A 46,201-nucleotide genomic window follows, 5' to 3' on the forward strand; every position below is an offset into this window, starting at 1 on the left:
GCATTGCATTAGATACGGTAATGAGCAGAATCCTGGAAGAGCCGACTACTTTATCGCAAAGTGTATATGCTCCAAGCCAGGAGGCATTGCCCCATTTAGCAAGGGCAAAAATGATAATGGATTGTTGCAGGTTGGTAGAGATGTTATTTATTGTCAGGTAAAAGTTGTCTCGGGTAATTCTCCAGATATCAGCCTTTACCGGAAGTTGAAAGGAGAGCCTAAACTTCGGGATTGCATTGAGCAGGAGGTATGAAAAAGTAACCACCGTGGCCATTCCCATAATAAAATTTACCCATTCCGCATCCCGGGCATCTTTTATAAAGAAGATGAGCAAAATAATAGACAATACTTTTGAAGCTAGATTTGAAATGTTGTAAAACTTTAATTTTTCAATTCCTATGAAGAAAAAGAGAGGATTCAGTACCTCTGAGAGTACCAATGGAATGGCGTAAAGTATAAATAAATAATACTTAATGTTGAACCATTGCATTACATAAACAACCAGGATATATGCAATAAAGAATAATAATCTTATCCATAAGGTATTGTAGAATACCGCTCTTAGTTTTTCAGGGTCTTTAAGATTTCCTGCGATGTCCCTTATTCCTGTTTGATTTGTGCCATAATTGACAATGATTCCGGCTAATGAAGAAAATGAATTGGCAAGCATTACAAAACCAAAGGCCTCGATACCAATTTTATGGGTAATGATCGGAAAGATAATAATTAACAACAGTATATTCGAAAGCTGAATGCTACTCAGATTCGCAAAATTCGATAAGATATTGGTGTCTTTTATACGGTTGTATGAACCTGTTAAAAATTGTTTCAAGTCTGATAGATGAATCGTCAAATTTAGCATATTTAAATCATAATCTAAATTTATGACTAAGTTTGCACTTATATATGAATGAACAGTACCGGACTTATTATAAAGTAATAAGTATATTGATTGATTTGTTTCTGATCAACCTGGCGGGTTATATTGGTTATGTGATGACCTATCAAAGCGTTAGCTTTACAGATCTTCAGCATATCAATTTACTGAATGTCCTCCTCATCAATTTTGTATGGTTTAATGTAACACAGCTCACCCGCTTGTATAGCGATATTTTTGTTAAGGATGCCATTCCAACCATTAAGCAGGCTTTAGGGTCCTTGCTTTTGTTTGCAGCCTTCATGGGCATTCTGATCTATACCATAAAAGACCTAAACCAATCTTATCAATTACTGTCGTTTACTTTTGTGGTGTTTTCGGGCCTATTCCTTGTCGGAAAGATTGTGTTTTTGCTGTTTCGTCGTTCCAGGAGAGAAAGTTTAATCAATTACAAGAAGGTGGTTATTGTAGGAGCAGGCCCATTGGGTTTGGCGCTTAAAAAACATATGGAGTTTGATACGCATCTGGGTTATAAGGTGGTTGGTTTTTTTGACGATGATATTGCGGATGATGATGAGGGCTTTAATATTTTGGGYAAGGTAAGCGACTGCATCGATTACGTTAAGGGGAGCAGTATTCGGGAGATCTTTTGCGCATTACCCGATAGTTCATTGGATAAGATAAATACCCTGATGCGGGAGGCAGATAAGGAGATGATCCGTTTTAAACTTGTACCCGACATAAAACACTATTTTAAAAAGAATGTTAAAGTGCAGGTGTATGGGCATATACCCATATTGAGTCAGCGGATGGAGCCTTTGGAGATCATGATTAACCAGGTCGTTAAACGGATCTTTGATGTGGTGTTTTCGCTTATGATCATTGTTTTTGTGATGAGCTGGATGCTGCCACTTATGGCAATTTTGATCAAGCTGGAATCAAAAGGACCTGTTTTTTTTAAGCAGCTGCGATCAGGAAAAGACAACCAGCCCTTTTATTGTCTCAAATTCAGAAGCATGAAAGTGAATTCGGATGCAGATTGCAAGCAAGCAACTAAAGACGATGACCGGATTACTAAAATTGGTGCGTTTATGCGTAAGAACAGCATTGATGAGTTGCCCCAGTTTTTTAATGTATTGATGGGAGAGATGTCTGTGGTAGGGCCAAGGCCTCATATGTTGCAGCATACTGCCGAATATTCCGCCATTATAGACCAATTCATGGTCAGACATTTTTTGTTGCCGGGCATTACCGGCTGGGCGCAGGTTAAAGGATTCAGGGGTGAAACAAGGATCGACGATTCTATGGCTGCAAGGGTTGAAGCCGATATCTGGTACTTAGAAAACTGGTCCTTTCTTTTGGATTTAAAGATTGTATTCTTAACGGCCTGGCAAGTGCTTACTGGCCATGAGAATGCAAGGTAGTATTCTTTAGTAACCCACTGTGTAGCAAACGTTCGAAATGCTTTGTTAATGGAACTCTTTTTAAACCTTCCAGGTGCCTAATGTGGTGGATATCTGTTCCAATAAAATCAATCATGTCTTTTTCAATTAATTTTTCCGCAATTGATTTTACATGTTTTCCATAATGTTCTGTTAAGGATAGTGCATTAATCTGCAATTCAACGCCCATTTCTTTAATTCGTTTGTAGTAATCGAACTGTTTGTGAAAGAACAAATATCGTTCTGGATGGGCAAGGATAATCTGATAACCTTTAATGCCAAGATCAAAGAAAACCTCTTCCAGGTCATGAGGTCTTGATATCTGACTAAATTCTACCAACAATCTATTACCCGGCAATGGCATTAAATTCCCTTCCGTAAGTTGATTTTGAAATTGTTCGTCAAGATAATATTCTGAAGAAAGGTTTAAGGTAATTCCATCGGGTAACTTGCCCTCTAGTTTAGAATGTCCATCTCTTAAGGTTTCGGTGGTATTGGGGTGGATGTCTTGTAAAGTGTGCGGTGTAGTAATCAAATGATGAAACCCTAATTCTTTTAATCCGGAAATTAATTGAATACTATCTTGTATGTCCTTTGAGCCATCGTCAACCCCTGGAATTAGGTGAGAATGCATGTCAATGCCTATTGAGCTAAAATCAGTATACTTAAATTTACTGGAACGATTGAAAAAAAACATGTGATCTTTTTTTATAATAATTAATCAATACGAAGCTAAGTATAAAATTTAAAACTTTATGGTATGGAATTTGTGATTGGGGCTGTGAATTAGAACAGAGGATAATTTGTATTTATTATTGAACCTAATAATTAATGATTATTTATCATAGAGGAGTAAATCTTAAGTATTATCTTTGGAAAATTTAATAAATGTGCTATATAAGCCTATGAGAAAATTTCTTTATTTAATTGTTGCTGTACTCTTTATGAGTTCTTGTGGCGTGAAATATAAAACCGTACCCTATTTTACAAACCTACCAGCTGATTCATTGCTTCAAGAAAACATCTTGAATAAGGTAGTGTTTAAAATTCAGAAGAATGATATTTTAGCCATTACTGTGAGTAGTTTAAATCCTGAAGCGTCTGCTATTTTTAATATGGGCACAACGAGTTCTTTGCAGGGAAGTACTGCAGCAAATGTAAATCCATCAAATACTGCTAATGGCTTTATGGTAGATGATAGAGGCGAAATTCAGCTACCTTTATTAGGCCCTGTTCGGATAGAAGGTTTGACTACAAGTGAAGCCAGAGCCTTAATTCAGAATAAATTAGTGAATTACCTTAAGGAGCCTGTAGTTAGTATCCGACTAGTTAATTTTAGAGTATCTGTTTTGGGAGATGTTGCTAGGCCTGGGGTTTATCCTGTAAATAATGAGCGTGTAAATGTTTCGGAAGCTTTGAGTATGGCTGGCGATTTAACGATTACTGCTGTGCGTAATAATGTATTATTGGTTCGCGAGATTGATGGTAAAAGACAATACATTCGACTGGATATGCAAAATAAAGAATTGTTTAATTCTCCTTACTATTATTTGCAAAACAATGATGTCTTGTACATTCAACCTGGCAAGGCGAAATACGCAAGTGTGGACTCAAGCTACAGAAATGTAAGTATTGTTCTATCTGCGTTGTCAGTAATTGCATTAATCATTAGTCGCTTTTAATAGAGTATTATATTTATGAATGAAATAATGAATTCTGAAAGTGTTAATGATTTAAGCATTGACCAAGATAAAATAAATTTAGGGGAAATTATAAGGAAGTACTTGTATCACTGGCCTGTTTTTTTTCTAGGAATAGTCTTCACACTAATTTTAGCCTTTTTATATTTACGTTATACCAAACCTGTTTATGGGATTAGTAGTACGCTATTAATTAAGGATGAAAAGAAGGGGACAGCTTCTGATGACATGCTAAGTCAGCTGGAGTTATTTGGTGGGTCAAAAGTCGTCGATAACGAAATTGAGATTTTGCAATCTAAAACATTAATGAGATCTGTCGTTAAAAGATTGTTTCTAGATGTTAATTTGAGCGCAGAAGGAAGGGTTGTAAGTACGGATATCTATAGTGAGTCCACTGAATCAATTGCAACGGAATTATCTAGGTACCTATAAAATCGATAAAACTTCTTTTTTCCCAAAACAAATACAAGAATCGTTTACATTTTCTTTTAGTAACCCTGAAAAAGTTGTAGATGAATGTTTATCTAATTTATCAGTTGAGGTAGCAAGTAAGCAATCAACTGTATTGAAATTAACATATCAGAGCACAGTTGCCAACCGAGGTAAAGACGTTTTGAATACGTTAATCCAGGTGTATAACGAGGCTGCTTTGAGAGATAAAAATAGAACAACTCAAAGTACGATCGATTTTATTGATGAACGATTAGCTTTGATTACTGGAGAATTGGTCGAAGTTGAAAAAGACGTAGAAGGTTTTAAAAGTAGCCAAGGTTTAACCGATATAAGTAGCGAAGCATCCCTCTATTTGGATAATGTTAAGGCTAATGATGCAAAGTTAAATGAAGTAAATCTGAAATTGGGAATAATAAAGAATTTGCAGAGGTATGTGGATTCGGAAAGCGCCCAAGAGAAATTACCAAGTACTATGGGCATTGATGATCCTGTACTTTTAGGTCAGATTAATCAATTGAGTGAGTTACAATTGAAGAAAATAAATTTGTTGGCTACTACGCAACCAAACAACCCTATGTTTGAACCTATTAATCAGCAAATTGAGGCAACTCGAGCAGGGATTAGAGCAGGGATAAAAAATGTCCAACAAACTTTAGAAAGCACCCTAAAGGGTTTGATGTCAAATAACACTCAATATGAGGGGTCGATTAAAAAAATTCCCGGCCAAGAGCGTAAATTTATTAGCATTAAACGCCAGCAAAGCATTAAAGAGAGCCTTTATTTGTACTTACTTCAAAAAAAGGAAGAGGCTGCTTTATCTTATGCGTCTGCAGTTGCAGATAGTAGGGTAGTAGATGCTGCATTTGCAACAACGAATCCCATTAAACCAAAGAAAGCTTTAACTTATTTGATGTCTTTTTTAGTCGGGCTATTATTACCTATAGGCTATTTATACAGTAAAGATTTGATAAATAATAAAGTGATTTCATCTTCTGATATATCTAAGTTAACTTCGACGCCTGTTTTAGGAGAATTAATGTATGAAGATGGTGGAGAACCTATTGTTGTTCAGGTTAGCAGTAGAAAGGCTATCGCTGAACAGTTCCGGGCAATTCGGACAAATTTACAATATATACACGGTAAGCAACATGAGAAAAAGGGGATAGTTACCCTAATCACTTCTAGTATGTCTGGCGAGGGCAAGAGCTTTGTTGGAAGTAATATTGCAACTGCACTTTCAATCAGTGGCAAAAAAACTATTCTATTAGAATTAGATTTACGTAAGCCAAAGGTTAGTAAGTATTTAAATTTAAGCAATAAGATGGGACTGAGTAATTATTTGATTGGAAAAGCCAGCTTTGCTGATATTATCCAACCATCAGGTATAAGTCCTAACCTTATGGTTATTGGTTCAGGACCAATACCTCCAAATCCATCAGAATTATTGACTGGTAATGAAATGGAGGAGTTATTTAAATATTTAAGAGAGAATTTTGAGGAAATAATAATCGATACGCCTCCAATTGGTTTAGTAACTGATGCGCAAATACTGGCACGTTTGGCAGATGCAAGTTTATACATTGTTCGGCATGGCGTAACCTTTAAACATCAGATCTCCCAATTAGATAATTTACATAAAGCTAATAAATTCCCTAAATTAAATATTGTTTTTAATGGTGTTCAAATTGGCGGTAACTATGGGTATGGATACGGATATGGATATGGTTACGGATATTATTCTGACGATGTAAAGCATGGAAGTAAAGGATTATCTGAATTATTAAAAGATTTCTTCAAGCGGTTTTAATTTATACGATCAATAAAAATGAGTGATAGTAAAGTAATTTTAATTACTGGCGGAGCCGGTTTTATCGGATCTAATCTATGTGAATATTTCTTATCCAAAAGCTATAAAGTACGTGTGTTGGATAATTTTTCGACAGGTCATAGATACAACATAGATCCTTTTATGAAAAATGAGAATTTTGAATTGTATGAGGGGGATATTCGTAATATAGAAGATTGCAATAACGCACTTAAGGGAGTAACTTATGTTCTGCATCAAGCAGCTTTAGGTTCTGTTCCTCGATCAATTAATGATCCTATAACTACAAATGATGTAAATGTCTCAGGTTTTCTTAATATGTTAGTCGCATCTCGCGATGCTAAAGTTAAACGATTTGTTTACGCGGCAAGCTCCTCTACATATGGTGACTCACAGAATCTTCCTAAAGTCGAGAATGTCATTGGCAAGCCTTTGTCTCCCTATGCAATTACCAAGTATGTCAATGAGTTGTATGCAGACATCTTTTCTAAGGCATATGGTTTAGAAACTATCGGCCTGCGTTATTTTAACGTTTTCGGTCGTAGGCAGGATCCAAAAGGAGCATACGCTGCTGTTATTCCTAAATTTACTATGCAATTCATGAATCATGAAAGCCCCATTATTAACGGAGCCGGGGATTACTCACGAGATTTCACTTATATAGATAATGTAGTTCAAATGAATGAACTAGCTATGACTACTGAAAATTCAGAAGCAATTAACACTGTATATAATACTGCAGTTGGGGATCGCACTACATTGAATCAACTAATTGAATATTTAAAAGAGTTTTTAACAGAATATGATACTGAAATCGCAAAAGTTGAAGTGACACATGGACCCAATAGAGCTGGAGATATTCCTCATTCTCTAGCTAGTGTTGAAAAAGCTGTAAATCTTTTAGGTTATAAGCCAACACATGTAATAAAAGAGGGTTTAAAAGAGGCTGTTAAATGGTATTGGAATAATTTGAAATAAAAATATTAATAAAATATATGTCATCTCTAGAAAATATAAAAATCACAGTTGTTGGTCTTGGTTATGTAGGTTTACCTTTGGCGCGTTTGTTTGCTACGAAATACCCTGTAGTCGGTTTTGATATTAATCAAGGAAGAATTAATGAATTAAATTCAGGAACTGATTCCACACTGGAAGTATCGGCTGACGTGCTGCAGTCTGTTTTAGTTGATAAACCTTCAGATTCAAATGGATTATACTGCTCATCAAATCTAGCTGATATAAAAGGTTGTAATGTGTATATCATAACAGTTCCTACACCAGTTGATAAGAATAATCGTCCTGATCTAACACCTTTGTATAAATCCAGCGAAACAGTCGGCAAAGTATTGTCTAAAGGTGACATTGTTATTTATGAATCAACTGTTTATCCTGGAGTAACGGAGGAGGAGTGTATTCCCGTTTTAGAAAAAATATCGGGTTTGATCTTCAATAAAGACTTTTTTGCAGGTTATTCTCCAGAGCGCATCAATCCAGGTGATAAAGAGCATACGGTAGAGAAAATTTTAAAAGTGACATCTGGCTCTACACCAGAAATTGGACAGAAAGTCGATCAATTATATAAGTCTGTCATTATAGCGGGGACACACTTAGCACCATCTATTAAGGTGGCAGAAGCAGCTAAGGTAATAGAGAATTCACAACGAGACATTAATATTGCCTTTGTAAATGAATTGGCTAAAATATTTAATAGATTGAATATTGACACCCATGCAGTATTGGAAGCTGCAGGTACGAAATGGAATTTCCTTCCATTTAAGCCAGGGCTGGTAGGCGGGCATTGTATTGGAGTTGATCCTTATTATTTAGCACAAAAGGCTCAAGAGCATGGATATCATCCCGAAATTATTTTAGCTGGGAGAAGACTAAATGATGGTATGGGTGAGTATGTTGCTCATGAGGTTGTTAAATTGATGGTGAAGAAAGATATACCAGTAAAAAACGCCAATATCCTAGTTCTTGGTATAACTTTTAAAGAGAACTGCCCAGATGTTCGGAACACTAAAGTCATTGATGTATTAAATGCGTTAAAGGACTATGATGCAAATATCACAGTTTATGATCCTTGGGCGGAACCTGCTGAAGTTAAGCATGAATATGGTTGGGATTCCATTAGAGAGCTAAACGACTTCAGAGATTACGATGCAATTGTTTTAGCGGTAGCACATGATCAATTTAAAAAATTAGACTTAATGGCTCTTTGCAAAGAAAACAAAGTAATTTACGATGTGAAAGGTATACTTGGTGATATTGCAGACGGTAAATTGTAATAATTTATACAGATGAATATTTTAAATCTAATTGGGCGAAATCAGGAGCTCTTTCCTGGCGATATTCGTAAACACGAAAGTGAACTAAAGAATATTGTCTCAAATTCAAAGTTCTTGGTTATTGGCGGAGCGGGATCTATTGGACAGGCGGTCACAAAAGAGATATTTAAACGAAATCCTCTAAAACTACATGTTGTTGATATTAGTGAGAATAACATGGTTGAATTAGTTAGAGATATTCGGAGTTCTTTTGGATATATCGGGGGCGATTTCCAGACCTTTGCTCTGGATATTGGCTCCGTTGAATATGATGCATTTATTGAAAGTGATGGTAAATATGATTACGTACTAAATCTGTCTGCTTTAAAACATGTACGTAGTGAAAAAGATCCGTTTACGTTAATGCGTATGATTGATGTAAATGTTTTTAACACTGATAAAACAATTCAGCAATCTATTGCCAAAGGGGTCAAGAAGTATTTTTGTGTATCGACTGATAAAGCTGCAAATCCAGTAAACATGATGGGAGCATCTAAGCGCATTATGGAAATGTTTTTGATGCGTAGAAGTAAAGATATAAATATCTCAACTGCACGTTTTGCAAACGTCGCTTTTTCAGACGGTTCATTGTTACATGGCTTTAATCAGAGAATTCAAAAACTACAACCAATAGTAGCGCCTAACGATATTAAACGATATTTTGTAATACCGAAAGAATCTGGAGAGCTTTGTCTGATGTCTTGCATTTTTGGTGAGAATCGCGATGTGTTCTTTCCTAAACTTAGTGAAAGTCTGCACTTGATCACCTTTGCAGATATTGGGGTTAAATATTTAAAAGAGTTAGGATTTGAGCCTTATTTATGCGAAAGTGAAGATGAGGCCAGAGAACTAATTAAAACATTGCCTAAAAAAGGACAATGGCCTTGCTTGTTTACCAATAGTGATACTACCGGGGAAAAGGATTTCGAAGAATTCTTCACCGAAAATGAAGTTTTGGATATGGAGAGGTTTGATAATCTAGGGGTAATAAAGAATGAATTTTATTTTAATGATGAACTGTTAAATTTGTTTTCGTCACGAATCAAAGAGCTGAAATCAAATAAATCGTGGTCTAAAGAAGATATTGTTGAATTATTCTTTAAGATGATCCCGGATTTTGGACATAAGGAAACAGGTAAATATTTAGATGCAAAAATGTAATATGAAGGATCTGAAAGATATTATTTCGTTTATTCAAAATTCATATAACACCAAAGAGTTCATTCCATTGCACGAACCCAGGTTTAGAGGTAATGAAAAAAAATATTTGCTGGATACTATTGATTCTACTTTCGTTTCTTCCGTAGGTGCATATGTTGATCGTTTCGAAGACATGATGCAAGTAGCGACTGGTTCACAGAAAGCAATTGCGGTTGTGAATGGCACAGCTGCGTTGCAGGTGGCTCTTCGACTTGCTGGAGTTGAATCAGGAGATGAAGTAATTACACAGGCACTAACTTTTGTAGCCACTGCTAATGCTATTGCTTATAATGGAGCAATCCCTGTTTTCGTTGATGTTGACCTTGACACAATGGGCTTATCTCCAATAGCAGTTGATGCATTTTTGGAAGAATATGCAGAACTTAGAGACGATGTCTGTTATAATAAAACAAGTGGCAGAAAGATTTCAGCTTGTTTGCCTATGCATACTTTCGGCTTTCCTGTTCATTTGGACAAGCTAATTACGGTTTGCAATAAATGGAATATCCCGTTAGTAGAAGATGCAGCCGAGTCTCTTGGGAGTAAATATAAGGGGCGTAGTACTGGAAGCTTTGGTAAGCTAGGCATATTCTCTTTTAATGGGAATAAAACAATAACCTGTGGTGGCGGTGGTGCCATTGTATCAAATGATCTTGAGATTGGAAAAAGAGCAAAGCATTTAACAACTACTGCTAAGAGACCCCATCCTTATGAGTTCTATCATGATGAATTAGGGTACAACTATAGAATGCCCAATCTAAATGCTTCATTAGCATGTGCACAATTAGAACAACTTCCATTAATGTTGCAAAGTAAAAGAGAATTGGCAGACATATATCATGATTTTTTTGCGGAACAGGGTGTGAATTTCAGAACAGAGCTTCCGGATACGAAAGCGAATTACTGGCTGATGTGTGTAGAACTGGAAAATAAAGTAGAGAGAGATCTTTTCTTAAAAGAAACTAATGAAAATAAAGTAATGACACGTCCTATCTGGCAACTAATGTATCGCTTGCCGATGTACAATCATTGTCAACGCGATGATCAGAAAAATGCTGAGTTTTTAGAAGAGCGAATTGTAAATATACCAAGCAGTGTTCGATAAGATTCACATGATAGGAATGTCAGGTCGAGGGGGTGTTATAGCTGATATAGTTCATGTACGCCAATCATAAAATTGCAGGTAATCCAGATATAATGATATGAAAAAGGAAAGTGTAATAATTATTGCAGAAGCAGGAGTAAATCATAATGGAAGTTTGGAAAATGCCTTTCGCCTTGTTGATGCAGCAGTTGATGCTGGTGTGGATTACGTAAAATTTCAAACCTTTAAAGCTTCAAATTTAGTTTCTATAAAGGCAAAGAAAGCTGAATATCAAATAGAAAATACTAAAAATAGTACGGAATCGCAATTGCAAATGCTTCAAAAGCTTGAGCTTTCGGAAGATGATCACGAAAAGATCATCGCATATTGCAATTTGAAGAATATTAAATTCTTCTCCACTGCATTTGATTTAGATTCTTTGGAATACCTGTCAAAAATAGGTATGGATATGGTTAAAATTCCATCTGGAGAAATCACTAACCTTCCTTACCTGAGAAAGGCCGGGAATTTATTTAAGAGAGTCATCATTTCAACGGGGATGGCTACTTTGAATGAAATAAAAGATGCTGTTGCTGTTTTTGTCAATGTTGGAATTAAAAAAGAAGACATTACAATATTGCACTGTAATACGGAATATCCTACACCGATGAAGGATGTGAACCTGTTGGCTATGTTACATATTGGAAAGGAATTTAAAACTTCCATTGGTTATTCTGATCATACGCTAGGAATTGAAGTTCCAATTGCTGCCGTTGCTTTGGGAGCTGTGATGATTGAGAAACATTTTACTTTGGACAAAAATATGGAAGGCCCTGATCATAGAGCTTCTCTAGAGCCTGCAGAACTTAAAGCCATGTCTTTAGCGATTCGTAATATTGAGCTGGCTATTGCTGGTTCAGGATTAAAAGAGCCTTCAGAATCGGAAATGAAAAATATCGCTATTGCAAGAAAAAGTATTGTAGCGAAAACAGATATAAACAAGGGAGATGTGTTTTCAGAGGAAAATCTAACGGTCAAGCGTCCTGGTGATGGTATTTCTCCAATGAGATGGGATGATCTTATGGGTAAGATTGCGATGGAAGACTTTGAAGCTGATGATTTAATTCGATAGACATGAAAATCGCAGTATTAACAAGTTCAAGAGCTGATTACGGGATTTATCTGCCTTTATTAGAGCAAATAAAAGAAAGCCCGGATTATACCCTGGAAATTATAGCTTTTGGTACTCACTTATCTAAATATCATGGGTATACAATAGACAACATTAAGGAAGACGGCTTTGAAAATATTTATGAAATTTCATCTCTTCTTACAAATGATGATGAAACTTCAATTTCTACCGCTTACGGCTTAACAGTATTAAAATTTGCAGATTTTTGGAGGAGTCATCAATTTGACTGGGTATTTTGCCTGGGCGACCGATATGAAATGTCGGCAGCTGTTCAAGCTGGCATACCTTATGGTGTAAAATTTGCACATATTCATGGCGGAGAGACTACTTTGGGTGCAATAGATAATATTTATCGTCACCAAATATCTTTGGCTTCTAAAAAGCACTTTCCAGCTACTGAAGTTTTTGCAAAAAGAATTGAAGAATTAGTTGGTAGCTCTGAGAATATTTTTGCCGTAGGTTCTTTATCTATTGATGAGCTGGCGGAGATGCCGATACCTACTGAATCAGATTTCCGGGAAAAATATCAGATCAAAGATGAGTTTGCCTTATTAACTTTTCACCCCGAAACAGTTTCTCCTGAGAAGAATGTTGAGTATGCGACTGAAATGCTGAATGGCCTGAAGGAGATTTCTAAGGGAATTTTGCTTGTAATCACAATGCCAAATGCTGATACATTTGGAACAATCTACCGTGATGCTTTATTCAAGTTAAGAGAGTTGACAGCAGAGCGTGTAATTCTAATAGAGAACTTTGGCAAGTTAAATTATTTTGCAGAATTATTGAAGCCGCATCATTTGGTAAATACGTATTAAATGTAGGCGACAGACAAAAAGGAAGAGCTCAAAGCGATAATATAATAAATGTTCCATTCTCCGCCACCGAAATGGTTAGGGCATTTTTTCTTGCTTTAGAAAGAAAAAATTTTAAAGGAAATAATATTTATTATCGTTCCGGCACCGTGAACTTAATACTTAATAACCTGAAAAGTTAGCAATATGAGAAATTATAAAGATCATTTAATTCCATTTAATAGCAAAATAATGCAAGCCCTTGTCCAGTTGGATTATCTTGCTAAAGATGCAATATTATTTGTAGTAGATGAAGAAGATAAGCTAATTGGTTCATTAACGGATGGAGACGTTAGGCGTGGTTTAATAAAAGGAATGGCGACATCAGATCCTGTTAGCAATATCATTCAGTCTAATCCGCGTTATCTTCGAAAAGGAGAAATGGATATAGATAAGGTTATTGAGTACCGGGAAGGTAATTTTCGAATTCTTCCAATCCTTGACAAAGATAGTAGGGTGGTTAATGTGATTAATTTCAGGGAAACGAGATCCTATCTCCCTGTTGATGCAGTTATTATGGCTGGAGGCAGAGGGCAAAGGCTTAAACCATTAACGGATACTACGCCTAAACCTCTTCTAAAGATTGGCAATAAACCGATCATGGAACATAACGTAGATCGTTTGGCGCTATATGGAATTGATGATTTTTGGTTTTCTGTAAAATATTTGGGAGAACAAATTGAAAATTATTTTGGTAATGGAGAGAATAAGAATGTTCTAATCCGGTACGTTTGGGAAGATGAACCATTGGGTACGATAGGTGCTGTCTCGAAGATTAATGATTTTGAGCATGATTACGTGCTAGTTACTAATTCCGATGTTTTGACAAACCTGGATTATGAACACTTTTTTTTAGATTTCATCAAAAAAGATGTTGATTTTGCAGTGGTGACCATCCCTTATGAGGTAAATATACCGTATGCAGTTTTGGAAACTACAGATGGTCATGTACAAAGTTTTAAGGAAAAACCTACTTATACATATTATTCTAACGGAGGGATTTACCTGATGAAAAGGGAAGTTCTGAAGTATCTGCCTAAAGAGTCTTATTTTGATACAACAGATCTCATGGAAAAGTTGTTGGCTGAAGGCTGTAAAGTGCTGTCTTATCCATTGGCAGGTTATTGGTTAGATGTTGGAAAACATGAGGACTTTGAAAAGGCTCAAAAGGATATTTTACAAATTAAATTTTAGAACTTTCATATGTTAGCCATTATTCCAGCTAGAGGCGGTTCAAAAGGGTTGCCAGACAAAAATATAAAAATGCTTAACGGAAAGCCTCTGATTGCATATACAATTGAAGCTGCCATCTCAGCTAAGTACGTTTCAAAAGTGATAGTAAGTACCGATAGTGAAAAAATAGCTGCTGTCGCTATTTCTTATGGAGCGGAATGCCCATTTATGCGCCCTGATCATTTAGCTGACGATAATTCTCGATCTATTGATGTATACAGATATACAATTAAAGAATTAGAGAACAAAGAAGACATCCTTATTAATGAGTTTATAGTTTTGCAACCAACAAGTCCCTTTAGGACAGGTCAAGACATTGATGATGCTATTAAATTGTTTAAAGATAGAAATGCAGACTCAATCGTTAGCTATTGTAAAGAACATCATCCTATTAAATGGCACAAATACATTGATGAAAGCGGGAGATTTGAAAATATTTTTGAGAATGTAGCAACTAATCGTCAATTAGAAAGAACTTCGTATTTTCCAAATGGGGCAATTTACATCTTCAAAACCCATTTAATTGAGAATGATAATTATTACACAGAAAACTCATTCGCATATTTGATGGATGCGATAAAATCAGTCGATATAGATACAATCGATGATTTTAATTTTGCAGAGTTTTTGATGGGTAAACAAACCAAAGGAAGAAAATAAAAACAAATTATCTGTAGTTTTTATAGCCATTTAATTTAAAATTATTATTAAATATTTGAAATGTGAGTAAAAGTCTAATTAAAAAAGTATTGGGAAACAAGATAATTGTTTATTTATCTAGTCGATATCTCATCTATTTACTGCAGTTTATAAATTCCATAATAATTGCAGTGAATTTGGGGCCCTATTATTTAGGAGTTTGTGGCTTTTCGAATTTAATAATTCAATATTTTAATCAAATTGATTTTGGAGTAACTCAATCATTTAACGCATTGGGATCAATACACAAGGAGGACAATGAATATGTATCAGAATTATTGGGGTCAACTATTATTATTGAATTTGTTCTCTGCGCCTTAGCATGTATGTTTTTAATCCTTATTCAGAATTCAAGTATTGGTCTTGGTGATAAGTACAATTTTTCACACTATTATTTAGTCGTAATCCTAAGTATTATCCTCAATTACTTTGTCCCGACGCTCTTGTCGTTATTGAGAATTTATGGGGATATTCAGATTATTTCAATTTGTCAGAGTTTATTGCCAATTCTGAACTTCTTATTTATGTTTTTCTTTAAAGGTGAGGTTCTTTTATTAATAATGTTATGGCTTGTACCCGTATCATTAATATTGACAGTTGCTTTATGTCTTATAAAATTACCGATCAAGATAAAATTTAGTTGGAATTTTGAATTAACTAAAAAGCTTATGAAAAAAGGGCTTCATCTGTTTCTTTATAGCTCCAGCTTCTATTTTATCCTTTACTCTACGCGTTCATTTGTTAGTATGAAATATACTGTAGAAGAATTTGGATTATTTACTTTTGCTTTCTCTTTAGCTAATGCAATTATTTTATTGTTTAAATCATTTTCATTCTTGGTATTTCCAAAATTAATTAATCGTTTATCAAAAAGTGGTAAGGACGCTTTAGCTTTAATTTCAGGCCCGAGACAAGAGTATATGACAATGACTCATTTAGTTGCCCATCTCGCAATACTCTTTTTCCCTTTGTTCATTTATTTTATACCGAAGTACACTGGTGCTGTTTCTATGTTTAGCCTGACTGTTTTAGGTCTTATTATATATAATAATTGCTATGGATTTCAGGAGCTCCTTATAGCTAAAGGCAGAGATAGAAAACTAGGTTCAATAGCATTTATTTCTTTAACTGTAAATGTTATAGCGGGGTTAATATTAGTCTTTTATTTCTTTGTGCCCCCTCATATAGCAATATTTTCAATTGTAATTTCTTATTTCACTTTTCTTTTTTTACTAGCTATTGCTTGTAGAAGTATTTTGGAAATACCTGTAGATTATAAAGAAATAATTATGGATGCTTTCCCCATAAGATTACTTGTGCCGTATTTATTTAGCATGTACGTGTCATTATCTTCCTATAATAACTACTTCCTCTATATTATTGTTCTATTAATATTTTTGGTTTTAAACCGTAAAGAGTTATTAAATATAAAAAAGACAATAGTTGTGATATTGAACAATCCGAATCTTGTTAACGTTTAACTATTTAACAATTTAATATGAATAAATTAAAAGAATTTATACAATTATTAAAGAGATACGTTCTTATTAAAGAGCTTCTCCCATATCACAGGAAAGGCTTTAATCGTGTCTTTAAATTTGTTATGGTCAGAGATTATAAAACAGCCTTACTTATGCTTAATGAGACTCTTAAATCAATAATAGCTATAAAGGGTTCAGTAAAAGATGGCTATAACTATTTAAATACTAAAAGTATTTCGGATAATAAAAAGTCAGATACGCTGTTTATATTAGGTAGTGGCCCGAGTATAAACGAAATAACAGATGAAGAATGGTCTTATATAAAGAAAAATGAATCATGGGGATTTAACTTTTGGTTTTGTCATGATTTTATCCCATCCGCTTACATTATCCAATCTGTTTATAGAAGAAGTGATGACAAGCAAAAGGCATTTGCCGATAGCTTAGATCAATTAATGACAGATATGTTGACAGATAAAAAAGAGAGGTACACTAAAGTGAATTTTTTTGCGAGAGGAGATGGTGTCAATAACCAAAAATTCTTTAATTCAAAAATTGGCACGTTTATAAAGAACAACTTTAGGGAAAATATTTTTCTAATGCCGGAATGCCCAATTAGTTCTAAAAATAAGGTTAATCCATACCTCTTTATGCAAGTGTTAAACAAGAATGGATTTCTCACTTCTACGAAAGAAGTATTACCGATTCCAAAATTCGGTAGCACAATAGGGGAGTTAATTCCCTTAGCTCTTATTCTGGGATTTAAGAAGATCGTCCTTTGTGGAATAGATATGAATGATGGGGCACATTTTTATGATAAAGAAATTAATTATGAGAAGTATCCTATGCTTAGGACGCTTAGCGAACTAAATAATAATAGAGAGAAGCACGAACATATGGATTCTTCTACACGCTTATATACAGTGAAAGACATAGTTATTGAACAAAATCGCTTTGCAACGGAGAATATGGGGGCGAAAATTTATACATTTAAAACATCAAGTTCCTTATATCCAGATATTTCTAAATTTGAATATTAAATAGAAGAATGAAAATATTAAGTTTATATAGTCAAATTAGATCGTACTTTTGGACGTACTTGGTACGTAAAAGTTGCGGATCGTATAAAGGTAGAGTAAAGGCCAATAGAAAAACCATCGTTAATAAAAATGTACATTTAGGTTCAAATGTAAATTTTAACGGGATGCTAATATCAAAAGGGGGAATTGTACAAATTGGAGATAATTTTCATTCTGGAGCTGAATGCAGAATTATTGCTCAGAACCACAACATTAATGGAGATGCAATCCCTTACGATAAAACATATATTAAAAGAAATGTTACTATTAAGGATAATGTTTGGATTGGTCATAGAGTAATTATTCTAGGAGGGGTAACCATTGGTGAAGGTGCTATTATTCAGGCCGGAAGTGTTGTTGTAACCGATATCCCTGATTTTGGTATTGCAGGTGGGCATCCAGCTAAAGTTTTTAAATATAGAGATCAAGATCATTATCGTAATTTAAAAAACCAGGAAAAATTTCATTAAAACATTAAATATCATGAGAGTAATTGATTCCATTTCTTTGCCTAATAGAACTTTTAGATTCAAGAGAATGCATTCGACATTTTTTAGTCTGATATTTATAGGATGTATATGTCTAGTTTTAGATTCTTATGGCCAGCAACAATTTTATACAAGAAAGAGTGTGCCGTCAGAATATGTTTCCGTATCTAATGAGCTGAAAAAACAAGCATTCGATATGACAAAGGTACTTCCAGCTGGTTATGTCCAAAATGGTGGCGCTGACTATACTCAATTTTTGCAAACTGCTATTGATAAACAATCTATTGTTCTTATGCCTGCATTTCCAGTACTGATAAATGAAAATGGTTTGAAACTTAGAGATAATTCGATACTTATATTTCAAAGGAATTCAAGAATCTTAGTTAAACCTAATAAGCGAAAAGATTACGTGATAATAAGTATTATTGACGTTGCTAATGTTAAAGTTTATTACCCAAACATTGTGGGAGACAGAAATAAGCACTTAAGTAAGATAGGGGAATGGGGAATGGGGATATCTATACGTGGCTCAAAAAATATTTCGATAATTGGAGGGCAAATAAATAATTGCTGGGGAGACGGTATATATGTTGGGAATGATAATGGAGTGACGAGTGAAGCAGTGAGTATATCTTATACCCGAATTAGTAATAACAGGAGAAATGGGATCTCAATTACCTCTGGAAGAAATATTACCCTTGATAATTTGTATGTATCGAATACAAATGGCACTGCTCCGCAAAGTGGTATTGATATTGAGCCTAATAACCCGTCTGACATTATAGAAAATATCAAAGTCAACGGAATAGTAACAGAAAATAATGCTGGAGATGGAATTTCAGTTATTCTATCTGGACTTGTTCCTAAGAATATGACACGCTCAGGAATCAAAAAAGATGTTCAAATAACAATTGCTGATCATATAGATGTGAAATCTAAATCGGGAATGCGTATTAATGGAAGACTCAAGAACCCGAATTCAAACAATATGATTTTAAACGGAAGTATTAATGTTATAAATCCTAAATGGTATGGACAGAGTGACCCAATGATTTTCGGGCCATCTAAGGAAAGAGAAAAGGTTATGGAGTGGGGATTTATTCCCAAAATAAATATTAGTAATCCTATGATTTATGACAAGGGAGGAAAAATCGTTGATAAAGACAATTCCTTTGTTGAAAAAGTCAGATTGAAGAATAAAAATCTAAAAATAAACCAGTAAGGATGTTGCCTTTAAAAAAAGTACAGTTCGATTTACCTTCACTAATTGTAACACTTTTCCTAGCCTTAGAAATCCTAAGCTTTTTCTTTTTAAATAAATCATTTTTTGATTTTGCATTCATTTTTATAGGGTTAGTAATTTTTGCCACGCAGTTCAAATACATCGTCAATTATAAAATTGGCATGTTTATGCTATTTTTAATCACTGCAGGTTATTCTTTCTTTATTCTTTATGCTTTCCAGGGTCGCATTACGACGATTCCACTAAGGCTAATTATGCATTTTTCGTTGCTAATATTATTAATTCGTTACAGGATTAATCAATTATATATTAAAATTTTATTATATATTTTCGTCGCATATACTTTTTTTTATACTCTTGTTTTAGGTCAAACCTTAAGAGGGATGCTGGCAGGTGGTAGTGAGAATTTTGTGGGATGGTTAGCCTTGTCTTTGGGGGTATATTATTATCTTTTGTGTTATGTTAATAAAGATAAAATGAAATTGCAAGTTGCAATTGTCGTTCTAATTGCTGCAATTAGTTACCTTGGAAGAGGGACGATTGGTGGGGCTATAATACTATTTGCAGCTGTTACTTTTTACTTAATCTCGAGCAAACCACTAAAGTATAAAATATTTGTTTTCCTCGTTATTTCTTTATTTTCAACTGTACTTCTTTTAAGTGATACAATATCAGAGATCTCCAATTTAGCATTTAGGAAATTCAATGAAAAGGGGATAGATTTGGATGAGAGGGATATGATTCTTCGTGACTATATTGATAGAATTAATCTTCAGACTTTTTTTACTGGAATATCACCGGATCATTACCCCTTTACCCTCCATCATGGGAACTTTCATAACTCCTATTTATTAGTTCACTCGCAATTTGGACTCATTGGAGCGATGTTCATTGGCCTTATTTTACTTACATTTTTGCTGAAAATCTGGAAATCACCTTTTCTATGCCTGTTGCTACTGTCAATTTCCCTTAGGGTATTTACAGATGTTATAGCATACATTGGTTACATTGACTTCTTTATATTTTATCATTTATACATCATCTGGAATAATAATTATCTAAAAAAACGTATGAAATTAAATTTTGTAAAATGAGAATTCTAACTCTGGTCAATTCATTGAATATGGGTGGAGTTGAAAAGACTTTGCTTAATTGTCTGCCTTACTTAGGCAAAAATGGGGATAGCCTAATTATATGTTGTTTCCAAACCCATGGGGAACTGGAAAAGAGATTTCTGGAAAATGGTGTGGAAATTGTAAGTATAAAAAAAACTGGAAGTATTTTGTTGGATTGCATCCAGTTGCTCAAAGTAATAAAAAAATATAAAATCGATATAGTTCATAGCAGATTCAGTTATACTTCAGGAGGCTTTGTATTAGCTGCTTTTTTTATGAATAGATCAAGCATAGTGTCTATTCATAGTTCAAAACCAGTTGGTTTTGGAAAGTACAAGAATATTTTTCCTATTGGATTTCTTTTAAAACAACAACTTAAGCTTCATAAATTGATCGTTCTCGGTCTAGCTGATAGAATAGTAGGACATTCACGTGCAAATTTGAATGTTAATTTTAAAAATTGGGATAATAATAAGAAATTTAAAGTAATTCACAATGGCGTTGACTTTATAGAGCTAAGTGGCGGGGCTATTGATAGTTCAATTTTAAATGATTTTATAAAAAATAGCCGATTTAATATTCTGCACATTGGTTCCATGCGATCGCCAAAGAACCATATGTTCTTATTGGATTGTTTTAAATTATTGGAGCCAAAAAAAAATGACTATAGACTTATACTGGTAGGTGGGGGAGAGTTGAGCTCGGCAATTACGCTAAAAATAGAGGAGTTAGAATTGAATGATTATGTTTATTTAGCGGGCTTTGACTCAAATATTGGAACATACTTATCTGTAGCAAACATGTTTTTTTTCCCTTCCATCATCGAAGGATTTGCAAATGTACTTGTGGAGGCTCAATATATGAAAGTGCCAATTTGCGCTTCTAATCTTCCTGCGTTTGACGAATCGGTATATCATGAGTATCACAAATATTTTTTTGATCCACACAATCATAATGATGCAATTGATTCTTTTAAGCGGTTAAAATTTGATATCGATAATGGTAATTTAAAAGAGACCATAGAAAACGCACGAAAATATGCTATTGATAATTTCGAGGTTACGAGCATGGCCAACTCCTTATTAAGTTTGTACAACGAATTAAATAGATAATCAATATTTTCAAGTAAGAATGTTAAAGCTATTTAGAATTACTACTGTCCCAATTTCGTTAAAGACTCTTTTAAAAGGACAACATCAATTTATGTCAAAATACTATGATGTTACAGGGGTGTCTTCAGCAGGAAGTGAATTGGAAGATGTTGCGAAAGATGAAGGTATTAAAGTAGTGGGTTTAGAGATGACACGCGTAATTTCACCATTCAAAGATTTATGTTCATTAGTGAATATGGTTAGACTTTTTAAGAAGGAAAAACCATTCATTGTCCATACTCATACACCAAAAGCTGGCATTGTGGGAATGTTTGCAGCAAAGATTGCTGGTGTGCCAGTCCGATTACACACTGTAGCGGGATTACCACTGATGGAAACCATGGGTGTTAAGAGAAGAGTATTAAATTTTGTGGAAAAATTCACATATAGTTGTGCAACTGCAGTGTATCCCAACTCAAACGGGTTATATGATTTTATTGTAAAAGAACGCTTTGCCTCACCCAACAAATTAAACGTCATTGCCAATGGGAGTTCAAATGGCATAAATACTTCCTTTTTCTCATCTCAACATTATAGCCTGAACCAAAAATTAGAATTAAGAAAAACTTTGGGGATTGACAAGAATGATTTTGTATTTATTTTTGTCGGTCGTTTGGTCGGTGATAAGGGTATAAATGAACTCATAGAAGCTTACAAGAAAATTAGCAATGAAATTAATAATACTAAACTCTTATTGGTTGGTCCAGTGGAGCACGAGTTAGACCCATTAATTACAAGTACTTTGATGGAGATTGAAAATAATCCCAATATCATTTCCGTAGGCTATCAAACAGATGTTCGACCCTATTTCTTGGTTTCTGATGTATTAGTGTTTCCCAGTTACCGAGAAGGTTTCCCCAATGTGGTAATGCAAGCTGGCTCAATGGGGCTTCCTTCAATTGTTTCCGATATAAATGGTTGTAATGAGATAATAATAGAGGGAGAAAACGGAATCATTATACCACCAAAAGACAAAAAAGGCATATATGAAGGAATGATAAGACTTCTTAGTGACAGAGATTTAATGAACAAATTGAAAAGTAATTCAAGAAAAATGATCGTTGAAAGATACGAGCAGAAGGTTGTTTGGGATGCTTTATTACTTGAATATAAGAGATTAGAAAAAGATGTACAAAAATATAATTAAAAGGCTCTTAGACTTCATAGTTGCTTCAATGGGATTTCTTTTTTTATTGCCTGTACTCTTTTTAGTGACATTGTTATTATTTCTAGCCAATCAGGGTAAACCATTTTTTTTTCAAGTTAGGCCAGGGAGACATGGAAAACTGTTTAAGATAATCAAGTTCAAGACTATGAACGACAGAAGAGGTTCGAATGGACAGCTCTTATCTGATAAAGAACGGCTAACAGCAGCAGGATCCTTTGTTCGTAAAACATCTCTGGATGAAATACCCCAGCTGTTGAATGTAATTAAAGGTGATATGAGTTTAGTAGGGCCAAGACCATTACTCCCTGAATACCTGCCTCTATATTCAAAAGACCAAAATAGGCGACATGAAGTTCGCCCAGGTATTACTGGTTGGGCGCAAATAAATGGGCGAAATGCGATTGGTTGGGCGCAAAAATTTGAATTGGATGTATGGTATGTAGATAATCTAAGTTTTTGGTTAGATTTGAAAATCATATTGTTAACTATTAAAAAGGTGATAGTTAAAGAGGGGATATCATCTGATACCTCAGTRACTATGGAAAAATTTACTGGAAATTAAATGCACGTTATAGGAGCAGGAGGACACTCCAAAGTTATAGTTGATATATTATTGGAATCTCACATTCAAATTAATGGAGTATGGGATGAAAATCCTGATCTTAAAGTATTCATGGGATACCCTGTTCGTGGGAATTTTGATGCATTTAAAAAAGTGAAAACTGATAAGGTAATCATCGCGATAGGCAGCAATCTGATTAGAAAAAGAATTTCAGGTGAAATACCTGAAAACACTGCGGTAGCGATTCATCCGAAAAGTGCAATATCAAAGTATTCTTCAATTGGGATTGGGACAGTCATAATGCCGAACGCAACAATTAATGCTGGCTCAATAATTGGGGTATACGTAATTGTTAATACTAATTCCTCTGTAGACCATGATTGTAATCTTGGCGATTTTGTGCACATCTCGCCGCAGGCTGCTCTAGGGGGAAATGTGACAGTAGGAGAAGGTACCCACATTGGCATTGGTGCTAGCGTTATACAAGGAATAAAAATAGGTAAATGGGCAACGATTGGTGCCGGATCAGTGGTGATAAGAGATGTTCCAGATTACGCCGTAGTAGTGGGTAATCCTGGAAGAATAATTAAATACAATAAACTAACATAATGAACGATAAAATATGGCTTTCTTCTCCACACATGGGAGATAATGAACTTAAATATGTTACCGAAGCTTTCAAAACTAATTGGATTGCCCCTCTTGGTCCTCACGTTGATGGCTTTGAGAATGACCTCGCTGCCTATACTGGTTCAAAATATGCCGCGGCCTTAAGTTCCGGAACTTCTGCGATTCACCTTGCTTTAATTATGCTGGGTGTTAAAGCAGGCGATGAAGTGATTTGTCAATCTATGACTTTTTCTGCAAGCGCCAATCCTATTTCATATGTAGGAGCAACACCAGTTTTTGTAGATAGCGAGAAGGAAACCTGGAATATGTGTCCGGATTTATTACGCGAAGCCATCACAGACCGAATTGCAAAAGGCAACAAGCCTAAGGCGATTATCCCTGTACATTTGTATGGGATGCCTGCCCAAATGGATAAAATTATGGCCATTGCGAACGAATTTGAGATTCCAGTTATCGAAGATGCTGCGGAAGCTCTTGGTTCAAGTATCAATGGAAAAGCGATGGGCACTTTTGGCCTAATGGGTATCCTCTCATTTAATGGGAATAAAATTATTACAACCTCTGGTGGGGGCGCTTTAATTTCTGATCAGGAAGAATATATTAAGCAAGCCCGGTTTTTGGCAACTCAAGCAAGAGATAAAGCACATCACTATGAGCATAGTGTTATTGGTTATAACTATAGAATGAGCAATGTTTCTGCAGGAATTGGTAGAGGGCAAATGGAAGTTTTGCAGGAGCGCGTAGATAAAAGAAGATCGAATTTTGAATTTTATAAAAAAGAATTAACTGTGTTTGAAGGCCTAAGTGTTTTAGAAGAGCCTCAAGGTTATTTTTCAAACAGATGGTTGAGTACAATTCATGTGGATCCTGCTAAAACTAAAGGGGTTAACAAAAAGAGTCTTTACAATATACTTTTAGAAGACAACATTGAAAGTAGACCGCTTTGGAAACCGATGCATATGCAGCCTGTTTTTGCAACTAGTCCTTTTTATGGCAATGGAGTCTCTGAAGAGTTATTCCGCAATGGTTTATGTCTTCCTTCGGGATCAAATTTAAGTGATGAAGATTTAGAGAGAGTAATAAAAGGGATCTCAAGGGTATTTTAAATATTTTATAAACACCAAAAAGCCTTAATTACTAATTAATTAAGGCTTTTTGCTTTACATTTTTTATGGTTTAATAAATACCTATTTATGGGTATTTAAAATTTGGTTTAATTATTGTTAGTTTGCTTTCGGATAAAAATCGCCCAATGAATGTTCACTAAACTAGAAATCGTACCGCGCTGGATTATATTCACAATAGATATTTGCTTGAGTATATTTGCACTCGTGCTTGCAAAAGTTCTTAAAAATAATTTTATAATAGAAAATATAAATTTATTAGCTTTATATAAATCGGTATTACTTGTTGTTGTGGTAAATACCCTCGTTTTTTTTAATATTAAAACTTTTGCTGGTATCGTTCGATATACAAGTGCCCAGGACTCGTTCAGAATTCTATTTGCGGTAGTGTTAAGTTCTCTTACAATTTTCTTTTCAAATGCAATTATTATCGTATTAGGAGGGGATCGAATTCTTAGCAATGTTACTATAATTATTTACTCCTTATTTAGTTTCCTGTTCTTAATAACCTACAGAGTGATTGTAAAGTACTTTTTTATGTACATAAAAAACGCTAAGCTGGACAAGATCAGGATAATTATCTATGGTGCCGGTGAAGCAGGAGTTGCTACCAAGAGAACTTTTGATCATGATGCCAAGGTAAATAAAACAATCATTGCCTATGTTGATGATGATCTGCGGAAGGTTGGTAAGACCATTGATGGAGTTAAGATTCTTGATGCAGCCACGCTTGAGACCTTAATCATCAAACACGAAGTGGATGAAGTGATATTTGCATCTTATACCATCCCCTCGGATAGAAAAGAGCAAATCGTTGATGTTTGTTTGGAGAACGATGTTAAGATACTTAATATCCCACCACCGGATGTTTGGGCGCGTGGTGATGTAAGTACGGCACAGATTCAGAACCTCAACATAGAAGATCTATTAAACAGAAAGCCAATCCAAATCGATACTGAGGGTATAAAAAATCAATTAAAAGATAAAAGGATTCTAATTACTGGTGCTGCGGGATCTATTGGCAGCGAAATAGTAAGACAAGTATTGAAATTTGAATCGGGCTTGATCATTCTATGTGATCATAGCGAGACTGCTTTGCATCACCTATATCTTGAACTTGAGGAAACCCATAAAGACATTAATTTCCATGCCTTCATTGGCGATGTGAAAGACGAGAAACGTATGAATTTCTTGTTTGATACCTTTAAGCCCCACTACGTATATCATGCGGCAGCATATAAACATGTGCCTATGATGGAAGATAATCCGGCAGAGGCCATTAAAACTAATGTGCTGGGCACAAAAACAATTGCTGACCTATCGGTAAAGCATGGTGTTCAGAAATTTGTTATGATCTCTACCGATAAGGCAGTTAACCCGACAAATATAATGGGTGCGTCTAAACGTATTGCGGAGATCTATGTGCAATCATTGAACAACTCCTTAACCACTAATGATTTTGTATTCTCAAATGGATTAGGATACATTAATGATTTAAATGTAAAACCGATTACCAGATTTATTACTACCCGTTTCGGAAATGTATTAGGCTCTAATGGATCAGTAATTCCAAGGTTTAAACAGCAAATAGAAAAAGGTGGCCCTGTAACGGTTACCCATCCAGAGATTACCCGTTATTTTATGACCATCCCTGAAGCATGCAGGTTAGTGCTTGAAGCAGGTTGCATGGGTAAAGGTGGAGAGATCTTTGTTTTCGATATGGGTAAATCTGTTAAAATTGTTGAACTGGCTAAGAAGATGATTCGTCTTGCAGGTTTGGTGCCTAATGAAGATATAAAAATCACTTACTCTGGCTTAAGGCCAGGTGAAAAATTATACGAGGAGCTTTTGAATGATAATGAAAACACCATGCCTACGCATCATGAAAAGATCATGATTGGCAGAGTGCGTGAGTATGTTTTCAATGAAATAGAAGCCCAGATTTATAAACTTGTGGAACACGCTGTAATCAACGATAACAGAAAAGTCGTTATCCAAATGAAAACTATTGTTCCGGAGTTTAAAAGCAAGAACTCTAAGTTTGAAGAGTTTGATGTTGTATAGGAAAGGGGTGTTGTCCTATAATTTTCAATTTGTAATTTATTACGATAGAAATGAACATATTCTACCACTTATATTTAAGTTTCATCCTGTTTTAGCCTAATCATTAAAGTCTGCACCGTCCCTAAGATCTATTTTTATTTCACTTACTGTATTTAAATTATATACGGAAAGTTTTAGGATCTTCACGGCTGAATATAATAAGATCCAAAAAGTTACTCCCAATATCTCTTAGTGGCAGAAGTTAAGGTTTATAGCCTTAAGTATGCTGTTGCTTATTATAATTTGGTATAAATAGGTGTTGATTTGATTCGGGATATTGAAGTTTAGATTGATTGGAAATACTTATTAATTTCTCTCTATTAAAGTATTCAAAGTTTCCATAAATTCGTTCTCTGTATTTTCCGCATAAACCCTAGAGCCATATGCATTCAGATGACCTTTATCATAGTACATGAGGGTGTCTCTATAAAATGGAGCATTTTCAAATACCCTACTTTTTCCTAGATTTAGATAGTAGCAATTGGAATTCGCGTTTATAATTTTCAAAATTTGCGGAGACATTGTTTTAAAGCTTATCTCGTAATTCTGGTTTCTATTAGGATTTTTTACTACTCCCCTATTTTCTCTTACGGGATTTTTATTTACTGAAGGATAGTCAGAAAGAACAATTAAACTTTGATTAGATTTTAAACCATCAATCAAATTTTTTATGGCAGGGATCCATAATTCGCCGCTTCCGGAGAATTGCAAAATAATGATATCTGTTTTTGGAATGATCTTGTTCACTTCATTAATTAAGTCTTGATATTGGATATAATATCTGTGTTCTTTAATCGTTTCCTGTGTAAGCCCGGGTAATGTAGGATACCTATCATTTGTTGCCGTTTTAAAAGAGAATGAATTCTTCTTTCCTAAAATATCTAAATAATTCTTCATTCCTAATGCATGACTGTCACCTATCAATAATATTTTTTTTCCTGTATAGGAGGTATCGCCATATGTCTCAACTGATTTAAATGTCTTTCCATGAGATTCCAAGCCAATCGTTGGAGCTATATATTCAATGGGAAGTTTTATAAGCTTTTTATTCATCCAGGGAATATAATTTATTAAAGCGACGATAGTAAAAGAAATATATGCAAAAGGAAGATAAAATTTCGCGCCTGTGGCGTTTCTAAAAGTTCTTTCAATAAGAAAATAGGACAATAAAGAGAGTAAAATGGTTAATGAAATAACCAAGAATATTTGAATAGTATTAAAATCGTTAATACCATAATAGTACCTAATAAATGCCATTATAGGCCAATGCCATAAATAAACTGAATACGAGACCTCACCAAGAAAAACAAATGATTTATTTGCTAGTATGCTGTTGATTCTATTGTTGGAGGATATTAAAATTAATACAGTTCCTATGCAAGGAATAGCAGCTAAACTTCCAGGGAAAAATGATGTTTCATTAATCAAGAAGGAACTCGCACCAATTATTAATATTCCAATTAAGCTTACCCACAAAGAATTACTTTTTACGAAACTATTATTCCTTAGGGGGAGTAAAGTTGCTAATACTCCTATAAAAAATTCAGGACTTCTGGCTAATAAAGAATAATACATAGAACCTTTATTATTGGATAAAACTTCAAACGTTCCATATCCTAGGAATATTAAAGTGATTATTGTTAAGGTTAGGATTAGTATCTTTTTATTTTTTATAAAGAGTAACAGAATAGGTAAGAATAGATAAAACTGCATTTCCACTGCAAGTGTCCAAGTATGCAAAATTGGATTTTCATTACTTGATGCTCCAAAATAATTGTCCAATGTCGCGAAATAATTATTTGAGTTAAATATAGCTGACCAAAAAAGCCCTTTTCTTAAACCTGCTATATCACTTGGAACAAATATAAATGCTGAAATTGCTGCTAATGCAATTAATAATACTAAATACGCCGGGACAATTCTTTTTATCCGGCCATAATAGAAATCTAGCAAAGAAAATTTATTATTATCTATCTTATGTAAAACAATTGATGAAATTAAGTAACCTGAAATGACAAAAAATATATCCACTCCAATAAAACCACCTGGTAAAATTTGAGGCGAAAGATGGAAAGTAAAAACCAGTAAAACAGCAATTGCCCTTAAACCTTGAATATCATTTCTAAATTCCATATTAATAAGATGCTTTTTGGGTGGTAAATATATGAAAATTGTAATATAAAGAAGTTGCGTGTATATCGCTAGTTCGCTAGTGAATTAGTTGCAAACAATGAAAACTATTGTTCCAGAATTCAAGAATAGGAAATTTCAAATTGAAGGAGTTTGATGTTGTTTCATATACGTTTCTATTCTAAATAGAATGTGGTCAATTTTCATTGACAAAAACAGATAGGCGCAAGACGTTAGTTTAAATATTAACTCCTGTGTTATTAAACTGGAATAGATGTATTACAAGGATCAGGAAAATTCTAACGGTTTATCTAGGGTCACCATCGTGATAAAGTTGAATTTTCATTTGTTCTTTCGAAAGAATTTCAGATACCTAACCAGAAACATGTGGATGATAATGAAAGCAAAATTTCACGCATTATGAAAAGATTATGATTGGCAGAGTCAATTAGTGTGTTCAATGAAATAGGGTCCAGGTCAATGAACTTGCGCGACACGTTGTAATTAATGATAACAGAAAAAGTGGCTATCCAAAAGGAAACAATTGTTCCGGAGCTTAAGTATTAAAAACACAAAAAAGTTGCAATGACATCATGCTATAGTTTGCCCAGTCATTTCGATAGGAGAAATGATTAAGTGGTGCTGCCACTGCTCGTCAGCACCACTTAAAGCGGTTAGAATATCGCGGTTACGATAGCGCTGGTATAGCACTAATCAATAATGACGGTTTGAATATATACAAGAAAGCCGGAAAAGTACAGGAACTTGAAAATTTTGCTGAAGGCAAAAACCTTTCTGGAACCATTGGTATCGGACATACCAGATGGGCAACACATGGTGCTCCGTCTGACAGAAATTCGCACCCGCACACTTCGCATAGTGGCGACTTATCCATCATCCATAACGGAATCATTGAAAATTATGCTACCCTGAAAGAAATGCTGATCAGCAAAGGGCATGAGTTTAACAGTGATACGGATACTGAAGTATTGATTCACTTGATTGAAGAAATCTATAAAGAGGAAAACATCGACCTGCTGGAAGCAGTAAGGCTTGCCCTTCATGAAGTGAGCGGAGCTTATGCCATCGTTGTAATGGACGAAGCAAAGCCTGATCAGCTGATTGCAGCAAGAAAAGGTAGTCCTATGGTTATCGGTGTTGGCCAGGGTGAATATTTTATCGCTTCTGATGCGACACCAATTGTAGAATATACTAAAAACGTGATCTACCTGAACGATAACGAAATCGCATTTTTAAAACGCGATGAGTTAATGATCAAAAGGCTAGATAACGTGGTGCAGACTCCTTATATCCAGGAGCTGAACTTGAAATTGGAAATGCTTGAAAAAGGTGGTTACGATCACTTCATGCTTAAAGAGATTTATGAGCAGCCACGTTCAGTTAGAGATTGTTTAAGAGGTCGTATCTATCCTAACGAAGGAAGGGTGCAGCTTGGTGGAATCAGCGAGTTTGCGCATAAACTGAAAAATGTAGATCGCATTATCATTGTGGCCTGCGGTACTTCGTGGCATGCCGGATTAGTTGGCGAATACTTAATTGAAGAGTACTCCAGAATTCCTGTTGAAGTTGAATATGCTTCGGAATTCAGATACAGAAACCCGATCATTACCGAGAAAGATGTAGTAATTGCGATCTCTCAATCGGGAGAAACTGCTGATACCATGGCTGCTATTGAAATGGCCAAAGAAAAAGGGGCAACTATTTTCGGGGTATGTAATGTGGTTGGTGCGTCTATTCCACGTCTTACACATGCTGGTGCGTATACCCATGCCGGTCCTGAAATTGGTGTGGCTTCAACTAAAGCCTTTACTGCCCAGGTTACCGTGTTAACTTTGATCGCTTTCCACCTTGCACAACAGAAAGGAACCTTAACAAGCTCAAAATTAACAGAGTTGTTAACCGAATTGGATAACATCCCTCAGAAAATTGAAAAAGCACTGCAATCAGAAGGCCTGATAAAAGAAATCTCCGCTAAATTTAAAGATTCAAGGAACTGCTTGTTCTTAGGCAGAGGGAGTGGTTTCCCTGTAGCATTGGAAGGTGCATTAAAGCTTAAGGAGATCTCGTACATCCATGCCGAGGGTTATCCTGCTGCAGAAATGAAACACGGTCCTATCGCCTTAATTGACGAGGAGATGCCGGTTGTGGTTATTGCAACCAAAAACTCATCTTACGAAAAAGTAATCAGCAACATTCAGGAAGTTAAAGCCAGAAAAGGAATTGTTTTGGCAATTGTAACAGAAGGTGATACCGAAGTTAGAAAAATGGCAGATTATTGCATTGAGATTCCTGATGCAAGTGAAGCGTTCTTGCCTTTATTGGCTACTATACCATTGCAACTATTGTCTTACCACATTGCAGTAATGAGAGGCTGTAATGTAGATCAACCAAGAAATCTGGCCAAATCGGTTACAGTAGAGTAACATAAATCATTTTAATGATGTTAAAGGGTCCCAATTGGGACCCTTTTTGTTTACATATATTTTTTATGTGGTTTATTTTAAGTTTTTTATGTTAATTTATGGTTGTTTTAATGTTAATTGTGACTTTTATTAATGATTTTTCTTAATTTTTTGTAATAATCTCAGTATATTTGGTCAATCATTCCTCTTTTTATTGCAATTATTGTGCTTTTTGGGATGATTACGTAGTAATTACTTATGATTGCATGTGAAATGAAGATAAACTATGTATTAAGTTTCTGTTATGTTTGGATTTTTTTAATATTCATTCCTTTTTTAGTCTTTATTTTCATTTTTCTTCAAGATTTTGTAATTACTTGCTCAAATAAATTACGCACCTCTTTTTGTCGGAACACTTTTTTAGAATCTACCTATTATAGACTATTGCTACCTACCTATGAGAAAAAGAAAACCCAGTATCCCTTTAAAGAATTTAGCAGGATTGCTAATTACATTGTTTATTACTTCCTGCGTCAGCACCAAGAACGTCCCGTACTTTCAGGACATTTCCCTAGCAGATAAATCTGCAATGGAAAAGACGGCTCAATTTACAGACCCTGTAATTCAGCCCGACGACATACTTGCTGTGTCTATTTTTACAATAGATCCGCTAAGCTCGGCAGTGGTTAATCAAACCACCACCGGACAGGCCTTAGGAGCAAGTTCAGCATCTACCATTGGTCAGCAGCAGGTTAGCGGTTATCTGGTTGATAAGAACGGAGAGATTGAACTGGCGGTTATTGGAAAGATCAAGCTTGTGGGATTGACTACTTTTGAAGCAAGAGATCTTATCAGAAAAAAAGCTGCCGAACTTTATAACAATCCCAGTGTTCAGGTACGCTTCGCAAATTTCAAAATTACCATATTAGGAGAGGTGGTAAGACCTGCAGCTTATACCTTGCCGAATGAGAAGGTTAACATTTTAGATGCGATTGGCCTTGCCGGCGACCTCACCATTTATGGCAAACGAGAGAATGTATTGCTTATCCGTGACAACAACGGTAAGAAAGAATTCGCCCGCTTTAGCCTGAATTCCTCAGAATTATTTAACAGCCCATATTTTTATTTGAAACAGAACGATGTGATTTACGTAGAGCCAAATAAGGCACGTATAGCTGCGAACAACGCATCGAGAACCCAGACTTTTGCAATACTCGGATCAGCGCTCTCCGTTTTAATTATTTTAATTACAAGGCTTTAATCATTTTTTCATTAGTAATCATCCCCTATGAGTACAAGATCAAATCAACTTCCAAAAGATGAAGGCCTGGATATTAGCAAGCTACTGCCCAAGATTATCAGAAAATGGCCATTAATATTGTTATCGGTAATAGTTTGTTTAGGCCTGGCCTATTTATACCTGCGATACACCACCCCTATGTTCCGGATTTCGGCAAGGGTTTTAGTAAACGATGAAAAAAAGGGAGGTAGCGCGCTTGGCGCCGCAGCCGATGCGCTTGGTGATCTTGGTGGCCTGCTTGGCACCAAAAGCACTGTAGATAATGAAGCAGAAATTCTGCAGACCAGGTATCTGATGGAACAGGTGGTAAAGGACATGCACCTTAATATTACCTATATTAAAAAGGGACGTGTTAACGACATAGAAATCTACAAAAGCCCGTTTACAGTTCAATTTGTTGTACCGGAAGATACCATTAAAGCAACAGGTTTTGATCTGGAACTGCTGAAAAATGGCAAAATCTCGCTAAAATCTGGCCTGTTAGATACTGTAGTAGAGTTTAACGGTAAAATCACTTTCCCTAAAGTCGGGACATTTATCATTACCAAAACACCCGGACAGCTTTTTGTTCAAGATGAACGCTATAAGTTCTCTATTGTTTCCATAGATGAGAAGGTAGCCGGATTAATGAACGACCTGAGCGTATCAGTTGGAAATAAGCTGATCACGGTAATTGACCTGACCATTAATCACCCCATTCCTAAAAAAGGTGAGGACATTTTAACCGAGCTCATTCATAAGTACGTTCAGGGAAATATTGATGATAAAAACGAAGTTGCCGACAGTACCATTAAATTTATAAGGAACAGGCTGGCCTTTATCAGCTCGGAACTGGGTGACCTGGAAGGGAACATTCAGGGTTTTAAGCAAAAAAACAACCTTGCCGACATGACCGAGCAATCTAAATTGCTGGTGCAAAATACCAGTTCATTTATGAATGAGTTGTCGAAGGTAGAAACGCAGCTGAGTATCCTATCGAATCTGCAGGAATACTTAAAAGATGAAAGTGGAAACCGCGTACTACCCAGTTCAATTTTGCCGGGAGATATGGTTTTTACGGGATTAATTGATAAGTATAATGCCTTGCTTTTAGACCGCGACAGAAGATTGCTTGGTGTAACGGAAACGAACCCGGTGATTACCAATTTGGATAAACAGATCAAGAACATGCGCACGGATATGCTGGCCAATCTGATCTCTACTAAAAACGGATTGGAGATTACCAAGGCGCAGTTGCAAGGACAGATGAAATCGGTTGAAGGACAAGTTCAGCAGATACCTGCTACCGAAAGAAATTATTTAAACCTGGCCAGACAACAACAGATTAAGCAGGAGCTATACATCTACCTGATGCAAAAGAGTGAGGAAACGGCGATTTCCAAAACCTCTAATATCGCGAATTCGCGGACTATTGATCCGCCAAAATCTGAATTTAAGCCTTTTAGTCCAAAGAAATCTGTAGTGGCATTAGTTGGTTTGTTTATGGGTCTGGCCATCCCAATTGGGATCATCTACCTGCTGGATGTTTTAAATAATAAAATAAATACCAAGGAGGACATTACTGAAGCCACAGAGGTTCCGATTTTAGGAGAAATTAGCCATAGTGATGATTCGGCTAACCTGGCTGTTTCTGACAATTCAAGGTCTGCCATTTCAGAACAGTTCAGGGCATTAAGAACCAATTTGTCCTTTTACCATAACGAAAACGAAAAAACAAAGGTTATTTTGCTTACCTCCAGCATGTCTGGAGAGGGAAAGTCCTTTGTGGCAATTAACCTGGGCAATGTGTTGGCCATTACCGGAAAGCGTGTGTTGCTGATGGAGCTGGATTTAAGAAAACCGGGTATGTCTGGTAAATTAAATACCTCCAATGGTGTTGGTTTTACCAATTACGTTGTCGACAAAAGCCTTACCGCTAAGGATATTGTAAAGCCTCTGGATATCCACGAAGACCTGTTTATTGTAAGTTCTGGCCCTATCCCGCCAAACCCTGCGGAAACGTTGTTAAATCCGCGTACCAAGGAGTTAATAGATGAGCTCAGAACGCAGTTTGACTATATAATTATTGATGCCCCGCCAATAGGTATAATTACCGATGCCCAGTTGCTTGAGCCCCATGCTGATGTTTGCCTGTATTTAGTGCGGCATAAGTTTACGCTTAAAAACCAGCTGCATATTGTAGATGATCTGTTCCGTACCAAAAAAATGAAAAAAATAGGAATAGTAATAAACGATATCGTGCTGTCTGATTCCTATGCTTATGGCTATGGTTACGGCTATGGCAGTTATGGAGAGGAAATAGCGAAAAAAGGTTTCTGGAAACGAATTTTTAAAGGGTAATATGAAAGCCGCTAAAAAAGTTTTTTACAACACCGGTTTCCTTTACGGAAAAGTGGTGATTACCATGTTTATCGCATTGTTTTCGACCCGTTTGATATTGAAATCTCTGGGAACAGAGGACTTTGGTATCTTTAATTTGCTGGCCGGGGTTATTCTGATGCTTTCTTTTTTGAACGGCGCGATGACGGTAACTACCCAGCGCTACCTCTCGTTTTTCCTTGGAAAGGGGGAAGTAGACAAAAACAAAGAGGTATTTAAAACCAGTATCACCCTACACTTAATTATTGGATTGCTGGTTGTTGCCCTGCTGGAAATTGCCGGACTGTTTCTTTTTGATGGCGTGCTGAATATACCGGCCGCCAGGATTGAAACGGCAAAGTATGTTTTTCATTTTATGGTGGTGAGTACATTTTTTACCATAAATGCAGTGCCGTACGATGCCGCAATTAATGCAAACGAAGATCTTTTATTTGATTCGTTAAGTGGTATTCTGGAGGCGGTATTGAAACTGGGTATTGCCTATTACCTGTTGTATACACACTTTGATAAGCTGATCACCTACGGGATTCTGATTGCTGCGGTAACTATCCTGATCAGGATGATCAAGACGATCTGGTGTTCGGTAAAGTATGCAGAATGTAAGTTTAGTTTCGGCTTTTCGGCCAATTACACGCTGCTGAAGGAAATGGCCTCGTATGCAGGATGGAATTTGTTTGGGGCCTTGTGTTATGTGGCCAGCTCTCAGGGGCTGAGCATCATATTGAACAGGTTCTATGGCGCTAAGATCAATGCATCTTATGCGGTTGCCAATCAGGTTAACTCCCAAATGCAGTCCTTTTCGGTCATGATGGTAAGGGCCTTTAATCCGCAGATCGTTAAAAGTGAAGGGGGGGGCGACAGGGAAAGGATGATCAGACTGGCTACTCAATCCAGTAAGTTTTCTGTTTTCTTGCTGCTGTTCATGGTTATTCCCATGCTCATTGAAATGCCCTTTATTTTGAAGTTCTGGTTATCCAATGTACCTCAGTATACTGCTGCCTTTTGTACGATTGTACTGATGACCAGTGTCGTTAGTCAGATGTCGACTGGATTGAAAACAGCAGTTCAGGCTACTGGCAAGATTAAACTATATCAGTCCGTTGTAGGGTCCACCGTTTTACTCACTTTGCCACTTTCGTATTTTCTGCTTAGATCCGGTTATCCGGCCTACTCAGTTTTAATTGGCGGGCTGTGCCTCGAAGCGATTTCGCTGGTGATCAGGCTAAGGATTGTTCACACCTTAACGGGCTTGTCTATAAGTGCTTTTTTCAAGAATATCATTCTAAAGGTTGCGGTGATTACTGCAGTGGGAATAGGGGTGTCATTTTTACCGGGACTTTTTATGCCGGAGGGCTTTATTAGGTTGGGTGTGGTACTGGCACTGAGCTTCTGCTCTACCTCGTTATTGATATGGAATTACGGCTTTGTGCAAGCTGAACGTGATATGGTGGCCGGAATTGCAAAAGGCCTTACAAAAAAGTTATCCGGAATTCAGGTGAAATTCGCCGGAAAATAAATAAGATAATAAAATTTAATTATATGTCTTTCATAAAAAAAATCGTCCCGAAAAAAGTTAAAATCATAGCCAAGTTGTCGAAACTTTATGCTTACGATTTTAATCGATTTATTAAGAATTCGAATGTTTATCAAACCTTCGATACTGAAAACAAACTTAAAGGCAAGCTAACCATCTATTACCATGTTTTGGAGAAGGGGCTGACCATGCCCGATACCAGGCTTGGGTTTGGGGAGCCTGTTGTGCTTGAACTGATAGATATGATGAATATGTATTTGGATAAAAAATACAATTTATCTAGTCTGGAGTTCGTTCATTCCATGAATGTACTGGAAGAATATGTTGAATTCCATGACAAAAAAAGCTTTGCGTTAAAGCAGGCCATTACCGATCAGGTAGCCAAATTAAGGCTGAGAATTACCGCATACGAAACACCAAAACAATTTGAATTTGACAGAGACGTTTATTTCGCCCACAGGGAATCGTCGTTCGATAAGTTCTGCCTTTCCAGATACAGCTCCAGAAATTACAGCGATGTGCTGATTCCCGAAGAGGTGTTGATGAAGTGCGTAAGGCTGGCGCTAAAATCGCCTACCTCCTGCAACAGGCAGGTGAACAGGATTTACATGGTCAGATCTGCTGAGATGAAGCAGGAGGTGCTGAAACTGCAATATGGCAACAGGGGATTTGGGCATCTGGCTGATACCCTGTTTGTGATCACAGCTGATATTTCAGTTTTCCAGGGCCCAAATGATAGAAATGAATCTTTTGTGAATTCAGGGATGTTTGCGATGTCGCTATTGTATGCGCTGCACAGATATGACATTGGTGCCTGCCCTTTGAACTGGAGCGTGGAGGTGCACAGGGATTTGAAATTAAGACAGCTGCTGGGCATCCCGAACAATGAAAGAGTGGGTCTGGTGGTTTCCTGCGGATACCTGCCTGAGAAAATTAAAATAGCATCCTCGCCAAGGCTGGATGCAGAAGAAGTGGTTAAAATTTTATAAGGACATGAAAGACCAACAAACAAAGAATATTGGGTTAGTTACCTTCCATAATGTGTACAACTATGGAGGCGTTTTACAGGCTTATGGCTTATGCAGGGCACTGGAAACACATAATATAGAGTGTATCGATTATCAGCAGCAGGATCTTGATCTGAAATACAATCATAAACTGTACGACGGCAGAAGATCACTAAAGCAGAATGCGAAACATTTTGTAAAGCACTTTATTTTAAAAAAAGGGGTTAAAAAAGAAAATAAGATCAAAGAGTTTATTACCGAGTATATCCCCTTGAGTAAGGGTTCTTATAAGAACCTTACTGAGGTGGATGTAAACAGTAAGCAATATGATGTACTGATCAGTGGCAGCGATCAGATCTGGAACCCTCAGTTTACCGGAGGCAAGCTGGATCCTGTGTACTTGCTGGCCTTTGGAAACGACAGGGTAAAAAGATTGTCGTACGCCTCCAGTGCGGGTGCGCATAAGTTCGCCAATGGCGACAGGAAGACTTTAACTGCATCTTTAGGTGCCTATAAGAACATCTCGGTAAGGGAGCAGTTTTTAAAGGATCAGATTTCAACCTTTATGGATAAAGATGTGCAGGTGGTGGTGGATCCGACATTATTGCTGACCGGTGAGCAGTGGAGGACGATTGCCAAACCGCTGTCGCGCGAAATACCAAAGGACTATGTACTGATCTATACCTTTGACAACAATAGTGTTTGCATTAACCTGGCAAAAGACATTGCTAAAAAATTAGGCTGCAAGGTGGTGTTCATCAGCAGTAAAAAACAGAAAGCCGATCTGGTTGATGTGTGCTTAGAGGATGTCGGGCCTAATGAATTCATCTGGTTGTTTGATAATGCCAGGTTTGTGGTAACCAATTCTTTCCACGGAACTACTTTCTCCCTTATTTTCCAAAAGAACTTTTACAGCATTTATAAGAATTCTAACCCTTACAGGGTATTGAACTTATTGGAGGTACTGGGGCTGAAGGATCGGTTGATCAAAAATACGGACGATCTGGCTGATGTGACTGCGCCTATTGACTATACCATTCCATCGAAATTATTAAGTGAACGTAGGGAAGACTCAATTAAATTTTTATTTGACTCCCTGTAATAGATACTAAATGACAGTTACTGAAGAACTTTTACCCGAGCAGCAGATAGAAAGCGAAGAGCAGATAGAAAAGAAGTCGAAACTGATCTCATTCATTCTGATCTTTAATCTTTCTTACTTCTTCTTTTTCAGGCCATTAAATTTAAATGATGACCTGTTAAAGGCATTCTATTATGTGCTGTTAGCCGGGATGATCTTCTATTCGAGAAATTACATATTCGGGTCGTACAGGGACAGGTTCTCTTATGTCATAAGGACGATGTCGTTGTTTACTTTCATCTCCGTATTTTGTGCAACGCTGTTCTGGAAACAGGGTTTCCTGGATACCTTCATTTCGACCATCCCTAATTTTTCGTTCCTGTTTTACTTCTATTTAGCAAAGAGCCAACCCAAAATGAATGAGGTGGAGCGCTTTATATGGGTGTTTGTGGCCATTTACCTGGTCTGCTTTTATGTGGGGCTGGCGGTTTCCCCGTTCAGGCTGTTTAAAGGCTACGGTGAGTTGGATAAGGAGATTGATACGAGTCGCGGGATTTCGAGAATAAGGCTCACCTTGATTGGGGCAGGTCCGCTTTACCTTGCCTATTTTCTGTCCATTTCGAAAATAAAGTATGCTTTTAATAAGAAATGGGTGGTGGTATGTGTGGTATTGTTTGTGACCATTGTGCTCCACCTGGGCAGACAGGCGATTATTTTCAGCTTCATTTTAGGCTTGCTGTATTTTCTGGATAACCTGAGTTTGATGAAAAGGCTTTTGGTTGTTTTTGGCTTTGTTGCAGCCTTTTGGGTGCTTTTGATCGTGAGTCCGGTGATCTCTGCATTAATTGAAAAAAGTGAGACGGAGTATTCCGGTCAGAAGGAAGGAGATGAGAACCCGAGGGTGGGAGCTTACCGGTTTTATTTTACAGAGGTCTCTCCGAATGTGATCACCGATTTGCTTGGCAATGGCAGGTACTCGCTTGGCAAATCAAAATACGGAGATTTTATAGATAAGTATGGGCGCTCTCAGGGCTATGTGGCTGCTGATGTGGGCTACGCCTCTATATTTTTATATTTTGGTTTTGTAGGGCTGTTCCTGTTTTTCAAACTCCTGATCTCTACTTTGAGAACCCGGGTGCCGAATGAATTTGCCTACGCAAAATATTACATTTTTTTCCTGTTCCTGGGCAATATTGCAGGGAGCACATTATTAGGAACTGTCCCCGTTTTATGCGTCGCTTTATATGTGATCAATATTTCCAGAGAGCTGGTTTATAAGTAATAAGTTTTAAACAATAAAATTAACGTATATGTGTAAAGTTAAAGTTGTCCACGTTGTTCATGATTTCCTTTTTGGCGGAATTGAAGCCTTTCTCTTTTATTTAACCCAGGCGCAGGCAAAGAATCCGGAGCTTGATGTGAGTATACTTTGCTGTCAGGATAAAGATGCGGTTGCCAATAAACGGATCGTTAATACGGGAATCCCGATCTTTTATGTGAAGCTAAATCCTTTTGACTATAACATAAGGACGTATAAAAAGATCCTGAAGATCACCAATACACACGACATTGTTCACCTGCATATCTTTAAGCCGCTAATGGCTGAGGCGCTGCGCTTTTCTAAGGCGAAGATCATCTATACCAATCATAGTGCGGGAGTAGACGGCCGGCCGGATACCATTTCTTTTAAAGCGAAAACCAGATTGCTGGTGCGCTTTCTGAATTCTATTTGCGATTCGGTGACCAATAATTCACTCTACACAAAAGATTTCTGGATTAAGATGGGGGTTAAAAATCCATCTAATTCGGTGATCTATAACGGGGTTCTGTTTAAGGATAGCTGGAATGAAAAACGGGCACTGGAGGAGTTTCCATCCTTGAATGAAAAGTTCATTATAGGCACCACCTCCAGGTTTATCAGCTGGAAGCGGGTGGAGTATTTGATTGAGGCTTTTTTTGAGATGCAAAAGAATAACGATGATGTGATGTTATTGCTGGTTGGTGATGGAGAGACCAGAGAAAAGCTGACGGCTTATGTAGAAGAGTTGGGGATAACCAAAAAAGTAATATTTGCAGGATTTCAAACCAATGTGATCGATTACCAGGCGGTAATGAATTTATGTGTGTTTGCATCGAGCTCTGAACCTTTTGGTTTGGTTGCAGTTGAATGTTTGCATCTGGGCAAACCAACAATTGTATTTAAAGATGGTGGTGGCATAACAGAGATCATTGAAGGCATAGAAAAGGATTTTATTGTTGATGATATCCCGCAGCTGACCAGCTTATTGCAAGCAAAATATACGGAGTTTGCGGAAGGTGAGGTTGATGATTCGGCCCAAAAACGGATTGAATATGCGGAAAAGTTTAATGTTGTGGAGATCGAAAAGGAGTTTTATGATTTATACAAACAAACGGTAAATTTTTAGTTATGAAGAGCTTTATATATCCTTCGAGAATAAAGGATTCTAACCTGGGTGATGTTTTGATCAATGCCTTGCTGATACGCGAAATATCAAAATTCGGAAAGGTTTTTATAGATGGTAAAGTGCCCTCATTGTATGACCTGGTGACCTTAAATAATCCCTTTGCTAAAAACATCGTTATTGTTGAGGGGATTAAGGCTTTTGAGGGTAAACCGGTACTGAGGTGGCTGAATTTAGCCTCGGTTATTGGTAAGGTTGACTTCGTTTTTGACCCTCCGGGCGCCTATTTTGAAGGTAAGGATGCGGCTAAGGCAAAGTTTAAGTTTTATAAGTATTTTTTGAGAGCGGTAGTATTGAAGACCGCCAAAATAGGCGTGCTCAGGTGGGGCGTGAGTTTGGGCCCATACTCTGATGGCGGCTATGCTGATCAAAGGAAACTCTCGAACGTTTATACCGATATAGCGGTTAGGGATTCTAATAATTATGACCATTTGAAAGAGAAGGGTTTTAACAATCTTTCTTTGATTGATGACCTGGCGTTTTTATATGATATCGGTGATTTTCAAGCTGTAATTGACCGCGTTGAGCTGGATTATAAGGGCGACAATTATGTGGTGGTTTCTATAAGGGGTGATATTGAGGGTAAGGAGCTGAACAAGGCTTATTTGGATCAGATTGCAGTGAACCTGATGCGGATGTTTGCAGATACGATTGTAAAAAATGAAGAGATTGTTCTGGCCTATCAGGTGGTAGAAGACCTGGAGTCTTTACAGTACCTGAAAGACATTTTAGAACGGAACAATTACAAGTGTAAGCTGCTGGATAAGCAATTGAGCTTTGCACAGGCTATTGGCCTTTATGCGGGTGCAAGATTTCTATATACAAACCGCTTGCACGTAGCTTTATTGTCTATTTTAAACAATACGGTGCCTATTATTCTGACGGATCTGAAATTGCACCATAAGCTGGTGAATGTGTTTAAGGACCTTGATCTTGAAGCACTGTTGATTGATACCAAACCGGATACCGAGATTAAGTTTAGCATAGATGCTGAGCATTCTTATCTGGAAAAATTCAGTCATTTTAAAAAACAAAAGGCCAAGACAATTACCGATCATTTTGGCCGGCTTTTCCTGAACTAAAGCTGCGCAACAGTTTACGTTAATAGGATACATTTTGAAATATTAATTATGAAAAGTATGAGGTTATTGGTTTTTTTTCTTCTCTGTTCATTCAATATTTTCGCTCAAAATAATGATAAGATTTTTTATGTTGCTCCTGGTGGAAACGATCAGTCGGCCGGAAGCATAGATCAGCCTTTGCGCAGCTTAAATGGCGCATTGCAAAAGGCTGCCTCCGTAAAAGGTGGATCCGTTTCCATCCTGATCAGGGGTGGCACTTATTTTACGGATAAAACAATAAACATTGGCAGTAACGACAATGTGAAGCAGCTTACCATTGCCAATTATAAAGGCGAAAAGGTGCTGCTTAGCGGAGGAGTTAAAATTGATAGATCTGCTGTGAAGAAAACTGCTGCAAGCATTTATCAGATTGACCTGAAGAAAGCAGGCATCGCCGACTATGGTGAGTTGCAGCAGCATGGCCATAGAAATGCCGTTACCGCTCCGCTGGAGCTGTTTTATAAAGGTCAGGCTATGGAGCTGGCCAGGTGGCCAAACAAGGGCTTTTTGTCTATTGGAAAGGTTAGTAATCCGGGAATAAAGGATAAGCGTGTGACGGGTGCTCAGGCAGGGGCGGTGTTTGCGTACAGCGGAGACCGGCCCGCAAAATGGAAGAAATCGGACCAGGTATGGGTGAGTGGTTTTCTGGCCAATGGGTTTGCAAACGATAATGTGCCGGTTAAATCTATCGATGGAAATGAAATAACTTTAGATGCTACTACGAGTTATGGCGTAAAAAGTACGGATGAGGCATCGCCTTTCAGGAGGTTTTTCTTTTACAATATCCCGGAAGAACTGGACAGTTCAGGCGAGTATTATTTAGACAGAACAACCGGGATTCTATCTTTTTACCATTCGGGTGATCTGGCAGATGAGCTCTTTGTTTCTGTGTGCAGTACGCCTATCATTTCCTTAATCAATTCAAATAATGTAACCTTAAGCGGATTGGAAATTGGTTATGGCAGGGATATGGGTATTTATGCGCAGGGCACCAAAAACATTAACATCAAGAACTGTACGATAATGAACCTGGGTACGGTGGGTATCGGGATTGGAAAGAACACTGCTGATAAATCTTTGTATAAGAGTTATGAAGAGCTGATCTCTTTTGATAAGACCTCGGCTTTTGCCATAAAATCGTGCAAAATCTACAATACCGGAACCGGAGGTGTTTTCATGACAGGAGGTGATAGACAAAATCTATTGCCGGCAGGGAACATAATAGATAATACTGAGATTTACAATTATGCAAGAAGGAATTGGGTGAGTTCTCCGGCTATATTTTTGGGTGGGGTAGGCAATACCATAAAGAACTGCTTTATTCATGATAGCCAGGGACAGGCAATTATGTACTGGGGAAATAATCATGACATCTCGTACAATAAAATTCAAGATGTGGTGCAGGAAATAAATGACCAGGGCGCGGTGTATACGGGACGCGACCGCTCATCAACAGGGACGCGGATCCATAACAACCTTTTTGAGAATTTGGTGAGCCCCAGAGGCTATATGGTTGCCGCGGTATACATAGACGATGGAAGTGGAGGCATTAAGGTGGACAGTAATGTTTTTAAAAACTGTGGATCTGTACAGGGTAAGCAGAAGTTTGGTGCAGTTCATATAAATGGCGGCGGGGACAATACATTTGCCGACAATAACTTTGTGAACTGCGGGCTGGCGGTTTCCATGACTTCCTGGACTGATGAGAAATGGAAGGCGCTGATGGGTACAAAAGAGATGAGCAAGAAGCTGAAGAGTGATGTGAATTCAAATTCGGCACTTTTTCTAAAGCGGTATCCCTATTTAAAGAAGCTGGCTTCAAATGATTACAGGCCGGGACCAAATAAATTCAAAAATAGTTTATGTATAAATGTTGGCCGGTTTTCGTCGAATAAATCGGTATTAGACAGCAATACGATTTCCCTTGGTAAGGATCCCCGAGGGGCTGCTTTAAAAGGATTAAAACAAATTAATGTTTCGAACATCGGACTGAGAAAATAAAAATTCTTATCCRCAAAAAAAATAATCAAACCCTATCTAAAAAAATGAATATAGCTCCAATTTTATTATTTACCTATAAGCGGCTGGATACCCTGAAAACTACGGTTGAAGCGCTTGCAAAAAACGAACTCGCAGCGGATAGCGAGCTCTTTATTTTCTCTGATGCTGCCAAAGTTGAAAAGGATGAAGTGATTGTAAAGCAGGTTAGAGATTTTATAAAAACCATAACCGGATTTAAAGCGATTACAGTAGTGGAGGCAGAGAAAAACAAAGGCCTGGCGAAGTCGATCATTGACGGCGTTACTTCTGTTTTTCAGAAATTTGATACGGTTATTGTGCTGGAAGATGACCTGAGTACCACCAGTAATTTTCTTACCTTCATGAACACCTGCCTGGAGAAATACAAGTCGGATCCGGCGGCATTTTCTATTTCGGGTTATGCTTTTAACCTGGGGCAGTCTAAGGATGATCATGATGATGCTTATTTCTTAAAGCGTGGTTGGTCCTGGGGCTGGGCTACCTGGAAAGATCGCTGGTCGGATGTGGATTGGGCGGTTAAAGACTATGCGCTTTTCAAAAAGGATTCCAGAGCACAAAGAGAATTTGCTGTTGGCGGTTCGGATTTGAACAAGATGCTGGCCGAGCAAATGGAAGGTCGCCTCGATTCCTGGGCGATACGTTGGTTCTACCATCAGTTCAGGAAGGGCGGGTTGACGATTTATCCGGTTTTCTCGAAGGTATTTAACAATGGTTTTGACCAGTTCGCTACGCATACCAATGGTTCCGGCAGAAGGTATTTGCCTGCATTGGATACCGAAGAACGGATGAGCTTTTCCTTGCCGCATAAAGTTCAGGTAAATCAATTTTATCAAAATAAGTTTATCCTTAAAATGGGATTGGTATCGAGAATCATCTCGAAAATTGAAACAATTTTTCAAAGGGTGTTCAAATGAGTGTAGTAGGCTTAATAAAGGATTTGAGGGATTTGTATCTGGCCAAAATAAAATGGGCCAGGTACGATATTGCAGAGGGTTTCCATGCGGGTGTAAGGGTAAGGTTGTGGGCGAAAAATCAGATTAAGATCGGTAAGCATTTTTACATCGGGAGAGATTCGTTAATAGAGACGGATTGTGTGATTGGCGATTATGTAATCTTTGGAAACAGGGTGGGTATTGTTGGGCGGTATGACCATCATTTTCAGCAGGTAGGTACGCCGATAAGGATTGCCTCGTCTATTCGTGAAGAAAGCTACGATTGGAAGGGCAAGGGCCTGGTGACCAGGATTGGCAATGATGTTTGGGTGGGCTACGGTGCAACGATAATGCAGGGGGTGGTGATCAATGACGGAGCAATTATAGCCGCGGGATCTGTAGTGACCAAGGATGTGGAGCCGTATAGTATTTATGGCGGGAACCCGGCCAGGAAAATTAAGGACAGGTTTGACTCGGAAGAGGAATTGAGTAATCATTTGAGGGAATTGAATAGCATGATTAGCTAGAGGTTCTTTATTCGTGAAGTTCATTTCACATATTGGGCCTGTCAGTTCTAGTGGGTATTTACCCAAAAAGATGTTTGGGACCCTGTTGTAGAAAACGCGTCTCAAAGTGAATTTAAAAATTGACATTTTCCGGCAGCCGGCGCTGGATATACTTCCGGATTGATCGTATAAAAAGATTTATAGATAGTTACCGATATCACATGGGCAAGGATAAAAG

General features: G+C 36.9%; 37 protein-coding genes and 1 pseudogene. 35 read left to right on the forward strand and 3 right to left on the reverse strand.

The genetic code is table 11. The features are described from left to right. On the reverse strand, nt 1-832 hold an 832-nt coding region (locus AC1DDX_RS08055; RefSeq protein ID WP_477621936.1), incomplete at its 3' end, for an oligosaccharide flippase family protein. Between the two features lie 74 nt (nt 833-906). Between AC1DDX_RS08055 and AC1DDX_RS08060 the strand changes: the two genes are divergently transcribed. Continuing rightward, nucleotides 907-2,301, forward strand: coding sequence for an undecaprenyl-phosphate glucose phosphotransferase (locus AC1DDX_RS08060; protein WP_337718077.1), 1,395 nt, complete (start codon nt 907-909; stop codon nt 2,299-2,301). Here the strand turns inward: AC1DDX_RS08060 and AC1DDX_RS08065 are convergent. Further along, nucleotides 2,276-3,016: a tyrosine-protein phosphatase gene (locus AC1DDX_RS08065; protein ID WP_337718079.1), complete on the reverse strand. Its 741-nt coding sequence runs from the start codon at nt 3,014-3,016 to the stop codon at nt 2,276-2,278. The genes AC1DDX_RS08060 and AC1DDX_RS08065 overlap by 26 nt on opposite strands. A gap of 208 nt (nt 3,017-3,224) precedes the next feature. Here AC1DDX_RS08065 and AC1DDX_RS08070 point away from each other — a divergent pair, with 208 nt between their 5' ends. The 22 genes from AC1DDX_RS08070 to AC1DDX_RS08175 all read left to right on the forward strand — a co-directional run bounded on the left by AC1DDX_RS08070 (nt 3,225) and on the right by AC1DDX_RS08175 (nt 26,988). Beyond that, nucleotides 3,225-4,001 carry a polysaccharide biosynthesis/export family protein gene (locus AC1DDX_RS08070; protein WP_337718081.1) on the forward strand — a complete coding sequence of 259 codons (777 nt, stop codon included), beginning with the start codon at nt 3,225-3,227 and terminating at the stop codon, nt 3,999-4,001. A gap of 15 nt (nt 4,002-4,016) precedes the next feature. Beyond that, nucleotides 4,017-4,451 carry a Wzz/FepE/Etk N-terminal domain-containing protein gene (locus AC1DDX_RS08075; RefSeq protein WP_477621937.1) on the forward strand — a complete coding sequence of 145 codons (435 nt, stop codon included), beginning with the start codon at nt 4,017-4,019 and terminating at the stop codon, nt 4,449-4,451. Continuing rightward, nucleotides 4,405-6,279, forward strand: a complete 1,875-nt coding sequence (locus AC1DDX_RS08080; RefSeq protein WP_477621938.1) for a GumC family protein — start codon at nt 4,405-4,407, stop codon at nt 6,277-6,279. The genes AC1DDX_RS08075 and AC1DDX_RS08080 overlap by 47 nt, the downstream gene beginning before the upstream one ends. An 18-nt stretch (nt 6,280-6,297) precedes the next feature. Next, on the forward strand, nt 6,298-7,275 hold the full coding sequence (locus AC1DDX_RS08085) for an SDR family oxidoreductase (protein WP_337718085.1): 978 nt from the start codon (nt 6,298-6,300) through the stop codon (nt 7,273-7,275). 17 nt (nt 7,276-7,292) lie between these two features. After that, complete coding sequence (locus AC1DDX_RS08090) at nt 7,293-8,585, forward strand: nucleotide sugar dehydrogenase (protein WP_337718087.1); 1,293 nt, start codon at nt 7,293-7,295, stop codon at nt 8,583-8,585. A gap of 12 nt (nt 8,586-8,597) precedes the next feature. Then, nucleotides 8,598-9,785: a UDP-N-acetylglucosamine 4,6-dehydratase gene (locus AC1DDX_RS08095; RefSeq protein WP_337718089.1), complete on the forward strand. Its 1,188-nt coding sequence runs from the start codon at nt 8,598-8,600 to the stop codon at nt 9,783-9,785. A 1-nt stretch (nt 9,786) separates the two neighbouring features. Continuing rightward, complete coding sequence (locus tag AC1DDX_RS08100) at nt 9,787-10,929, forward strand: LegC family aminotransferase (protein ID WP_337718092.1); 1,143 nt, start codon at nt 9,787-9,789, stop codon at nt 10,927-10,929. Between the two features lie 97 nt (nt 10,930-11,026). Then, a complete protein-coding gene (gene neuB / locus AC1DDX_RS08105; RefSeq protein WP_337718094.1) occupies nt 11,027-12,040 on the forward strand; it encodes an N-acetylneuraminate synthase in 1,014 nt (337 codons plus the stop codon). Between the two features lie 2 nt (nt 12,041-12,042). Beyond that, complete coding sequence (neuC, locus tag AC1DDX_RS08110) at nt 12,043-12,915, forward strand: UDP-N-acetylglucosamine 2-epimerase (RefSeq protein WP_477621939.1); 873 nt, start codon at nt 12,043-12,045, stop codon at nt 12,913-12,915. 183 nt (nt 12,916-13,098) lie between these two features. Continuing rightward, nucleotides 13,099-14,145 carry a nucleotidyltransferase family protein gene (locus tag AC1DDX_RS08115; protein WP_337718098.1) on the forward strand — a complete coding sequence of 349 codons (1,047 nt, stop codon included), beginning with the start codon at nt 13,099-13,101 and terminating at the stop codon, nt 14,143-14,145. A 9-nt stretch (nt 14,146-14,154) separates the two neighbouring features. After that, nucleotides 14,155-14,844, forward strand: coding sequence for an acylneuraminate cytidylyltransferase family protein (locus AC1DDX_RS08120; RefSeq protein WP_337718100.1), 690 nt, complete (start codon nt 14,155-14,157; stop codon nt 14,842-14,844). A gap of 62 nt (nt 14,845-14,906) precedes the next feature. Then, nucleotides 14,907-16,364, forward strand: coding sequence for an MATE family efflux transporter (locus AC1DDX_RS08125; RefSeq protein WP_477621940.1), 1,458 nt, complete (start codon nt 14,907-14,909; stop codon nt 16,362-16,364). Nucleotides 16,365-16,381: 17 nt separating this feature from the next. Further along, nucleotides 16,382-17,404: a hypothetical protein gene (locus tag AC1DDX_RS08130; protein WP_337718104.1), complete on the forward strand. Its 1,023-nt coding sequence runs from the start codon at nt 16,382-16,384 to the stop codon at nt 17,402-17,404. Between the two features lie 8 nt (nt 17,405-17,412). After that, the gene (locus AC1DDX_RS08135; RefSeq protein WP_337718106.1) at nt 17,413-17,913 is read left to right on the forward strand and encodes an acyltransferase; all 501 of its coding nucleotides are present in this window, start codon (nt 17,413-17,415) and stop codon (nt 17,911-17,913) included. A gap of 13 nt (nt 17,914-17,926) precedes the next feature. Beyond that, the gene (locus AC1DDX_RS08140; protein ID WP_337718108.1) at nt 17,927-19,153 is read left to right on the forward strand and encodes a right-handed parallel beta-helix repeat-containing protein; all 1,227 of its coding nucleotides are present in this window, start codon (nt 17,927-17,929) and stop codon (nt 19,151-19,153) included. Nucleotides 19,154-19,155: 2 nt separating this feature from the next. Beyond that, nucleotides 19,156-20,268 carry a hypothetical protein gene (locus AC1DDX_RS08145; RefSeq protein ID WP_337718110.1) on the forward strand — a complete coding sequence of 371 codons (1,113 nt, stop codon included), beginning with the start codon at nt 19,156-19,158 and terminating at the stop codon, nt 20,266-20,268. Beyond that, nucleotides 20,265-21,401, forward strand: coding sequence for a glycosyltransferase (locus tag AC1DDX_RS08150; RefSeq protein WP_337718112.1), 1,137 nt, complete (start codon nt 20,265-20,267; stop codon nt 21,399-21,401). The genes AC1DDX_RS08145 and AC1DDX_RS08150 overlap by 4 nt, the downstream gene beginning before the upstream one ends. 91 nt (nt 21,402-21,492) lie before the next feature. Continuing rightward, nucleotides 21,493-22,587: a glycosyltransferase family 4 protein gene (locus tag AC1DDX_RS08155; protein WP_337718114.1), complete on the forward strand. Its 1,095-nt coding sequence runs from the start codon at nt 21,493-21,495 to the stop codon at nt 22,585-22,587. After that, a complete protein-coding gene (locus tag AC1DDX_RS08160; protein ID WP_337718116.1) occupies nt 22,568-23,170 on the forward strand; it encodes a sugar transferase in 603 nt (200 codons plus the stop codon). Before AC1DDX_RS08155 ends, AC1DDX_RS08160 begins: the two co-directional genes overlap by 20 nt. After that, nucleotides 23,171-23,779: an acetyltransferase gene (locus AC1DDX_RS08165; protein ID WP_337718118.1), complete on the forward strand. Its 609-nt coding sequence runs from the start codon at nt 23,171-23,173 to the stop codon at nt 23,777-23,779. Beyond that, nucleotides 23,779-24,906, forward strand: a complete 1,128-nt coding sequence (locus AC1DDX_RS08170; protein ID WP_337718120.1) for a DegT/DnrJ/EryC1/StrS family aminotransferase — start codon at nt 23,779-23,781, stop codon at nt 24,904-24,906. Before AC1DDX_RS08165 ends, AC1DDX_RS08170 begins: the two co-directional genes overlap by 1 nt. Before the next feature lie 150 nt (nt 24,907-25,056). Further along, complete coding sequence (locus AC1DDX_RS08175; RefSeq protein ID WP_337718122.1) at nt 25,057-26,988, forward strand: polysaccharide biosynthesis protein; 1,932 nt, start codon at nt 25,057-25,059, stop codon at nt 26,986-26,988. 345 nt (nt 26,989-27,333) lie between these two features. Here the strand turns inward: AC1DDX_RS08175 and AC1DDX_RS08180 are convergent, their stop codons facing one another. Beyond that, nucleotides 27,334-29,160 (reverse strand): acyltransferase family protein, encoded by a 1,827-nt coding sequence (locus AC1DDX_RS08180; RefSeq protein ID WP_337718123.1) that lies wholly within the window; start codon nt 29,158-29,160, stop codon nt 27,334-27,336. 662 nt (nt 29,161-29,822) lie between these two features. Here AC1DDX_RS08180 and glmS point away from each other — a divergent pair. From glmS to AC1DDX_RS08240, 12 genes and pseudogenes are all read left to right on the forward strand, one after another. Continuing rightward, a pseudogene (gene glmS / locus AC1DDX_RS08185) lies at nt 29,823-31,601 on the forward strand (glutamine--fructose-6-phosphate transaminase (isomerizing)); the annotation flags it as partial. A gap of 436 nt (nt 31,602-32,037) precedes the next feature. After that, nucleotides 32,038-32,841 carry a polysaccharide biosynthesis/export family protein gene (locus AC1DDX_RS08190; RefSeq protein WP_048903529.1) on the forward strand — a complete coding sequence of 268 codons (804 nt, stop codon included), beginning with the start codon at nt 32,038-32,040 and terminating at the stop codon, nt 32,839-32,841. 27 nt (nt 32,842-32,868) lie between these two features. Next, nucleotides 32,869-35,220 carry a GumC family protein gene (locus tag AC1DDX_RS08195; RefSeq protein ID WP_337718127.1) on the forward strand — a complete coding sequence of 784 codons (2,352 nt, stop codon included), beginning with the start codon at nt 32,869-32,871 and terminating at the stop codon, nt 35,218-35,220. 1 nt (nt 35,221) lies between these two features. Further along, on the forward strand, nt 35,222-36,775 hold the full coding sequence (locus tag AC1DDX_RS08200) for an MATE family efflux transporter (RefSeq protein ID WP_288883501.1): 1,554 nt from the start codon (nt 35,222-35,224) through the stop codon (nt 36,773-36,775). A 23-nt stretch (nt 36,776-36,798) separates the two neighbouring features. Continuing rightward, a complete protein-coding gene (locus AC1DDX_RS08205; protein ID WP_288883500.1) occupies nt 36,799-37,782 on the forward strand; it encodes a nitroreductase family protein in 984 nt (327 codons plus the stop codon). 4 nt (nt 37,783-37,786) lie between these two features. Further along, the gene (locus AC1DDX_RS08210) at nt 37,787-38,902 is read left to right on the forward strand and encodes a polysaccharide pyruvyl transferase family protein (protein ID WP_337718129.1); all 1,116 of its coding nucleotides are present in this window, start codon (nt 37,787-37,789) and stop codon (nt 38,900-38,902) included. Nucleotides 38,903-38,912: 10 nt separating this feature from the next. Further along, nucleotides 38,913-40,163: an O-antigen ligase family protein gene (locus AC1DDX_RS08215; RefSeq protein WP_288883498.1), complete on the forward strand. Its 1,251-nt coding sequence runs from the start codon at nt 38,913-38,915 to the stop codon at nt 40,161-40,163. A gap of 28 nt (nt 40,164-40,191) precedes the next feature. After that, the gene (locus AC1DDX_RS08220) at nt 40,192-41,307 is read left to right on the forward strand and encodes a glycosyltransferase family 4 protein (protein ID WP_337718131.1); all 1,116 of its coding nucleotides are present in this window, start codon (nt 40,192-40,194) and stop codon (nt 41,305-41,307) included. Between the two features lie 2 nt (nt 41,308-41,309). Continuing rightward, nucleotides 41,310-42,446 (forward strand): polysaccharide pyruvyl transferase family protein, encoded by a 1,137-nt coding sequence (locus AC1DDX_RS08225; RefSeq protein WP_337718133.1) that lies wholly within the window; start codon nt 41,310-41,312, stop codon nt 42,444-42,446. A gap of 57 nt (nt 42,447-42,503) precedes the next feature. After that, nucleotides 42,504-44,486, forward strand: coding sequence for a right-handed parallel beta-helix repeat-containing protein (locus AC1DDX_RS08230; RefSeq protein ID WP_337718134.1), 1,983 nt, complete (start codon nt 42,504-42,506; stop codon nt 44,484-44,486). A gap of 8 nt (nt 44,487-44,494) precedes the next feature. Continuing rightward, entirely contained in the window at nt 44,495-45,439 is a 945-nt protein-coding gene (locus AC1DDX_RS08235; RefSeq protein ID WP_477621941.1) for a glycosyltransferase family protein, read from the forward strand. Next, complete coding sequence (locus tag AC1DDX_RS08240; RefSeq protein ID WP_172661992.1) at nt 45,436-45,984, forward strand: CatB-related O-acetyltransferase; 549 nt, start codon at nt 45,436-45,438, stop codon at nt 45,982-45,984. The genes AC1DDX_RS08235 and AC1DDX_RS08240 overlap by 4 nt, the downstream gene beginning before the upstream one ends. The last annotated feature ends 217 nt before the right edge of the window (nt 45,985-46,201 follow it).

This window comes from Pedobacter sp. 10L46_2, from assembly GCF_056395165.1.

Excerpts from the sequence above, each read along its gene's own strand:
- AC1DDX_RS08065 (WP_337718079.1), bottom strand. The coding sequence starts at position 3,016 with ATGTTTTTTTTCAATCGTTCCAGTAAATTTAAGTATACTGATTTTAGC.
- AC1DDX_RS08070 (WP_337718081.1), top strand. The coding sequence starts at position 3,225 with ATGAGAAAATTTCTTTATTTAATTGTTGCTGTACTCTTTATGAGTTCT.
- AC1DDX_RS08075 (WP_477621937.1), top strand. The coding sequence starts at position 4,017 with ATGAATGAAATAATGAATTCTGAAAGTGTTAATGATTTAAGCATTGAC.
- AC1DDX_RS08085 (WP_337718085.1), top strand. The coding sequence starts at position 6,298 with ATGAGTGATAGTAAAGTAATTTTAATTACTGGCGGAGCCGGTTTTATC.
- AC1DDX_RS08090 (WP_337718087.1), top strand. The coding sequence starts at position 7,293 with ATGTCATCTCTAGAAAATATAAAAATCACAGTTGTTGGTCTTGGTTAT.
- AC1DDX_RS08095 (WP_337718089.1), top strand. The coding sequence starts at position 8,598 with ATGAATATTTTAAATCTAATTGGGCGAAATCAGGAGCTCTTTCCTGGC.
- AC1DDX_RS08100 (WP_337718092.1), top strand. The coding sequence starts at position 9,787 with ATGAAGGATCTGAAAGATATTATTTCGTTTATTCAAAATTCATATAAC.
- neuB (WP_337718094.1), top strand. The coding sequence starts at position 11,027 with ATGAAAAAGGAAAGTGTAATAATTATTGCAGAAGCAGGAGTAAATCAT.
- neuC (WP_477621939.1), top strand. The coding sequence starts at position 12,043 with ATGAAAATCGCAGTATTAACAAGTTCAAGAGCTGATTACGGGATTTAT.
- AC1DDX_RS08115 (WP_337718098.1), top strand. The coding sequence starts at position 13,099 with ATGAGAAATTATAAAGATCATTTAATTCCATTTAATAGCAAAATAATG.
- AC1DDX_RS08120 (WP_337718100.1), top strand. The coding sequence starts at position 14,155 with ATGTTAGCCATTATTCCAGCTAGAGGCGGTTCAAAAGGGTTGCCAGAC.
- AC1DDX_RS08130 (WP_337718104.1), top strand. The coding sequence starts at position 16,382 with ATGAATAAATTAAAAGAATTTATACAATTATTAAAGAGATACGTTCTT.
- AC1DDX_RS08135 (WP_337718106.1), top strand. The coding sequence starts at position 17,413 with ATGAAAATATTAAGTTTATATAGTCAAATTAGATCGTACTTTTGGACG.
- AC1DDX_RS08140 (WP_337718108.1), top strand. The coding sequence starts at position 17,927 with ATGAGAGTAATTGATTCCATTTCTTTGCCTAATAGAACTTTTAGATTC.
- AC1DDX_RS08145 (WP_337718110.1), top strand. The coding sequence starts at position 19,156 with ATGTTGCCTTTAAAAAAAGTACAGTTCGATTTACCTTCACTAATTGTA.
- AC1DDX_RS08150 (WP_337718112.1), top strand. The coding sequence starts at position 20,265 with ATGAGAATTCTAACTCTGGTCAATTCATTGAATATGGGTGGAGTTGAA.
- AC1DDX_RS08155 (WP_337718114.1), top strand. The coding sequence starts at position 21,493 with ATGTCAAAATACTATGATGTTACAGGGGTGTCTTCAGCAGGAAGTGAA.
- AC1DDX_RS08165 (WP_337718118.1), top strand. The coding sequence starts at position 23,171 with ATGCACGTTATAGGAGCAGGAGGACACTCCAAAGTTATAGTTGATATA.
- AC1DDX_RS08170 (WP_337718120.1), top strand. The coding sequence starts at position 23,779 with ATGAACGATAAAATATGGCTTTCTTCTCCACACATGGGAGATAATGAA.
- AC1DDX_RS08175 (WP_337718122.1), top strand. The coding sequence starts at position 25,057 with ATGTTCACTAAACTAGAAATCGTACCGCGCTGGATTATATTCACAATA.
- AC1DDX_RS08180 (WP_337718123.1), bottom strand. The coding sequence starts at position 29,160 with ATGGAATTTAGAAATGATATTCAAGGTTTAAGGGCAATTGCTGTTTTA.
- AC1DDX_RS08190 (WP_048903529.1), top strand. The coding sequence starts at position 32,038 with ATGAGAAAAAGAAAACCCAGTATCCCTTTAAAGAATTTAGCAGGATTG.
- AC1DDX_RS08195 (WP_337718127.1), top strand. The coding sequence starts at position 32,869 with ATGAGTACAAGATCAAATCAACTTCCAAAAGATGAAGGCCTGGATATT.
- AC1DDX_RS08200 (WP_288883501.1), top strand. The coding sequence starts at position 35,222 with ATGAAAGCCGCTAAAAAAGTTTTTTACAACACCGGTTTCCTTTACGGA.
- AC1DDX_RS08205 (WP_288883500.1), top strand. The coding sequence starts at position 36,799 with ATGTCTTTCATAAAAAAAATCGTCCCGAAAAAAGTTAAAATCATAGCC.
- AC1DDX_RS08210 (WP_337718129.1), top strand. The coding sequence starts at position 37,787 with ATGAAAGACCAACAAACAAAGAATATTGGGTTAGTTACCTTCCATAAT.
- AC1DDX_RS08215 (WP_288883498.1), top strand. The coding sequence starts at position 38,913 with ATGACAGTTACTGAAGAACTTTTACCCGAGCAGCAGATAGAAAGCGAA.
- AC1DDX_RS08220 (WP_337718131.1), top strand. The coding sequence starts at position 40,192 with ATGTGTAAAGTTAAAGTTGTCCACGTTGTTCATGATTTCCTTTTTGGC.
- AC1DDX_RS08225 (WP_337718133.1), top strand. The coding sequence starts at position 41,310 with ATGAAGAGCTTTATATATCCTTCGAGAATAAAGGATTCTAACCTGGGT.
- AC1DDX_RS08230 (WP_337718134.1), top strand. The coding sequence starts at position 42,504 with ATGAGGTTATTGGTTTTTTTTCTTCTCTGTTCATTCAATATTTTCGCT.
- AC1DDX_RS08240 (WP_172661992.1), top strand. The coding sequence starts at position 45,436 with ATGAGTGTAGTAGGCTTAATAAAGGATTTGAGGGATTTGTATCTGGCC.